This is a genomic window from Enterobacter sp. WCHEn090032 (assembly GCF_003986875.1).
Taxonomy (GTDB): domain Bacteria; phylum Pseudomonadota; class Gammaproteobacteria; order Enterobacterales; family Enterobacteriaceae; genus Enterobacter; species Enterobacter sichuanensis.
In genome coordinates this window covers 1-48,596 of sequence record NZ_RXRN01000035.1, presented here as the reverse complement: position 1 = coordinate 48,596, position 48,596 = coordinate 1, and the positions used below count along the sequence as shown (strand labels likewise).

The 48,596-nt window shown below is 57.5% G+C and carries 53 protein-coding genes; 19 read left to right on the top strand and 34 right to left on the bottom strand.

Features of this window, described 5'->3' with window-relative positions:
• Window positions 1-8: 8 nt before the first annotated feature.
• Complete coding sequence (hrpA, locus tag EKN83_RS21025) at window positions 9-3,911, bottom strand: ATP-dependent RNA helicase HrpA (RefSeq protein ID WP_126801634.1); 3,903 nt, start codon at window positions 3,909-3,911, stop codon at window positions 9-11.
• A 205-nt stretch (window positions 3,912-4,116) separates the two neighbouring features.
• On the opposite strand from hrpA, the gene azoR reads away from it, so the two are divergent.
• Together azoR and EKN83_RS21015 are read left to right on the top strand one after the other, a co-directional pair.
• Complete coding sequence (azoR, locus tag EKN83_RS21020) at window positions 4,117-4,722, top strand: FMN-dependent NADH-azoreductase (RefSeq protein ID WP_025757907.1); 606 nt, start codon at window positions 4,117-4,119, stop codon at window positions 4,720-4,722.
• Window positions 4,723-4,812: 90 nt separating this feature from the next.
• The gene (locus tag EKN83_RS21015) at window positions 4,813-5,499 is read left to right on the top strand and encodes an RluA family pseudouridine synthase (RefSeq protein WP_126801633.1); all 687 of its coding nucleotides are present in this window, start codon (window positions 4,813-4,815) and stop codon (window positions 5,497-5,499) included.
• 7 nt (window positions 5,500-5,506) lie between these two features.
• Here the strand turns inward: EKN83_RS21015 and EKN83_RS21010 are convergent, their stop codons facing one another.
• Entirely contained in the window at window positions 5,507-6,046 is a 540-nt protein-coding gene (locus EKN83_RS21010; RefSeq protein ID WP_025757909.1) for a DUF2058 domain-containing protein, read from the bottom strand.
• Window positions 6,047-6,400: 354 nt separating this feature from the next.
• Here EKN83_RS21010 and EKN83_RS21005 point away from each other — a divergent pair, with 354 nt between their 5' ends.
• Entirely contained in the window at window positions 6,401-7,375 is a 975-nt protein-coding gene (locus EKN83_RS21005) for a DUF1852 domain-containing protein (protein WP_126801632.1), read from the top strand.
• Between the two features lie 23 nt (window positions 7,376-7,398).
• Window positions 7,399-8,427: a methionine synthase gene (locus tag EKN83_RS21000; RefSeq protein ID WP_126801631.1), complete on the top strand. Its 1,029-nt coding sequence runs from the start codon at window positions 7,399-7,401 to the stop codon at window positions 8,425-8,427.
• 5 nt (window positions 8,428-8,432) lie between these two features.
• Here EKN83_RS21000 and EKN83_RS20995 read toward each other — a convergent pair whose 3' ends face one another.
• A complete protein-coding gene (locus EKN83_RS20995) occupies window positions 8,433-9,365 on the bottom strand; it encodes a LysR family transcriptional regulator (protein WP_045284329.1) in 933 nt (310 codons plus the stop codon).
• Window positions 9,366-9,458: 93 nt separating this feature from the next.
• Between EKN83_RS20995 and EKN83_RS20990 the strand changes: the two genes are divergently transcribed.
• Both EKN83_RS20990 and EKN83_RS20985 read left to right on the top strand, forming a co-directional pair.
• Window positions 9,459-9,893: a DMT family transporter gene (locus EKN83_RS20990; RefSeq protein WP_126801630.1), complete on the top strand. Its 435-nt coding sequence runs from the start codon at window positions 9,459-9,461 to the stop codon at window positions 9,891-9,893.
• 3 nt (window positions 9,894-9,896) lie between these two features.
• The gene (locus EKN83_RS20985) at window positions 9,897-10,355 is read left to right on the top strand and encodes a DMT family transporter (protein WP_126801629.1); all 459 of its coding nucleotides are present in this window, start codon (window positions 9,897-9,899) and stop codon (window positions 10,353-10,355) included.
• 2 nt (window positions 10,356-10,357) lie between these two features.
• Here the strand turns inward: EKN83_RS20985 and EKN83_RS20980 are convergent, their stop codons facing one another.
• The 8 genes from EKN83_RS20980 to EKN83_RS20945 are packed head-to-tail and all read right to left on the bottom strand — an operon-like array spanning window position 10,358 to window position 16,232.
• Window positions 10,358-10,885, bottom strand: a complete 528-nt coding sequence (locus EKN83_RS20980) for a DUF3833 domain-containing protein (protein ID WP_126801628.1) — start codon at window positions 10,883-10,885, stop codon at window positions 10,358-10,360.
• Complete coding sequence (locus tag EKN83_RS20975; protein WP_126801627.1) at window positions 10,882-11,406, bottom strand: hypothetical protein; 525 nt, start codon at window positions 11,404-11,406, stop codon at window positions 10,882-10,884. Before EKN83_RS20975 ends, EKN83_RS20980 begins: the two co-directional genes overlap by 4 nt.
• The gene (locus EKN83_RS20970; protein WP_126801626.1) at window positions 11,403-11,888 is read right to left on the bottom strand and encodes a DUF2878 domain-containing protein; all 486 of its coding nucleotides are present in this window, start codon (window positions 11,886-11,888) and stop codon (window positions 11,403-11,405) included. Before EKN83_RS20970 ends, EKN83_RS20975 begins: the two co-directional genes overlap by 4 nt.
• Entirely contained in the window at window positions 11,885-13,105 is a 1,221-nt protein-coding gene (locus tag EKN83_RS20965; RefSeq protein WP_025757924.1) for an SAM-dependent methyltransferase, read from the bottom strand. The genes EKN83_RS20970 and EKN83_RS20965 overlap by 4 nt, the downstream gene beginning before the upstream one ends.
• Window positions 13,102-13,824 carry a DUF1365 domain-containing protein gene (locus EKN83_RS20960; RefSeq protein ID WP_126801625.1) on the bottom strand — a complete coding sequence of 241 codons (723 nt, stop codon included), beginning with the start codon at window positions 13,822-13,824 and terminating at the stop codon, window positions 13,102-13,104. The genes EKN83_RS20965 and EKN83_RS20960 overlap by 4 nt, the downstream gene beginning before the upstream one ends.
• A gap of 1 nt (window position 13,825) precedes the next feature.
• A complete protein-coding gene (locus EKN83_RS20955) occupies window positions 13,826-15,085 on the bottom strand; it encodes an NAD(P)/FAD-dependent oxidoreductase (protein ID WP_126801624.1) in 1,260 nt (419 codons plus the stop codon).
• Complete coding sequence (locus EKN83_RS20950) at window positions 15,082-15,801, bottom strand: SDR family NAD(P)-dependent oxidoreductase (protein ID WP_126801623.1); 720 nt, start codon at window positions 15,799-15,801, stop codon at window positions 15,082-15,084. Before EKN83_RS20950 ends, EKN83_RS20955 begins: the two co-directional genes overlap by 4 nt.
• Entirely contained in the window at window positions 15,798-16,232 is a 435-nt protein-coding gene (locus EKN83_RS20945) for a nuclear transport factor 2 family protein (RefSeq protein ID WP_025757930.1), read from the bottom strand. Before EKN83_RS20945 ends, EKN83_RS20950 begins: the two co-directional genes overlap by 4 nt.
• 258 nt (window positions 16,233-16,490) lie before the next feature.
• On the opposite strand from EKN83_RS20945, the gene EKN83_RS20940 reads away from it, so the two are divergent.
• Complete coding sequence (locus EKN83_RS20940) at window positions 16,491-16,688, top strand: hypothetical protein (protein WP_008502331.1); 198 nt, start codon at window positions 16,491-16,493, stop codon at window positions 16,686-16,688.
• Between the two features lies 1 nt (window position 16,689).
• Window positions 16,690-17,478 (top strand): hypothetical protein, encoded by a 789-nt coding sequence (locus tag EKN83_RS20935; protein WP_025757931.1) that lies wholly within the window; start codon window positions 16,690-16,692, stop codon window positions 17,476-17,478.
• On the opposite strand, the gene EKN83_RS20930 is transcribed toward EKN83_RS20935, so the two are convergent.
• The gene (locus EKN83_RS20930) at window positions 17,459-17,971 is read right to left on the bottom strand and encodes a GNAT family N-acetyltransferase (RefSeq protein WP_126801622.1); all 513 of its coding nucleotides are present in this window, start codon (window positions 17,969-17,971) and stop codon (window positions 17,459-17,461) included. The two genes, EKN83_RS20935 and EKN83_RS20930, sit on opposite strands and share 20 nt — an antisense overlap.
• Window positions 17,968-18,549 carry a TetR/AcrR family transcriptional regulator gene (locus tag EKN83_RS20925; protein ID WP_126801621.1) on the bottom strand — a complete coding sequence of 194 codons (582 nt, stop codon included), beginning with the start codon at window positions 18,547-18,549 and terminating at the stop codon, window positions 17,968-17,970. The genes EKN83_RS20930 and EKN83_RS20925 overlap by 4 nt, the downstream gene beginning before the upstream one ends.
• A 101-nt stretch (window positions 18,550-18,650) precedes the next feature.
• On the opposite strand from EKN83_RS20925, the gene EKN83_RS20920 reads away from it, so the two are divergent.
• Window positions 18,651-19,118, top strand: a complete 468-nt coding sequence (locus tag EKN83_RS20920) for a DUF1348 family protein (protein ID WP_126801620.1) — start codon at window positions 18,651-18,653, stop codon at window positions 19,116-19,118.
• 37 nt (window positions 19,119-19,155) lie between these two features.
• Here the strand turns inward: EKN83_RS20920 and EKN83_RS20915 are convergent, their stop codons facing one another.
• Window positions 19,156-19,695 carry an ester cyclase gene (locus EKN83_RS20915; protein WP_045284317.1) on the bottom strand — a complete coding sequence of 180 codons (540 nt, stop codon included), beginning with the start codon at window positions 19,693-19,695 and terminating at the stop codon, window positions 19,156-19,158.
• A 23-nt stretch (window positions 19,696-19,718) separates the two neighbouring features.
• Entirely contained in the window at window positions 19,719-20,825 is a 1,107-nt protein-coding gene (locus EKN83_RS20910; protein WP_126801619.1) for an alkene reductase, read from the bottom strand.
• Window positions 20,826-20,923: 98 nt separating this feature from the next.
• Here EKN83_RS20910 and EKN83_RS20905 point away from each other — a divergent pair, with 98 nt between their 5' ends.
• From EKN83_RS20905 to EKN83_RS20880, 6 genes are all read left to right on the top strand, one after another.
• Complete coding sequence (locus EKN83_RS20905; RefSeq protein ID WP_126801618.1) at window positions 20,924-21,835, top strand: LysR family transcriptional regulator; 912 nt, start codon at window positions 20,924-20,926, stop codon at window positions 21,833-21,835.
• A 135-nt stretch (window positions 21,836-21,970) separates the two neighbouring features.
• Entirely contained in the window at window positions 21,971-22,585 is a 615-nt protein-coding gene (locus EKN83_RS20900) for a TetR/AcrR family transcriptional regulator (protein WP_059385340.1), read from the top strand.
• Between the two features lie 74 nt (window positions 22,586-22,659).
• Window positions 22,660-23,766 carry an efflux RND transporter periplasmic adaptor subunit gene (locus tag EKN83_RS20895; protein ID WP_126801617.1) on the top strand — a complete coding sequence of 369 codons (1,107 nt, stop codon included), beginning with the start codon at window positions 22,660-22,662 and terminating at the stop codon, window positions 23,764-23,766.
• Entirely contained in the window at window positions 23,763-26,852 is a 3,090-nt protein-coding gene (locus tag EKN83_RS20890; protein WP_126801616.1) for an efflux RND transporter permease subunit, read from the top strand. Before EKN83_RS20895 ends, EKN83_RS20890 begins: the two co-directional genes overlap by 4 nt.
• A 34-nt stretch (window positions 26,853-26,886) precedes the next feature.
• A complete protein-coding gene (locus EKN83_RS20885; protein WP_045284311.1) occupies window positions 26,887-27,480 on the top strand; it encodes a TetR/AcrR family transcriptional regulator in 594 nt (197 codons plus the stop codon).
• A gap of 73 nt (window positions 27,481-27,553) precedes the next feature.
• Window positions 27,554-28,153: an NAD(P)H-dependent oxidoreductase gene (locus tag EKN83_RS20880; protein ID WP_126801615.1), complete on the top strand. Its 600-nt coding sequence runs from the start codon at window positions 27,554-27,556 to the stop codon at window positions 28,151-28,153.
• Between the two features lie 63 nt (window positions 28,154-28,216).
• Here EKN83_RS20880 and EKN83_RS20875 read toward each other — a convergent pair whose 3' ends face one another.
• Complete coding sequence (locus EKN83_RS20875; protein WP_025757949.1) at window positions 28,217-28,693, bottom strand: WbuC family cupin fold metalloprotein; 477 nt, start codon at window positions 28,691-28,693, stop codon at window positions 28,217-28,219.
• 139 nt (window positions 28,694-28,832) lie between these two features.
• Window positions 28,833-29,618 carry a phosphotransferase family protein gene (locus EKN83_RS20870; protein WP_126801614.1) on the bottom strand — a complete coding sequence of 262 codons (786 nt, stop codon included), beginning with the start codon at window positions 29,616-29,618 and terminating at the stop codon, window positions 28,833-28,835.
• A 184-nt stretch (window positions 29,619-29,802) separates the two neighbouring features.
• Here EKN83_RS20870 and EKN83_RS20865 point away from each other — a divergent pair, with 184 nt between their 5' ends.
• Complete coding sequence (locus EKN83_RS20865) at window positions 29,803-30,273, top strand: hypothetical protein (protein WP_126801613.1); 471 nt, start codon at window positions 29,803-29,805, stop codon at window positions 30,271-30,273.
• Between the two features lie 97 nt (window positions 30,274-30,370).
• Here the strand turns inward: EKN83_RS20865 and EKN83_RS20860 are convergent, their stop codons facing one another.
• On the bottom strand, window positions 30,371-31,282 hold the full coding sequence (locus EKN83_RS20860; protein ID WP_126801612.1) for a LysR substrate-binding domain-containing protein: 912 nt from the start codon (window positions 31,280-31,282) through the stop codon (window positions 30,371-30,373).
• A gap of 243 nt (window positions 31,283-31,525) precedes the next feature.
• On the opposite strand from EKN83_RS20860, the gene EKN83_RS20855 reads away from it, so the two are divergent.
• Window positions 31,526-32,464 (top strand): omptin family outer membrane protease, encoded by a 939-nt coding sequence (locus EKN83_RS20855; protein ID WP_126801611.1) that lies wholly within the window; start codon window positions 31,526-31,528, stop codon window positions 32,462-32,464.
• Window positions 32,465-32,525: 61 nt separating this feature from the next.
• Here EKN83_RS20855 and EKN83_RS20850 read toward each other — a convergent pair whose 3' ends face one another.
• The 3 genes from EKN83_RS20850 to EKN83_RS20840 form a co-directional block, all read right to left on the bottom strand.
• A complete protein-coding gene (locus tag EKN83_RS20850) occupies window positions 32,526-32,900 on the bottom strand; it encodes a cell envelope integrity TolA C-terminal domain-containing protein (protein ID WP_126801635.1) in 375 nt (124 codons plus the stop codon).
• Window positions 32,901-33,016: 116 nt separating this feature from the next.
• Complete coding sequence (locus tag EKN83_RS20845) at window positions 33,017-33,499, bottom strand: glutathione peroxidase (RefSeq protein WP_126801610.1); 483 nt, start codon at window positions 33,497-33,499, stop codon at window positions 33,017-33,019.
• 170 nt (window positions 33,500-33,669) lie between these two features.
• Window positions 33,670-34,062 carry a hypothetical protein gene (locus tag EKN83_RS20840; protein ID WP_126801609.1) on the bottom strand — a complete coding sequence of 131 codons (393 nt, stop codon included), beginning with the start codon at window positions 34,060-34,062 and terminating at the stop codon, window positions 33,670-33,672.
• 207 nt (window positions 34,063-34,269) lie between these two features.
• Here EKN83_RS20840 and EKN83_RS20835 point away from each other — a divergent pair, with 207 nt between their 5' ends.
• A complete protein-coding gene (locus EKN83_RS20835; RefSeq protein ID WP_047958500.1) occupies window positions 34,270-34,890 on the top strand; it encodes a LysE family translocator in 621 nt (206 codons plus the stop codon).
• Between the two features lie 39 nt (window positions 34,891-34,929).
• On the opposite strand, the gene paaY is transcribed toward EKN83_RS20835, so the two are convergent.
• From paaY to paaA, 13 genes are all read right to left on the bottom strand, one after another.
• The gene (gene paaY, locus EKN83_RS20830; RefSeq protein ID WP_025757959.1) at window positions 34,930-35,526 is read right to left on the bottom strand and encodes a phenylacetic acid degradation protein PaaY; all 597 of its coding nucleotides are present in this window, start codon (window positions 35,524-35,526) and stop codon (window positions 34,930-34,932) included.
• 9 nt (window positions 35,527-35,535) lie between these two features.
• Window positions 35,536-36,471: a phenylacetic acid degradation operon negative regulatory protein PaaX gene (paaX, locus tag EKN83_RS20825; RefSeq protein ID WP_126801608.1), complete on the bottom strand. Its 936-nt coding sequence runs from the start codon at window positions 36,469-36,471 to the stop codon at window positions 35,536-35,538.
• Between the two features lie 186 nt (window positions 36,472-36,657).
• Window positions 36,658-37,980: a phenylacetate--CoA ligase PaaK gene (gene paaK / locus EKN83_RS20820; protein ID WP_126801607.1), complete on the bottom strand. Its 1,323-nt coding sequence runs from the start codon at window positions 37,978-37,980 to the stop codon at window positions 36,658-36,660.
• 27 nt (window positions 37,981-38,007) lie between these two features.
• Entirely contained in the window at window positions 38,008-39,213 is a 1,206-nt protein-coding gene (gene pcaF, locus EKN83_RS20815) for a 3-oxoadipyl-CoA thiolase (protein WP_126801606.1), read from the bottom strand.
• Window positions 39,213-39,635 (bottom strand): hydroxyphenylacetyl-CoA thioesterase PaaI, encoded by a 423-nt coding sequence (gene paaI / locus EKN83_RS20810; RefSeq protein WP_045286536.1) that lies wholly within the window; start codon window positions 39,633-39,635, stop codon window positions 39,213-39,215. Before paaI ends, pcaF begins: the two co-directional genes overlap by 1 nt.
• Window positions 39,625-41,049 (bottom strand): 3-hydroxyacyl-CoA dehydrogenase PaaH, encoded by a 1,425-nt coding sequence (gene paaH / locus EKN83_RS20805; protein WP_126801605.1) that lies wholly within the window; start codon window positions 41,047-41,049, stop codon window positions 39,625-39,627. The genes paaI and paaH overlap by 11 nt, the downstream gene beginning before the upstream one ends.
• Window position 41,050: 1 nt before the next feature.
• Window positions 41,051-41,839, bottom strand: a complete 789-nt coding sequence (paaG, locus tag EKN83_RS20800) for a 2-(1,2-epoxy-1,2-dihydrophenyl)acetyl-CoA isomerase PaaG (RefSeq protein ID WP_025757967.1) — start codon at window positions 41,837-41,839, stop codon at window positions 41,051-41,053.
• Window positions 41,839-42,606 carry a 2,3-dehydroadipyl-CoA hydratase PaaF gene (gene paaF, locus EKN83_RS20795; protein WP_126801604.1) on the bottom strand — a complete coding sequence of 256 codons (768 nt, stop codon included), beginning with the start codon at window positions 42,604-42,606 and terminating at the stop codon, window positions 41,839-41,841. The genes paaG and paaF overlap by 1 nt, the downstream gene beginning before the upstream one ends.
• The gene (gene paaE / locus EKN83_RS20790; RefSeq protein ID WP_126801603.1) at window positions 42,603-43,673 is read right to left on the bottom strand and encodes a 1,2-phenylacetyl-CoA epoxidase subunit PaaE; all 1,071 of its coding nucleotides are present in this window, start codon (window positions 43,671-43,673) and stop codon (window positions 42,603-42,605) included. Before paaE ends, paaF begins: the two co-directional genes overlap by 4 nt.
• A gap of 7 nt (window positions 43,674-43,680) precedes the next feature.
• A complete protein-coding gene (gene paaD / locus EKN83_RS20785) occupies window positions 43,681-44,178 on the bottom strand; it encodes a 1,2-phenylacetyl-CoA epoxidase subunit PaaD (protein ID WP_025757970.1) in 498 nt (165 codons plus the stop codon).
• An 11-nt stretch (window positions 44,179-44,189) separates the two neighbouring features.
• The gene (paaC, locus tag EKN83_RS20780) at window positions 44,190-44,936 is read right to left on the bottom strand and encodes a 1,2-phenylacetyl-CoA epoxidase subunit PaaC (protein WP_045286531.1); all 747 of its coding nucleotides are present in this window, start codon (window positions 44,934-44,936) and stop codon (window positions 44,190-44,192) included.
• 8 nt (window positions 44,937-44,944) lie between these two features.
• Window positions 44,945-45,232: a 1,2-phenylacetyl-CoA epoxidase subunit PaaB gene (gene paaB, locus EKN83_RS20775; protein ID WP_025757972.1), complete on the bottom strand. Its 288-nt coding sequence runs from the start codon at window positions 45,230-45,232 to the stop codon at window positions 44,945-44,947.
• A gap of 12 nt (window positions 45,233-45,244) precedes the next feature.
• On the bottom strand, window positions 45,245-46,174 hold the full coding sequence (paaA, locus tag EKN83_RS20770) for a 1,2-phenylacetyl-CoA epoxidase subunit PaaA (RefSeq protein WP_047958490.1): 930 nt from the start codon (window positions 46,172-46,174) through the stop codon (window positions 45,245-45,247).
• 284 nt (window positions 46,175-46,458) lie between these two features.
• Here paaA and paaZ point away from each other — a divergent pair, with 284 nt between their 5' ends.
• Window positions 46,459-48,501 carry a phenylacetic acid degradation bifunctional protein PaaZ gene (gene paaZ / locus EKN83_RS20765; RefSeq protein ID WP_126801601.1) on the top strand — a complete coding sequence of 681 codons (2,043 nt, stop codon included), beginning with the start codon at window positions 46,459-46,461 and terminating at the stop codon, window positions 48,499-48,501.
• Window positions 48,502-48,596: the final 95 nt, after the last annotated feature.

Below are 48,596 nucleotides of genomic sequence, written 5' to 3'. Positions count from 1 at the left end.
AAACCGGTTTAAGCGGAAATCTGCTCCATCGCCTGCAGAATACGTTTATCCGAAATCGGATACGGCGTACCGAGCTGCTGGGCAAAGAAGCTGACGCGCAGCTCCTCAATCATCCAGCGGATCCCCTGAACGTCTTCATCGTCACGGCGCGCAGGCGGCAGCTTATTCAGCCACTGCTGCCACGCCTGCTGGACGCTCTCCACTTTCAGCATCTGGGCGCGGTCGCGATGCGGGTCGATGGCCATTTTCTCCAGACGTTTTTCAATCGCCTGCAGATAACGCAGCGTATCGCCGAGACGGTTGAAGCCGTTGCCGGTAACAAACCCGCGATACACCAGCCCCGCCATCTGCGCCTTCACGTCCGACAGCCCCAGCGCCATGGTCATATCCACGCGCCCTTTCAGGCGCTTGTTGATGTTGAACACGGTGGTGAGGATCTGCTCCACCTGCTTCGCGATGTCCACCACGGTGTCGTTCAGCTCCGCACGCACCTTTTCATGAAGCTGGGCAAAGCCCTCTTCCGTCCAGACCGGGCCGCCCGCCTCGTGGATAAGTTTGTCCACGCCGCAGGAGATGCAGTCGTCAATCAGATCCAGCACTTTACCGTACGGGTTAAAGTACAGCCCCAGCTTGGCTTTGTTCGGCAGCTTCTCGTGCAGATACTTGATCGGCGACGGGATGTTCAGCAGAAGCAGGCGACGCAGCCCGCGCCACATCATCTGCTGCTGTTCCTGCGGGTTATCAAACAGCTTGATCGCCACGCTGTCGCGCTCGTCCACCAGCGCCGGCCAGGCTTTCACCTTGTAGTTACCGCGCTTCTGCTCGTAGCTTTCCGGAAGCTGACCAAAGCTCCAGATATGCAGCCCGCTCTGCTCAATGCCGTCATCCGCCACCGCAGAGAGCGTCTCCTGGACTTTGCCTTTCAGCGCCTCTTTCAGTTCGCCGAGCGAACGCCCTTCCAGCAGCTTTTTGTTTTTGTCGTCCACCACGCGGAAGCTGATTTTCAGGTGATCGGGCACCTGATCCCAGTTCCAGTCGTCGCGGTCAATGGTGGTCCCGGTCATGCGGCGGAACTCACGCTCCAGCGCATCCAGCAGCGGCAGCTCCAGCGGCGTAACGCGGCCTAAAAACGCTTCCGCATAGTTTGGCGCAGGCACAAAATTACGACGCACCGGTTTTGGCAGGGATTTGATCAGCGCAATCACCAGCTCGCGACGCAGGCCAGGGATCTGCCATTCAAACCCGCTCTCATCCACCTGGTTTAACAGCGGCAGCGGAATGTGGACGGTCACGCCGTCCGCGTCTGCCCCCGGCTCAAACTGATAGGTAAGACGCAGCTTGAGGTTGCCCTGGTGCCAGAAGTTCGGGTAGTCGAGTTTGCTGACCGACTCCGCCCCCTCTTTAATCAGCATGCTCTTTTCAAAGTTGAGCAGGTCCGGCGTCTCTTTGCTGGCCTTCTTCCACCAGCTGTCGAAGTGGCGGGCGGAGATGACGTCGTGGCTGATGCGCTGGTCGTAAAACTCGAACAGCGCTTCATCATCCACCAGAATGTCGCGACGGCGGGATTTATGCTCCAGCTCTTCCACTTCGGCGCGCAGTTTGAGGTTTTCACGGAAGAACGCGTGACGCGTCTGCCAGTCGCCCTCCACCAGCGCATGGCGGATAAACAGCTCGCGGCACAGCGCCGGATCGATCTGGCTGTAGTTGACCTTACGCGCGGCCACCACCGGCAGACCATAAACGGTCACTTTCTCGGTCGCCATCACCGCCCCCTGCGCGCGCTCCCAGTGCGGCTCGCTGTACGAACGCTTCAGCAAGTGCTGCGCCACCGGCTCAACCCATTCTGGATCGATACGCGCGGCAATGCGTCCCCACAGGCGGCTGGTTTCCACCAGCTCCGCGACCATGGTCCACTTCGGCGGCTTCTTGAACAGGCCGGAACCGGGGAAGATGGCGAAACGGGCGTTGCGCGCGCCGGTATACTCCTGCTTCTCGGCGTCCTTCATCCCAATGTGGGACAGCAGGCCGGTCAGCAGCGCGATATGGATTTCGCGGTACGCCGCCGGTTCGCTGTTGACCGGGATGCCCAGCTCTTTCACCACCTGGCGAAGCTGGGTGTAGATATCCTGCCACTCGCGCACGCGCAGGTAGTTGAGGAAATCCACGCGACACTGGCGACGGAACTGGTTCGAGGAGAGTGCTTTCTGCTGCTCGCCGAGATAGTTCCACAGGTTCACAAAGGCGAGGAAATCGGACTCTTTATCGTGGAAGCGGCGGTGTTTTTCGTCAGAGGCCTGCTGTTTGTCCATCGGACGCTCGCGCGGATCCTGAATGGAGAGCGCCGAGGTAATGATCATCGCCTCGCGCACGCAGCCGTGTTTCTGCGCTTCCAGCACCATACGCGCCAGGCGCGGGTCGACCGGCAACTGGCTGAGCTGGCGGCCCAGCGGCGTCAGCTTGTAGACCGTCGCCTGCTCGTCGGTGGTGATCGCCCCGAGCTCTTCCAGCAGACGTACGCCGTCCTGAATGTTGCGTTTGTCCGGCGCTTCGACGAACGGAAACGCCGCGATATCACCCAGCCCCAGGGCGGTCATCTGCAGGATAACGGACGCCAGGTTGGTGCGCAGAATTTCCGGATCGGTAAACTCCGGGCGCGACAGGAAATCGTCTTCGGAATAGAGGCGAATACAGATCCCTTCCGACACACGCCCGCAGCGGCCTTTACGCTGATTGGCAGACGCCTGGGAGACGGGCTCAATCGGCAGGCGCTGGACTTTGGTGCGGTAGCTGTAGCGGCTGATGCGCGCCGTACCCGGATCGATAACGTATTTAATCCCCGGCACGGTGAGCGAGGTTTCCGCCACGTTGGTTGCCAGGACGATGCGGCGTCCGCTGTGCGGCTGGAATACGCGATTCTGCTCGCTGTTCGACAGACGCGCGTATAGCGGCAGGATCTCCGTGTGGCGCAGGTCGCGCTTGCTGAGGGCGTCGGCGGTATCGCGGATTTCGCGCTCACCGCTCATGAAGATCAGGATATCCCCCGCGCTTTCGTTACCCAGCTCGTCAACGGCATCAAAAATGGCCTGCAGCTGATCGCGCTCGGTATCATCCGCCTCTTCAACAATCGGGCGATAGCGCACCTCCACGGGATACGTGCGTCCTGACACCTCGATAATCGGCGCGTTGTTGAAATGCTTCGAGAAGCGTTCCGGGTCGATGGTTGCGGAGGTGATGATGACTTTCAGATCCGGGCGACGCGGCAGCAGCTCTTTCAGGTAGCCGAGCAGGAAGTCGATGTTCAGGCTGCGCTCGTGCGCTTCATCGATGATGATGGTGTCGTACTGCATCAGCAGGCGATCCTGCTGAATTTCCGCCAGCAGAATACCGTCGGTCATCAGCTTGACCATGGTGTTATCGCTGACATGATCGCTGAAGCGCACCTTGTAGCCGATGCAGCCGCCCGGCTCCGTCTGCAGCTCTTCGGCAATACGATTCGCGACGGTACGCGCCGCCAGACGACGCGGCTGGGTGTGGCCAATCAGACCTTTTATCCCGCGGCCAAGCTCCATACAGATTTTCGGCAGCTGGGTGGTTTTTCCCGAACCGGTTTCGCCTGCGACAATCACCACCTGGTGGTCGCGCACGGCCTCAAGAATGTCCTGTTTCTTCTGGCTGACGGGCAGGTTTTCCGGGTAGGTAATCGCCGGACGCGCGGCTTCGCGCAGCACAACTTTCCCTGCCGCCTGTTCAATCTCTTTCGCCATCTCCTGGTAAATGGCCTGTTGTGCATCAGGATTTTTAACCTTCTTCACGCCGTGCAGACGGCGGGCGAAGCGCTGTTTGTCGCGCAGCGTCAGAGAATCGAGCTGTTGCAGGAGCATCGGGAAGGTGAATTTTTGTTGTTCTGTCATAGCGTTAAAGGGCAGTACACGCCCTGATAAACTCTCTTTTTAATGATTGCTATAGAGTACCACATTGACGCCTTTCGCGCCTTATTCAAAAAATTCGAACATAGACTTCGATATATTGCGCTATCTCTGTGGCAGGATTGTGAATAGAGTGTCAATAAGCAACGGGGCAACCCCCTTCAATCAAATGCAACAACAGGAATCACCCATGAGCAAAGTATTAGTTTTGAAATCCAGTATTCTGGCAGGGTACTCTCAGTCTGGTCAGCTGTCTGATTACTTCGTTGAACAGTGGCGTGAACAGCATTCCGCTGACGAAATCACCGTGCGTGACCTGGCTGCAAACCCGATTCCTGTGCTGGATGGCGAGCTGGTTGGCGCGCTGCGTCCGAGCGATGCGCCGCTGAGCCCACGTCAGCAGGAAGCACTGGCCCTGTCCGACGAGCTGATTGCTGAGCTGCAGGCGCACGACGTTATCGTGATCAACGCCCCAATGTACAACTTCAACATCCCGACCCAGCTGAAGAACTATTTCGACCTGGTGGCTCGCGCTGGCGTAACCTTCCGTTACACCGAAAATGGCCCTGAAGGTCTGGTGAAAGGTAAACGCGCTATCGTGCTGACCAGCCGTGGCGGTATCCACAAAGATACCCCAACCGACCTGGTAGCGCCGTACATGAGCCTGTTCCTGGGCTTCATCGGCATCACTGACGTGAACTTCGTGTTCGCTGAAGGTATCGCTTACGGTCCTGAAGTGGCGACCAAAGCACAGACCGACGCGAAAGCCGCAATCGACAGCCTGGTTGCCGCCTAAGATTTCCCCCTCTCACCGCCCGGTGGGAGGGTTTTTCTTTTCCCCCGCATTTCGTTATCATCCGCTCCCACTCTCCAGCCCGGCGGCCTGATGTCTGCGATTATTGATTCTTTTATTGCCCCACCGTGTCACGACGACATTGCGATCCTCTGGCAGGATGAACATCTGCTGCTGATCAATAAGCCTTCCGGTCTGCTCAGCCTCTCGGGCAAAAATCCGCAAAACCGCGATTCTGTGCACTATCGTCTGGTTCAGACCTTCCCCGGCTGCACGCTGGTGCATCGTCTGGATTTCGGCACATCCGGGCTGATGGTGGTTGCGCGCAATAAGGCCATTAACGCTGCGCTCTGCCAGCAGTTTAGCCAGCGCAGCGTGGAGAAAGGTTACAGCGCCCTGCTTTGCGGACATCTGGAAAACGATGAGGGAGTCATAGACGCACCCATAGCCAAAGACCCGGCGCTGTTCCCGTTAATGTCGATCTGCGCTACAACCGGAAAACCGGCACGCTCCCGTTACCGGGTGGTGGAACGTTTTTATCAGGATACGGGCGTACCGTTAACACGGGTGACGCTGATCCCGGAGACCGGGCGCACCCATCAGTTGCGTATTCACTGCCAGCAACTGGGGCACCCAATTCTGGGCTGTGATCTGTATGGCGGGCTTAACGTGCCGGGCACCGAAACGGTACCGCGGCTTATGCTGCATGCAAGCGTTCTGAATTTTATTCATCCCGTGAGCGGTGCGCCGGTTAACGCCCGCCACGCCGCCCCGTTCTGAGAGTGATTTACCACATCAAATCGTCCGGGATTTTGAAGTCCGCGTACGGATCGTCTTCGTCCTGCTCGTCCTGACTGAGCGCGCTGTTTAACACAATGCTGTCGGCATCGCGCTGGGCAATTTTATCGGCCACCACCGCCGGAATAATCGCGTATTCACAGTCGCCGCTGGCGTTGATGACCAGGCGGGCAATCGCCAGACGGCCGTTGATCAGCTGTGTCTGCGTCTGCTTATCGACTTCGAGCTTTTTGATCACATTCCCATCGGTAAAGTTAAAGGTGATATTGCCTTTCGCCACGGTGATGCGGTTCATCTCAATCAGTTGCTTCACCTGCGCCTTAAACTCTTTCGCCAGCACGGCCTGCTTCTGCTGCTCGCTCAGCAGCTTGTCACGCTCGATCTGCGCTTTCTTATTCTCTTCGACCGCTTCCCGGGCCTCACGCGCCTGAACGCGTGATTTCTTGGCCGTGCGCTGCACTTTCGCCGCTTTCTTGCTGCTGACCAGGCCTGCTTTCAGCATCTGCTCTTGTAAGGTGAGTTTTGTCATGATTGTTTCTAAACCGGTTGGAAATTTTGGCGATTATAGCGGGAATTGAAAGGAAATAAAAAATCCCTCCTCCCTACAGCCGCTTAACGACGACGGAGAAGTGCATATCACAGACATATCACCAGCTTCGCCCGGCGGCGCTGTGCTTGCACGGGCCTACAAACGACGCTGAATCGTAGGCCGGGTAAGCGCAGCGCCACCCGGCAAGAAAGGCAGCAATACCTCGAGCATTACACTTCATGAACTTCCCTCATGTTGCGTTGAAATTAAGTCACTTCCCCTGTGCCGCGGGCTCAGGCATAAATTATGCATCGGTAACTTCTTGGCAACATGAACTTAGGATGCATAACCACAATGAGCAAAGCTTTCACATATACCCTTAAGCGCAGTTGCTTCGATGAGAATTACAACCCGTCAGAAAACACGCGTACCACCACCAACTTTGCCAACCTGGCGCGCGGGGAAAAGCGTCAGGAAAACCTGCGCAATACGCTGGTGATGATTAACAACCGCTTCAACGCCCTGGCGCGCTGGGATAACCCCAACGCCGATCGCTACGCGGTTGAACTGGAAATCATCTCTGTCGACCTGAATATCGCCGCGGAAAAACCGTTCCCGGCCATTGAGATATTGCAAACGTATATTATCGACAAAAAACGCAACCTGCGTACTCCAGGAATTGTCGGCAATAACTTCTCGTCTTACGTGCGCGATTATGATTTCAGCGTCCTGCTGCTGGAACACAACAAGAACCAGCAACACTTCACTATTCCGGAAAAGTTTGGCGAACTGCACGGCAATATTTTCCGCCACTTTGTGAATTCACCTGAATACAAAGAGAACTTCAGAAAAGCACCGGTGATCTGCCTGAGCGTCTCCAGCAAGGATACCTATCGCCGCACGGGCAACCAGCACCCCATTCTGGGCATTGAGTATCTGCCGGAGGGCGAATCCTTAACGGAACAGTACTTCGGGAAGATGGGTCTGAACGTGCGCTATTTCATGCCGGAAAACAGCGTGGCGCCTTTCGCATTCTTCTTTACCGGAGATTTGCTGAATGATTACACCGATCTGGAACTGATCGCCACCATCAGCACGATGGAAACATTCCAGAAAATTTATCGCCCGGAGATCTATAACGCCAACTCGGCAGCGGGCCTGTGCTATCGACCGGATCTGAACCAGCAGGATCACTCATTAACCAAAATTGTGTATGACCGTGAAGAGCGAAGCCGCCTGGCCATTGAACAGGGCCGGTTTACCGAAGAATACTTTATTAAGCCTTACAAACATATTCTTGAGCAGTGGTCTGATAACTACACGCTTTAATTCATCCAAAAAGGTCTTTTATTATGAAAACATTGCTCCCGACGTCCACCGCTGGCAGCCTGCCTAAGCCGACCTGGCTTGCGCAACCTGAAACGCTCTGGTCACCGTGGAAATTACAGGATCAGGAGTTACTGGCGGGTAAACAGGATGCGCTGCGCTTATCGCTGGATGAGCAGATCCGCGCGGGAATTGATATCGTCAGCGACGGGGAACAGACCCGCCAGCACTTCGTCACCACCTTTATTGAACACCTGAGCGGCGTTGATTTTGAGAATCGCCAGACGGTGCGCATTCGTAACCGCTATGATGCCAGCGTGCCGACCGTGGTCTCTGCCGTCGCCAGGCAGAAACCGGTCTTCGTGGACGATGCCAGATACTTACGCCAGCTCACGGATAAGCCGATCAAATGGGCCCTGCCGGGGCCGATGACCATGATCGACACTCTTTACGACGCGCACTACAAAAGCCGTGAAAAGCTTGCCTGGGAATTTGCCAAAATCCTCAACCAGGAGGCGAGAGAGTTAGAGGCCGCAGGCGTCGATATCATCCAGTTTGACGAACCGGCGTTTAACGTCTTCTTTGACGAGGTCAACGACTGGGGCATCGCCGCGCTGGAACGCGCCATCGAAGGGCTGAAATGCGAAACCGCGGTACACATCTGCTACGGCTACGGCATCAAAGCCAATACCGACTGGAAAAAGACGCTGGGTTCAGAATGGCGACAGTACGAAGAGGCCTTCCCGAAGCTGCAGACCTCTAACATCGACATCATCTCCCTGGAGTGCCACAACTCTCGCGTGCCGATGGATCTGCTGGAGCTGATCCGCGGTAAAAAAGTGATGGTGGGCGCGATTGATGTGGCAACCAACACGGTTGAAACGCCGGAGGAAGTGGCCGGTACGCTGCGTAAAGCGCTGCAGTTCGTTGATGCCGACAAGCTTTACCCTTCCACCAACTGCGGCATGGCCCCTCTCTCCCGCCAGGTTGCTAACGGCAAGCTGAAAGCGCTCAGCGCCGGCGCTGAGATTATCCGCCTGGAGCTCGGCGCGTAATCCCCTTACGCTTGCCAGTACAGCGGCGAACCAAAACGCTCGACGTAATAATCAATCACCGCCCTGACGTTCAGAGGCGGATGTCGGGCATCAGGATAAATCGCCGCGATAGCCTGTTGTTCCGTATTAATGGCGCACTCCAGCGCGGGCAGAAGCGGGATCAGCTCGCCGCGCTGGAGGGGCTCGCTCAGCAACCAGTCCGGAAACAGCACAATCCCCATTCCGCCCAGCGCCGCCGCCAGTAACGCTTCCGCATTATTCGAGGTCATCAGTGGCGTAACGGGATAGTGCATCCACGCCTCGCCCGGCCTGCGAAACAGCCAGCGGTTAGGCCCCGACGATCCGCGATAAACAAGACAGTGATGCCGGGTCAGTTCGTCGGGGCCGTCCGGCGCACCGTGTTTTCGCAGGTACTCTGGCGATGCGGCCAGGTGATACACCTGCTGACCGAACACCCGGGCGCGAAAAGAGGAGTCGGTCAGCACGCCAATGCGGAAGATCACGTCGGCAGCATCCCGGTGCGGGTCGATAAAATCATCGGTCAGCGTCAGCTCTACGCTGAGTCGGGGGTAGCGTTCCGCCAGACCGGGAAGCCCCGGGGCAATGTGCTTCTGGCCGAAAAATACCGGTCCGTTAATACGGATTACGCCAGACGGCTCCACCGCGCGGGCGTCCAGCTCCCGTCGCGCCTCTTCCAGGTTTTCCGCCATCGAACGGGCATAGCGAATAAAAAGATGGCCACTTTCCGTGGGGATAACGGCCCGCGTATTGCGATAGAAAAGCTGCTGCCCCAGCGCATCTTCAAGCTGATGGATCACGCGGGATATCTGCGAGGCCGAGATTCCCTGCCTGCGCGCGACGACGGAGAAGTTCTGCGCTTCATACACGTCAATAAAGATCAGCAGCGCGCGGATATTGATGTTACTGGCGTCGACCATTAATGCATACCTTGCAAAGGTGTTTGCTGCATTATGGCATTTTTCTCACTAAGCTTGCGACGTAATCTTCTTCCCCTGAAACGGAGGAAAGATATGCAGTTTGTTTTGATTTTACTGGTGATTGCCGGCGGGATGGGCCTGTCCGTTGAGGCGGGGTTGCTCGGTCCGCTGGGCAGTAAAGTTGGGGATTTATGGGCGACGTTCAGCATTTTTGGCGTCGGTGCCGCGCTAACGTTTCTGCTGATGCTGTTTTTTAGCCCGCGCAACAGCCCGTCGTTTTTTGCTCAGCCCGGTTGGCAGTTGCTCGGCGGCGTGCTTGGCCCGGTGTACGTGGTCATTCTGACCGTTGCGACACCCGCCATCGGCATCGCCATGACCATGATCGGCATTCTGGCCGGTCAGGTCTTTAAAAGCCTGATCATTGACCACTATGGTCTGCTGGGGACACCGCACAGGAGAATAAACGCGAAACGCATTATCGCGCTGGGTTTCATCATTGCGGCACTGGTACTGGTCGCGCAGGGGTAACGTATGACACTGATTATGATCCTTCTGGCCGTCTGCGGCGGCGCGACGCTGAGCATCCAGGCTGCAATCAACGGACAGCTCGGCAGCAGCGTGGGCGTATTTAAAAGTGCGTTTCTGACCTTTTCCGTCGGCGCGCTGGTGACCGCCCTGCTGATTTTCTTCGTTGAGCCTAAGCAGGCCATTACGCTGCTGGACGTGCCAAAATGGCAGCTCCTCGGCGCGATGTTCGGCGTGCCCTATATCGTGATAATGGTGCTGGCCGTGCAGCGGATCGGCACCGCCGTCGCCACGGTGGCGGTGATCTTCGGCCAGCTCGCGATGAGCATGCTGATTGATCACTTTGGCTGGCTGGGTAATCCTGCCATTCCGTTTTCAACGAGTCGTCTCGGGGCGGTAGTTTGCCTGGGTATTGCGCTCTGGTTCATCTACTCGGGCAGTAATACCCACCTCGCCCGCGACTAGATTCATCTCTTACGGATAAAGAACAGCGTCACCGTGGCGACGGTGACGCCAAATTTTTTCATCTCCGTTTTATTAAACAGATGGGTCTCGTCCTGCAGGTACATCCAGTCGTCAAACGTCAGTCGCCAGGTGCTTCCGTTGGCTTTTACATTCATGCTGTAATGCCAGTTAAAGGCGTTGCCCGCTGCCTGCCCCGTGGCGACACCATCAATGTCCCCCGCCGTGCCCTCGTAACGATCGTTCCCCACGCGCCGGATATGCCATACCCGCTGCTGCTTCTCACCGTCGTCATAAACAAAGTGTTCATTGAGGGTCAGCGTATCTCCGATAACATCCCCGGCAATCTCCACGTGAAAGCGGCGGATCTGTTTACCACTGCGATCCTGCACCATCCCCCACGCTTCGGTTTTGCCCTGAAAGTACTGGAAGATATCCAGCCGCGGCTGCTGCTGGCGATACTCGGCCACCTCGGTACTACAGCCTGCCAGCAGCATCGTCAATGCCAGCGCCAGGGTCAGGAAACGTTTCATTTTTGGCCTCCGATTAACTGCTGACGCAGCTCAGGGTATTGCGTGCGGGGACCCAGCCAGATGGCCAGAAAGCGGGTGCTGAAGGCTTCTGACTGACGCGGTCCGAGTGGAATAAAGGCTTTTTGCGCTGCTGACGCGCGATACCAGAACTGCCCCTGCCCGTCGTCGAGCACAAACGCCAGCTGTGCGCCCGGCCGGACATCTGGCCACACAGAGCGCAGCATCTGTAACCAGGCTTCGCTTCGGGGTTCCCGTTGCAGGATCCCCTGCGCCTGCCACTGGTCGCGGGTCGCCTCAACCAGCGCCTCGCGATCGATATCGCGCGCATAGGTAATAATCAGCGCCTGACTGGCATTCTCCTGACCGTAACGCCCGTCCGGGGTGCGCAGCTGGGAGGTATAGACGGTGAAAGGTCCCCAGGTGAGCGTGGCGTCGCCCACCTTACGCCAGGCCAGCCAGTCAGCCGCCAGGGCCGCGGGCGCGACGAGCGTGAGCCAAAGCAGCAGTACCGCAGTTCTCATTTTTGTCTCCCCATCAGCAGGTGGTAAAACAGCATCAACACCAGCCACCCCGGCACCATCCAGCCGACGACGATAACGGTCGGCTCCAGAAACGTGATGGCGTCCAGCCGCTCGCCGAACAGATAGGCCACCGGCCCCCCCACGGCGGCGAGCAGCGTCAGCAGCCAGCCGGGTAACGTGGTGGTGCGCGTCAACTGCGTCCAGACGGTGGCGAACATCAGCCACAATGCCACCATCCATAGCGGCATAAGCGACTCGCCCGTGAAGGCAATGAGCCCGGTCAGGGCCCAGAGCGCGTCCAGCAAACTGCCCGCCGCCGCCAGCCCAATGGCGTAAGGACGGTATACCGACGGCAATAGCAGACACGCCAGGATCGCCAGCGCGAGCCAGAGAATCAGGCCCTGTTCGCGAAAGAGCACCACCAGCGCCCAGTAAAGATCGAACGCGACGGCCAGCAGGAAAACCTGAAGGTAACGTCTCATACGCGCTCGGCGGTAAGCTGCACCACGCTGATGGTGCGGGCGTTAAACCCGGCTTCGCAGTAGCCAAAGTAATACAGCCACATCCGGCGGAACCGGTCATCAAAGCCGAGCTTTTCAATCTCCTGCCAGGCATGGACAAAACGCTGCCGCCAGTGGGCCAGCGTGCGGGCGTAATCCGGCCCCATGTCGAAGAGGTTGCGCACCACAAAGTCGGTGTGGCGCGTCATCAGCTCATTCATCGCGGTAATGCTCGGCAGGAAGCCGCCGGGGAAAATGTAGCGCTGGATGAAATCGACGCTTTTGCTGTAGTCGCGATAGCGCTGATCCTGAATGGTGATGGCCTGAATCGCCATCCGTCCTCCCGGCCGCAGCCGCGCCTGACAGGTGCGGAAGAACGTGGGCAGATAGCGCTGCCCGACGGCCTCAATCATCTCTATTGAGACCAGCTTGTCATACTCCCCGGTCAGGTCGCGATAGTCGCAGAGCAGCACCTCGACCCGGTCCTGCAGCCCCGCACGGGCAATCCGCTCGGTTGCCCAGACGTATTGCTCCTGCGAAAGCGTGGTGGTGGTCACCCGACAGCCGTAATGCCGGGCGGCGTATTCCGCCATTGCCCCCCAGCCGGTGCCTATTTCAAGCAGGTGATCCCCCGGACTCAGTGCCAGCTGTTCACACAGGCGCGCCATTTTGGCCTGCTGAGCCGCGGTAAGATCCTGCTCATCCGCGGTAAACAGCGCGCTGGAGTAAAGCAGCTCCTTATCCAGAAAATGGCTGTAAAAGGTGTTGCCCAGATCGTAATGGGCGGCGATATTTTCCCGCGCCTGGGCACGGGAGTTACGCCGCGTCCAGTGGCGTAGCCGCTCAAGCGGCCTGCCGAGCAGGCGAAAGCCTTTCTCCAGACGGCCAAGAACCTCGCCGTTGAGAGCCAGGATTTGCAGAAGCGGCGTAAGCTGCGCGGTTTCCCATTCGCCGTCCATCCAGGCTTCTGCCGCGGCAAGGCTCCCGCCCGTTAAGACACGCCAGTAGACCCCGGGCGTCAGGATCTGCACGTCGGCATGCAGCGCGGAGGATGTTTCGCCGAAATGGAAACTCTGCGCCCCTTCACGCAGGGTGAGCGAGCCGCCGCGGATGCCGCTTAACAGCCTGAAAAGCAGCCAGCGCGCGATGCGGACGTTGCGCGGGATATCGGGTTCAAGCGCAAAGACGGGATCGGTCATGAGCGTTCACTCCTGCTGACGGGATGGTTATACAGCGGCACGCGCTTGAGCCACAGCCTCAGCGCCTGCCAGTAAATGGCGAATACGGTTTTCAGGGTCATGAGCGGGATGCGCAGCAGCAGTGCGCGCAGCGTCGTGCGGGTCAGCGGCTCCCGACGCAGCACCAGGGTGGCGTCAAACACCTTTGTATCCTGATGATTTTCAATGTGCATATGCAGCGTGTTGTCCGGGGTGTTGAAGCGCCAGTGGTAGATCATGTCCATCGGGTTGAACGGGGAAACGTGAAACGCCTTTTCCGTAGGCTGCGCATCCTGTCCGTTAACGGCATAGTAATGGCGTTCATTCCACGGCGTATTACGGACCTCCGCCAGTACCCAGCGCAGCGTCCCCTTGCCGTCATAGCAGTAGTAAAAGTTGACCGGATTAAAATGAAACCCGAAGTAACGCAGCTGGGTCAGGAGCATAACCCGCCCGTCAGGACGTTCTCCGGTCAGGCTCTCCAGCCTGCTCAGCACGTTCTCTTTAAGCGGCGTGCCGAGCGGATAGTCGGCGTCATTGAACGAGGCGGCGGCAAAGCGATTGCGCCGCACGCCAACGGACGCCAGCAGCGGCAGTTCATCCAGATCCAGCCAGGCCATAAAGACGGTGTAGCGAAATTCATGCGTTTTCGGCTGAAGGCGGCGGTGGCGTAACACGCCGTGATAAAGGCAGCTGTTCATCTCAGTTCCCCTCTCCGGCCGCTATCGCATTGACCACGTCCAGCGCGCTGCGCACGCCGTCTTCATGAAAACCGTTGTACCAGTAAGCCCCGCAGAACCAGCTTCGCCGCTGACCGTTGATCTCTGCGCGGCGCGCCTGCGCCCGCCAGCTTTGCGGGTTAAACAGCGGATGTTCATACACAAAACGCTGCCAGACGAAACGTTCGTCCACAGGCCTTTCCGGGTTGAGGGTGACGCAGAACAGCGGGCTGCCCGCAGGCAGCCCCTGCAGGATGTTCATGTTGTAGGTGACGCAGGCGCTGGCCTGCTCCTGCTCGCTGAGACGGTAGTTCCAGCTGGCCCACGCGCGCTTGCGCACCGGCAGCCAGCGCGGGTCGCTGTGCAAGACCACCTCGTTGCGCTGCCAGCCGATATCGCCCAGCACCTCGCGCTCCGCCTGCGTCGGGTCGTCAAGCATGGCCAGCGCCTGGGCGGAGTGGCAGGCAAATATCACCTGGTCGAAGGTATGGCTACCGTTTTCGAGCTGGAGAGTGACCCCGCGCTCATGGCGGCTCACGCGCTGCACCGGCGCGTTCAGGTGCAGCGTCAGACGGTCACCCCGTTTTTCCAGCATGGCGCGGATATACTCCCGCGAGCCCCCCGGGACGACGTACCACTGCGGCCGATGGGTGATATCCAGCAGCCCGTGGTTTTGGAAGAAACGTAAAAAGAGCGGCAGCGGGAAACGCTTCATCTCCTGCAGCGACGATGACCAGATGGCGGCCCCCATCGGCAGAATATAGTGGTGCGCAAAAAACGCCGTGAAGCCGTGCTGGTCCAGAAACGTCTGCAGCGTGGCGTTGGGATCCCCCTCGCCCTCCAGCGCCGCTTTCGCCAGACGGTTAAAGCGAACGATCTCGCCCAGCAGCCGCCAGAATCTCGGATTCACCAGGTTTCGACGCTGGGCAAACAGCGAGGTCAGGGTATGGCCGTTGTACTCAAGCCCGGTCGCAGGATTGTGTACCGAGAAGCTCATCTGCGTTTTTTGTCCGCTGATGCCCAGCTCGCTGAGCAGGCCCATAAAGCGCGGATAGGTGCGGTCGTTGTAGACGATAAATCCGGTATCAATGGCCCAGGTACCCTGCGGCGTTGCCACATCCACGGTTGCGGTATGGCCTCCTGGCACGGCTCCCGCTTCAAACAGGGTGACCTGATGATGTCCGGCCAGCCGCCAGGCGCAGGTCAGCCCGGCAATGCCGCTGCCAATAATCGCAATCTTCATGAACGCACCATCCTGCGCAGCAGCGTGCGCTGCAAAAATGCGGGCAGCCCGGCGAGCAGCCGCAAAATGAGGCCAAAACCGACAGGAAACGCGATATGCATTTTTCCTGCCGCCAGCCCGATACGGATCGCCTTCACCGCTTCGTCAACGCTCACCCTGCCGGGCATGGCAAAATCGTTTTTCCGCGTCAGCGGCGTATCAACAAAACCCGGCGAGACAACCGTGACGGCAATCCCTTTTGGCTCCCAGTCCAGGCGCAGGCTCTCGGCAAACCAGCTCAACGCCGCTTTGGAGGCGCCATAGGCCTCCGCACGGGGAAAAGGCAGCCAGTGGGCCATTGAGCTCACCAGCACCACGCGGTTGCCGGCAACCAGCTGCGGCTGAAGTGCCTCAAGGCAGTTCACCGGGCCAAGGAAATTGGTTGCCATCACCCGCTCCACCAGGGCCGCATCCACCACGCCCTGATCGAGGTATTCGCAGGTACCGGCGCAAAGAATAACCAGATCGGCATAGCTATCAGTGAGGGCCTGGCGACAGGCGTCCCTGTCTGTCATATCGAACAGGCGAACGGTGAGATTGGGGCAGGTCTGATGCAGCGCTTCCAGGCGCGCCGGATCGCGTCCGCAGGCAATCACATGGTAGCCATCAGCGGCAAAGGATTTCGCAAGCCCGGCCCCTATGCCCGAGCTGGCGCCGGTAATCAGCACCGTCTTCATGATTTCACCCTGCGCTTGACGCCGCGAACCGCCCAGCCCAGCAGAGGCAGATGTTCGTAGATCATCTCTCCTGCATCGTAGTAATCCCGCTGGCGCGTGATGAGATCGTTTTCCGTCTCCACCACCGAGCACCCCGGCAGTTCGAGCGGCTCTCCTCCGGCAATGCGCGGGTGCGACCAGTGCATCACCCAGGTGACCACAAACCGGTTTTCGCCGCACAGTGGGTCATCGATGGTAAAACGGCAATGCTCAACGTTGGCCAGCAGATGGGTGAAGTAGCGCTGAAGCGCGAAAAGCCCGTCATGCTCGCCAAAGGGATCGATAAGCGTCGCATTTGAGTGATAAAGCCCCACCAGCGCCGAGGGCGGCTGGCTATCCAGTGCGGCGTAGTACTCAACAAACCGACTCACGACAGAGGGCAAAGTGCTCATGGGTCACATCCTGGCTGTAAACAACGTGGCGTAATCGCATAATTAAAACTTACACAATTAACGTTATTTGTCCAAGTTTGTGCAAATTTATTTTTTATTTTCTAATACTTTCAATTAGATGCACCTTCATTCAATTGAGGGTTTTGTAAGACGGGTGAGACGTAGCCGCCACCCGGCTTTCACTTTCAGGAAATCCTTAAGGCAAACTCACCGGCCATCTTCCAAGCTTATTCTTTTTAATTCATAAGGATGCCTGACATGAAACGCTTCTTTCTCTCACTTTTCTCCAGCCCCGAATCCTTACTTCAGGTCATGAGTCAGCAGGAAATTATTGAAGCTGTCGAAGATGGCGATCGCATCATCATCGACCAGGACGGCAACGCGTCGGTGAACTACAAGAGCAACGAGGTGCGGCAGGACTTTCTGCGTCACGTCAACGCGCTGAAGAGGGCCTGATATGGGAACGGCGATATTTATGGTGCTGATGGTCTGCGGGTACTGGTACACCAGCCGCGACCTGTCCACCCGCTTTAAAATCAAACGCTCCTTCGGCTGGGATGTCTATTTTCTGGTTGCGCTGTATGGCTCTATTTTCGTTCTGCAGGGCGTGATTGCCACGGGGCTGCTCTGGCTGCTGCTGCTCGCCCTCTCCGCCGCCAACAACGCTTTTCACTTTGCCTCTCCGAAATACACCGACTGGCAAATCGACTTTATGAACTGGAGTTTTTTAGGCATTCAGGCGCCGGTGGTGGTGATGCTGGCCTTCGCCATCCTGTTTTGCCTCTACCGCTCTAACTGGGCAGGCAGCGCCAGGCTGGATGGGGAAAGCCGGAAAAAGCTCTACAAACGGCTTGCGCAGGCGAGCGGGATCGAACAACTGCTCTATCAGTGTATGGAGCAAGGCGAGCTGGCGCAGGTCACGCTGCGGTCGAGGCGGATATACGTGGGGATGATCCACACCGCGACGCTGGAATATGAAAAAACGGCCAACATCGTGCTGATCCCGATGTTGAGCGGGTACCGGGACGCGAAGACGATGAACCTGCGCATCGAGAATAATTACAGCAGGTGGTATGCGGAGCATGACATTACGCTTGACTCGGAACCCCGCAGCGCCATGTCATTCCGCAAAGTGATTTTACTCAATCAGATTGAGAGCCTGTCGTTGTTCGATCCCGCCAGCGCCAGCGCGCTGTCGCTGGCACAGCGGGACGAGCATGCATGTGCTAAAGAGACATCCCCATAATTCTGAGTATGCTCTGCTGAGAAGCGGTTTCGAAAAGCACGTTCTTAAGGCAGAGCATGCCCTGCTTTTGGTAAAACCGGTACGCGCCCGCGTTCTGCTCAAGCACCTCCAGCCAGAGATAGTTTTTCCCCCTGTTCCGGGCCAGGTCGATAATGGTGTTGAACATGACCTGACCATAGTTCTTGCCAGTTTCAGCAGGATCAAGGTAGAGCTTGTTGAGGAGTACGCCCTGTTTATCCGTTTCTGGGATCGTGGCCTCCCAGGTCGCTTTCATGAACCCCACGGGGCGATCGGTTTCGGCTACAAACCAGGAAACAGGGCTCTCAGTCAGGCTCTGCTCGACGACGGAAGGGGCGTACTCCGCGGCCAGAAAATCCTTCATTTCTGCGCCTGACACCCACAAATGCTGAAAATGGGCGGGATAGATACGGTATCCCAGCTCGCTTAACAGTGTTGAATCGGCCACGGTGGCCTGTCGAATTCTAAGCATCATTTGCCACCTGGTAACCCTGCCAACGCCCGCTTCAACGACGTGATGACCTCATCCGTCCCCATGCCCATCTGCGCATGAATAATGGCACCGTCAATGAGCAGCATGATTTCATTGACGACGTGCTCATCAGCGATCTTCGTCAGCGACGCAATAATATTCTTTGTTTCGATTTTATGATCGCGACATATCGCCTTTATTTCGCTTTCAATATCTTCGGATTTGGCTTCCGCGCTGGCATTAATAAATGCGCAACCGTGGAAATCGGGTGAAACAAACCATTCATTAAGCGTTGCAGGAATTGCATCAGCAGGTATTTCTCCTTCATCGAGATGTCGGCGCAACGTGGTTTCAAACCAGTCAATCCATATTTCATGCCGATATTGCAAATAGGCGAGAATAAGTAAACTTTTACTCGGAAAGTGGCGATAAAACGTCACCTTCGTCACTTTCGCCTCTTTAATCAGCGTATCCACGCCGGTTGCTTTGAAGCCCGTGGAATAGAACAGATCGTGCGCCGTAAGTATTATTTTATCCCTGACGCTGATTTTTTTATCGTTGCCTGCAGCTTCTGCTTTCAATTTTAGACAGCCTCATAATGGGGTTGACAGCGTTATTTTACAGGCATAGATTACCGCAGGTAGACAGATCTGTCTACATATAACTTACTGAGGTAATCGCCATGAACACACGCCCTCCCTTACCGCCCTTTACCCGTGAAAGCGCTATCGAAAAAGTCAGACTGGCAGAAGATGGCTGGAACAGTCGTGACCCGGCGAAAGTCGCGCTGGCCTATACGCTGGATACCCGATGGCGCAACCGCGCTGAGTTCGCCACCAACCGTGAAGAGGCGCAGGCGTTCCTGGCGCGGAAATGGAAAAAAGAGCTGAATTATCGTCTGATTAAGGAGCTGTGGGCTTTTACGGATAACCGCATCGCCGTTCGCTATGCCTATGAATGGCATGATGATTCCGGCAACTGGTTCCGCTCGTACGGCAATGAAAACTGGGAGTTCGCACCGGACGGACTGATGAAGCGTCGTTTTGCCTGCGTAAATGATATGCCGATACAAGAATCAGAGCGGCTGTTTCACTGGCCGCTGGGCAGACGCCCGGACGATCACCCCTCGCTGAGCGATCTGGGATTATAGAATTTCGCATCACTCCGGGATGCCCCGGAGTGGTGAATTACAGTGCGCCCAGCTGTTTCATCAGCGTCAGGTTGTCTTCAATATGCCAGTTAGCCACAATTTTACCTTCGCGGATTTCATAGATATCCGTGGCGATAAAATCTATTTTTTGCCCCTTCCCCTTCAGCTTGCCAAAAGTCCCGGTGAATGTGCCGTAAAAATGCAAATGGGAGACCACGCGGTCGCCGGAAATAATCATCTGCTCAACCTCACAGCGTAAATCCGGCACTGCCGTGCGAAACGCACGCGAGGCTAAAATAGCGCCCTCCGGCCCCTGCTTACGACCTTCCGGCGGCGTTTTATCAATAAAATTCGCTGCCAGGGCATCACGCGCCAGGGATTCTTCTCCGGTGTTCCAGAACGTGGCATATTCTCTGGCAACGGCTTCATTCGCTGTTAATTGCGTCCGGGACAGGCTCTTATCCACAATAAGCTGCTGTGGTTTCACCCATTCTGACTGCGCCGAATACGCGCCGCCCGACAGTCCAACAAAAATAAGCGCCGCGAGGGCGGGACGAAAAGTTTTCAAAGCGTTCATCTTCTTTCTCACCATTTTTTACGTTACTCGATAACCCTGTATTGTGGGTAATCGGTATATCCCCTCCCGGCGCCACCAAACAGCGTGGCGGGATCCCGCACCTCTGCCAGCGGCAACCGGTGCGCCAGCCGGTGGGGTAAATCCGGGTTGGCAATAAACGGTCGTCCGAAGGCAATTAAATCGGCATAGCCCGCCGCAAGTATTTTTTCGGCTTTTGCAAGGTCATAGTTACCCGCGACGATCAGCGTCCCGCTAAAGGTCTCGCGAAGTGACTGACGGAATTGTTCGGGGATCTGCGGCGCATCGTCCCAGTCGGCTTCCGCCAGGTGGATGAACGCAATCCCTTGTTGTTCGCACCAGGCCGCAAGCGCGAGTATGGCTTCAGAGACCTGCGGATCGTTCATCCCGCGCTGGGTGATAAACGGCGAAAGACGAATGCCTGTTCGCTCGTGACCAATGGCCTCAGCAATGGCGCTTAACACTTCCTGAGCAAAGCGGATCCGATTCGCCAGCGTGCCGCCGTACTCATCCGTGCGTATATTGGATGTCTGGCGCAGGAACTGGTCGATTAAATAACCGTTACCGCCGTGAACCTCCACGCCATCAAATCCGGCCTGAACGGCATTCAGCGCGGCCTGGCGATAGTCCGCGACGATGCTGTGAATGTTCTTGCGCGAAAGCGCTCGCGGCTGCGGGCAGTCCACCATTTGGCCTTCGCCCTTTTCATTCACCACCCATACCTGCGCGTCCGGCGCCAGCGCTGACGGGGCGACGGGCTGGCCGTCCTGATGAAAACTGGCGTGGGACATTCGCCCGACGTGCCAGAGCTGAGAAAAAATGAGTCCGCCCGCCTGATGCACGGCGCCTGTGATGAGTTGCCATCCTGAAACCTGCTCCGGCGAATGCATGCCGGGCGTCCAGGAGTATCCCTGACCCTGAGACGAGATCTGCGTGGCTTCGGTGATGATTAACCCCGCGCTGGCCCGCTGCCGGTAATATTCCGCCATCAGCGCAGAGGGAATATTGCCCGGCTGAAGGGAACGCGCACGGGTCATCGGCGCCATGACGATACGATTTTTGAGGTCCTGCGAACCTAACCTGTAGCGTTCAAAAAGTGAGGTCTGTTTCATGTTTCATCCCTTATGGTTTGGATGAAACCACTTTACAGACGGCATCTGCTTTTGATAATTACGCTAAAATCAGATGCACTTTTCGGAAAAAATGAATAATGGGAAAACTCGAAGACATGGCCCTGCTGGTTGAAGTCGCTGAGGCCGGTGGCCTTTCCGCTGCCGGACGACGCCTGTCGCTTTCCCCTGCCACCATGACGGCCAGGCTGAAGGCGATTGAAGAGCGCTACCAGACCCGCCTGTTCCATCGCTCAACGCGGTCCATCACCCTGACCCGTGCTGGCGAAGAGTTTTACCATGCCGCACTGCGCGTGCTGGAAGAGGTACGCCATGCCGAGTCGTTACTGACACAAAAAGAAGGCGTGCTAAGCGGTAATATTCGCCTTTCTGCCCCCTCTGACTTTGGCAGGCAATACCTTAGCCCCGCCGTGGTTGAGTTTTCCCGCCACCATCCCGACGTGAAATTTTTCATCTCGTTAAGAGAGCACGTTGAGGACCTGGTCGCTAACCGGCTCGATATGAGCGTGCGCTTCGGCAACCTCCCGGACAGCAGCCTTGTCGTCAAAAATATTCGCCCCAATCATCGGGTACTGGTCGCCTCCCGGGCCTATCTTACCGCCCATGGTGTCCCGGCCACGTTTGCGGAGTTAGCCCATCACCGGTGCCTGGCGCTTGAGTCGCAGGGCGTGGTGATGAACGAATGGCGCTTCGAGACTGAGGGCAAGGAAACGGTCGTTCGTGTCGATCCTGCCATGGTGTGTGACGACGGCGCGCTGCTTCGTCAGTGGGCCCTCAGCGGGGCGGGCATCGCGGGGAAATCGTGGTGGGACGTCAAAGACGACGTTGAGACAGGAAGACTCACGGTGCTGTTTGCCGACAGCTTCACCGGCTTTAGCCGATACGACCGCAAAGATGTCGGGCTGCAGTTTGTCTACCCGCAGCGCACCCTGCAGCCGCTTCAGGTCACGGCGTTCAGTCAGTTTTTTCTCGACTGGCTTAAAAAACAATAACGCCAAAAAACGGTGATACACTACCCCTCACCGGGTCATCGTCCCGTCTGGATGACCTGGTACGAAAACACAGGTAACCAAAATACAAAATGGTCACTCGTTGTTAATCGTAACCTGTCACGCTAAGCTTAAATAATGACTAAAAATATGCCTACCCCATCATCACGTGGTCCACTTGACCACACTGTCAGAGAGCAAATTGTCGAAGCGGCTTTTGAGCACTTCGGCCACTACGGCTATGAAAAAACCACCGTGGCCGAGCTGGCCAAATCTATCGGTTTTTCTAAGTCCTACATTTATAAATTTTTTGAGTCCAAACAGGCAATTGGTGAAGTGATCTGTGCTAACCGCCTGGAACTGATCATGGCGGCCGTGCTTTCCGCCATCGAGGACGCGCCCTCGGCCAGCGAAAAATTGCGCCGTCTTTTCAAAGCGCTAACTGAAGCAGGCAGCGAGCTGTTCTTCCACGATCGTAAGCTTTACGACATTGCCGCCGTCGCCGCACGCGAACAGTGGCCCTCAACGGAACGGTATGCAGAAAGCCTGATGAAGCTGATTGAGAGCATCATCATCGAAGGCAGGCAGGCCGGTGAGTTCGAGAGAAAAACGCCGCTGGACGAGGTCACCCAGGCCATTCACATGGTGATGTGTCCTTACATCAATCCCGTACAGCTGCAGTACAACCTCGAAACAGCCCCGGCTGCGGCAGTGCTGCTCTCTTCACTGATTTTACGAAGCCTGGCCCCCTGATTTGTGACCATTGACAATATTGGTCACTAGTCAGAGAATGCGGATACCGTTCTGTTACGTCAAAAAGGTTTCCCATGCTCAGTCTCACTTCAGCCCGCGTTGCCGTTTGTCTCCTGCCGTTCGCCCTGGTGGCATGCGGCGATACGTCTTCGAGTGACGATCCGCGCACTCAGCCGCCGCTTGTCAGATCCGCCTCTGTCGCACTTGCCAGCGACACAGCCCGCGCCTTCACGGGCGTGGTGGTCGCCAGAACGCAAAGCGATTTAGGTTTCAGGGTGCAGGGAAAAATCCTCGAACGTCTGGTGGATACCGGGCAGACCGTCAAACAGGGTCAGCCGTTGCTGCGCCTTGACCCGGTGGATCTGAAATTACAGGCCCAGGCACAGCAGCGCGCGGTGGACGCTGCCCAGGCACGCGCGCGCAAAGCGTCCAGCGATGAGGCGCGCTATCGCGGCCTTGTGGCCTCTGGCGCCGTGTCCGCCGCGGAGTATGACCAGATCAAAGCCGCTGCGGATACGGCCAGAGCGGAGCTCAGCGCTGCCCGGGCACAGGCTAGCGTGGCGCAAAACGCCACGGGCTATGCCCTACTGCTGGCGGATGCAGACGGCGTGGTGATGGAGACCCTCGCCGAACCGGGTCAGGTGGTCAGCGCCGGTCAGGTGGTGATCCGGCTCGCCAGAGCGGGACAGCGCGAAGCGCTTGTACAGTTCCCGGAGACCCTGCGTCCTGCCGTTGGCAGCGCCGCGCAGGCCACGCTGTATGGCAATGAAACACACCCGGTCAGCGCAACACTGCGCCTGCTGTCTGATTCCGCCGACGCCACCACCCGCACCTATGAAGCACGCTATGTCCTGGAAGGCGCTCTGGCAAACGCACCGCTGGGGGCAACCGTCACGCTCCAGCTCGCCGTGCGCCAGCAGGGTCAGGTGATGCAGGTTCCGCTGGCCTCCCTCTACGATGCAGGCAACGGTCCCGGCGTCTGGCGCATTTCCGATCGGTCAGCAAAAGTCGCCTGGACGCCCGTTACGGTGCAGAGCGTGGGGGACGATGCCGCGCAGGTCACGGGAGGCGTGAAGCCCGGGGAGAAGATTGTTGCGCTGGGTGCCCATCTTCTGCATGAAGGTGAGACCGTCAGGCTGGCCGAACAACGTCATGCCGGCCTCGCGGAGACCACGCCATGAGCGAAAACCGCTTCAACCTGTCAGCGCTCGCCGTTCGCGAGCGTTCAGTCACGCTGTTTCTGATCGTTCTCGTAACAATTGCCGGTATTTACGCCTTTTTTGGCCTTGGACGCGCAGAAGATCCACCCTTCACGGTGAAGCAGATGACGGTGATTACCGTCTGGCCGGGCGCAACCGCGCAGGAAATCCAGGATCAGGTTGCCGAACCGCTGGAAAAGCGCCTGCAGGAACTCAAATGGTATGACCGCACGGAAACCTATACCCGCCCCGGCATGGCCTTTATCACGTTGTCATTGCAGGACAAAACGCCGCCCGCTGAGGTGCAGGACGAGTTCTACCAGGCGCGGAAGAAACTGGGAGATGAAACCCGGCGTCTCCCGTCCGGCGTCATCGGGCCGATGATCAATGACGAATTTTCAGATGTTACCTTCGCCCTCTTTGCCCTGAAAGCGAAAGGCGAACCGCAGCGGCAGCTGGTACGTGATGCCGAAAGCCTTCGCCAGCAGCTCCTGCACGTCCCGGGCGTGAAGAAGGTGAACATTATCGGTGAGCAGGCTGAGCGGATTTACATCTCCTTCTCGCATGACCGTCTGGCAACGATGGGGCTCTCAACCCAGGATATCTTCACTGCGCTCAACAGCCAGAACGCCCTGGCCGCTGCTGGTTCCATTGAGACCCGGGGCGCGCAGATTTTTATTCGCCTCGACGGTGCTTTCGACGAACTGCAAAAGATCCGCGATACCCCCTTTGTGGCTCAGGGCAAGACCCTCAAACTGTCCGATGTGGCCACGGTTGAACGGGGCTACGAAGATCCCCCGACGATGCTGATCCGTAATCAGCATGAGCCCGCCCTTTTGCTGGGCATTGTGATGCGTGAAGGCTGGAACGGTCTGACGCTGGGTAAAGCGCTGGATGCAGAAGCGGCGAAAATTAATGAGGGCCTGCCGCTCGGCATGACCCTGACCAAAGTCACCGATCAGTCCGTGAATATCCGCTCGTCGGTCGACGAGTTTATGATCAAATTCTTCGTCGCCCTGCTGGTAGTGATGGTGGTCTGTTTTGTCAGCATGGGCTGGCGCGTGGGCGTGGTGGTGGCAGCGGCGGTCCCGCTCACGCTGGCGGTGGTCTTTGTGGTAATGGAGGCCGCAGGAATAAACTTTGACCGCGTCACGCTGGGCTCTCTGATCCTCGCGCTTGGCCTGCTGGTTGACGACGCCATTATCGCCATCGAAATGATGGTGGTGAAGATGGAGGAAGGTTACGACAGAATCAAAGCCTCCGCCTACGCCTGGAGCCACACTGCCGCGCCCATGCTGGCGGGTACGCTGGTGACGGCCATTGGCTTTATGCCGAACGGCTTTGCCCAGTCGACCGCCGGGGAATACACCAGCAACATGTTCTGGATTGTCGGCCTCGCCCTGATTGCCTCCTGGTTTGTCGCCGTGGTGTTCACGCCGTATCTGGGCGTGAAGATCCTGCCAAATATTCCGGTCGTGGAAGGTGGCCATGCCGCCATCTATAACACGCCTCGGTATAACCGTTTTCGCCTGCTGCTTGGCCGCGTTATCGCCAGAAAATGGCGGGTGGCTGGCTCGGTCGTCGCCATTTTTATCCTCGCCGTGCTCGGTATGGGGCTGGTAAAAAAACAATTTTTCCCGACCTCCGATCGCCCGGAAGTGCTGGTAGAAGTCCAGATGCCCTACGGTACCTCGATTGCGCAGACCAGCGCCGCCACCGCAAAAATTGAAGCCTGGCTGAGCAAACAGCCGGAAGCCAAAATCGTTACCGCCTATATTGGACAGGGTTCACCCCGTTTTTATCTGGCGATGGCCCCCGAGTTGCCCGATCCGTCTTTTGCCAAAGTCGTGATCCTCACAGACAGCGAGACCTCACGCGAGGCGCTCAAGTTCAGGCTTCGGCAGGCGGTCGCGAGCGGCCTTGCGCCGGAAGCCCGCGTGCGGGTAACGCAGCTGGTGTTTGGCCCGTACTCGCCCTTCCCGGTGGCCTGGCGCGTTTCAGGACCGGATGTCGCAACCGTGCGTGGCATCGCTGATAAGGTGAAAGCCGTGCTGGAGGCAAGCCCGATGATGCGCACCGTCAACAGTGACTGGGGCTCGCGCGTGCCTGTATTACATTTCACCCTCGACCAGAACCGCCTGCAGGCGACGGGATTAACGTCCAGTGACGTCGCCCGCCAGCTCCAGTTTCTGTTGTCCGGTGTGCCTGTTACCGCCGTACGGGAAGATATCCGTTCGGTAGAGGTGATGGGCCGCGCCGCGGGAGATATCCGCCTTGATCCGGCAAAAATCGAGGGGTTCACCCTGGTCGGCAATGCGGGACAGCGTGTTCCGCTGTCCCAAATCGGCAAGATTGAGATTGGCATGGAAGATCCGATCCTGCGCCGTCGCGATCGCACACCGACCATTACCGTGCGGGGCGATATCGCCGACACGCTTCAGCCACCGGATGTGTCGGTTGCCATCATGAAGCAGCTCCAGCCGATTGTTGATGCGCTGCCAGCCGGATACCGCATCGACATGGCGGGGTCGATTGAGGAATCAGGTAAAGCCACACAGGCCATGCTCCCGCTGTTCCCGATCATGATTGCCCTGACGCTGCTGATCATCATTTTGCAGGTGCGTTCGCTCTCGGCGATGGTAATGGTGTTTCTTACCGCGCCGCTGGGGTTGATTGGCGTGGTCCCCACCCTGCTGATGTTTAATCAGCCGTTTGGCATCAACGCCCTGGTGGGCCTGATCGCCCTGTCAGGCATTCTTATGCGCAATACCCTGATTCTGATCGGGCAAATCGACCATAACCAGAAGGCGGGCCTCGATCCGTTCCAGGCGGTGGTTGAGGCGACGGTCCAGCGCGCGCGCCCGGTATTACTGACCGCGATGGCTGCCGTGCTGGCGTTCATTCCCCTGACACATTCGGTGTTCTGGGGAACGCTGGCCTGGACGCTGATCGGCGGAACGTTGGGGGGAACCATCATTACGCTCGTCTTCCTGCCGGCGATGTATGCAATCTGGTTCCGGATCCGCCCTGCGGAACAAGGCGTGCAGCTCCCTGCTGAAAACGTGTAAACTACCCTCAGTAATTAACTGACCCGAGGAAAACATGGTTGTTAAGCGCTTAAGAAAAGAGGATCGCCGCGTGCAGCTGCTGGAGGTGGCGCGTGGCATTGTCCGCCAGCAAGGCACGGAGGCACTGACGCTGGGTTACCTGGCGGAACGGGCCAACGTGACAAAGCCGATCCCCTACGACCACTTTGGCGATCGCGAAGGGCTGTTGATGGCGCTGTACCAGGATTACAGCGATCGGCAGTTGAAAAAATTCCGTGAAACGCTGGCGGTAGACAGCAAAACGCTGGAAAAGACGATCCGCTTTTTCAGCGCCGCCTATATCGATTGCGCCATAACCGCGGGGCCCGAAACGGGCCCCATCGCCGCGGCGCTCTCCGGGTCCCACGCGCTGCAGACCTTCCGGGAAGCGTGCGTGGCAGAGTGTGCCGACTGCCTGCGCACCGCGCTTTCTCCTTTTGTTGTGCTAAAAGGTGTTCAGGGGGAAGCAGTGCTGACGGCCATTTTGGGCGCTGCGGACGCGCTCAGCGCCGCCGCAGGGAGCGGTGCGCTCGCCCGAAATGTTGCGGAAGATATGCTCAGCGGCGCCATGTCCGGCGTGCTGGAGACCTACGCGAAAAGCACAAAATGATCGTAGCAGGCAGATTGACAGTTAAGTTACCAATAGTAATATAGGTAGCAATTCACTCCCTGCTGAGGTTGCTATGTCTGCTAAAGATGTCATCAAAAATGCGCTGATCGTGACGGCTCACCCTGTCGAAAACTCGCTGTCTCATTCACTGGCCGATCGCATTGCCGGACAGCTTCGCGAACAAGGTATGCAGGTTGAAAGGGCTGACCTGCATGCCGAAGGTTTTAATCCGGCCATGTCGCGCGCCGATCTGGATTTTTATCATGGCGAACCCGGCGCCCTCCCCGACGATATTCTGCGCGAGCAGCAGCGCGTTGAGCGAGCGGATATGCTGGTGTTTGTCTTCCCGGTGTACTGGTGGTCGGTTCCCGCGCTGTTGAAAGGCTGGTTCGATCGCGTATTAACCCTGAACTGGGCGTATAAGGTAGCCGACGACGGCCGGATTGTGGGCAACTTACGGGATGTTCCCGTCCGCCTGATTGCCACTGGCGGCAGCGATCTCACCGGATTTGATAAACACGGCTACTCGACGGCGATTCAGACGCAAATCATCGAAGGTGTATTTGGCTTCTGCGGGTTGAAGAACGTCACGCTCGATATTCTCTACCAGGCCGATACGGCAACACCTGCTCAGGTTGAGGATTTTCTGCAAGGAATCAATCTTGCGGATTAATATCAGCCTGTGATTGAAATTTCCCGGCGCACCTCATCGCGCGCCGGGCACAGATGAGAACCCTTACAGGGTAAAACCCCCATCACCCACTTGCGCCTGCGCGTACCATTGCATCAGCTTTTCGGTACCGGGTGCGTTTTCAGCAGGTGCCCATGGGGCAAAATCAGGCCCGGCAACAGGCTGATATCCGCCGTGTTTAACCTCAAAAACAACGCCACCTTTATCCAGTGACAGCACGGCATGCCAGGTGCCCGCCTCCATCTCCAGCACCTTGCACGCTTCACCCAACACCACGCGCTGAGTCACATTACCGTTGTCATCAAAATTCAGCACCAGAAAGCGGCCACTGAGCGCTGTCAGCAATTCAAAGGTATGCGGGTGGCGATGCGGGCGAACATAGGTGCCAGGCTCCATGGCAATGGCCAGGCGCTGAACCGGGTCGCTCAGTTCAGGGTGTAAATTACGATGCGCACGTAAGCGAGGGGAAATGGCGGCCTGCTCGCTCTGTTGCTGCAGATCGCTGAAAGTAATCTGTTTCATATACACCTTTGTGAATGGGGTCAGCTGACGGCACCCCGAGTGCCGCAAGGCGTTATACCATTCTGAACAGACTGTGGGCTACGGCATTTGTGAAACAAAACGCTGCCTGAGTTATCGGCCTGAAGGCTGAAAATGGGCCTCAAAGAAGGGTGACGGACTCATCCAGCCAGCCGGGAAGATGGTCCCTGTACCAGTTAAGGTAGATATTCAGATCAGGCTTTTTCCTTTCGTGCAGTAATAACACGACTTCAGTGACAATCCATGCTTTGGCGATAGTGATTTCTCTGGCTAACTTGTCTGCAACGGAATGAGCAGTAAATAAACAGTAGCGTTCGGCAAGCTGCAAAATGCTTTGTCTTGTACCCATCCCTTTCACCAGCGGAGCAAGGTCGATAGCCGGACTGCCCGTGCCGAACCTTTCCCAGTCAAAAAGGATTACATCGCCGTTTTCTCTTCTGCCCCAGTTACCCGCATTCGTATCACCAGAAATCAAACATTCCTGACTAAACAAAACGCTGCCCGCCTGGTGAAAATAGCGCAACTGCCGCTCAATGCGGACGGGTAATTCCAGAAGAGACAGCGATCTTTCAAGCGATGACTCAGGCCAGCTATGGGGGTGATAAATCCATGCGGGGTCGGCAGGATAATCGTGAAGGCGTGAAAGTCGTCTCAATATTTCGTCAGCAGTAACCTCATCCTGGGAGATCTTATGCGGAACGTACTCGAGCCTCAGGACGTGTTGATGAGGATCTGCGTGCAACAGTCGAGGTGATTCAACAGCCCTCTTGAGTGGCTCCGCCGCACGCTCATAAAAGCAGTATTCAACATCACTAACAGGGCTTTTTTCAATTATCTGATTGCCATGTTGATCCGTCAAAAGGCGTACCTTTGCTGCGCCCATTCTGGATAAGTTGTCGGTAGACATACCATCCTCATTCGATACGTTCGGTTTCTGGTCGTAAGTATAGCGTGATGGGATAAATAAGATGTTGAGTAAAACTCACACTGATGCTCACTATTTATCGTTTTTCAAACGTAATCACGTTAAATACCATCAGGTCATTATCCCTTTCAAATTATAAATACCACTCTGCCTGTATGGAGCACCTATGACACTCGATGTTTTACTCCCGGTCATGAAAATTATCGCGCCGCATAAAAATAATATCGCCGAAAGCTTACATGACTTAATTAAAATACTGTCAGCAGAAAAAGAACATTCCGAAGCGCTGTCCCCCTTTATTCATCGACTGCATCTGCTCTCTTTCGCCCAGAGCGCGCCGGGTAACGCCGAGGCGCTGCTCGCGGCGCATCTGCCAAAAGAAGATGGGCTCCTTCCGCTGCTTGACTTCGCGGACTGGCCCCGGGTGCGTTACGCCGCATCAGGTGAAGTACAGACGCCTGAGTCTGAGGCTTATTTTCAGAAAATAACAACGGCTGCCAATCTGTTACGTTCAGCATTGATTGATGCTGAGCGCGAAAAAGGTACGCCTGCGCTTTATATTATCGATAAATTGCTTAATCTGAACAGCGCGCTGCCGGAAAGATATAAACACATGGCAAATATTCCCTACGCCTGATGTTATGCCTGTGTCCGTCCTTTTTGCCGGGTGACGCTGCGCTTACCCGGACTCTGTTGCAGGCCCGTGCAAGCGTAGCGCCGCCGGGCGAAGGTGACTATTCAACGTTCAGACAGACAATATCCAGAGCAGGAACCACTGGCGTATGGAGGTTAAGCCAGTCCCGCAGACGTTCGATACTGTGTGTTCTGAGTGAGTTTTTCGGCCAGACAAGATAATAGCCGTCGCCTGTGTCGATGGCTTCCCTGAAGGGTAATGCAAGCAGTCCGCTTTTCAGGGCTTCCAGCGTGAGCCGAAGATCGGCCATCGCAATACCATGCCCGTGCATGGCGGCAAGACTTCCCTGCTCCAGGGTGTCGAACACGATCCCGCCACTCATGTCGAGCCCCGGATATAACCCGGTCCTTTTCAGCCAGCGTTTCCAGTCCCGTCTGTCCTGAGAGGGATGGATAAGATCGCACTGCGAAAGTTGGTGCCGGGCAGACTCCAGCAAAGACGGCGTACACACCGGAATGAGCCATTCACTGAAAAGCAACCGACTCTCCGTTGACTCGCCAAAGTAGCCATTGCCGAGGAGGATCGCGCAATCATAAGGCTCGCGGCTGAAGTCTACGGTGTCAAAGTCCATCCAGACGCTGGCGATTTCAACTTTAGGTTTTGCATGGTTCTCGCGAAAGGATTTGAGGACATTCAGAAGCCAACGCATCGCAAGGGTGCTGGGCGCTTTAAGGCGCAACAGATGATTTTCACTTCGGAATGCGCGACAGGCCCACTCGATATTCGAGAAACTTTCGCTAAGCTGTCCTGCCAGGATACGCCCGGCGTCGCTGACCTCGACTCTCGGCCCCTGCCGTTTAAAGAGCTCACAGTCAAACCACGTTTCAAGCGTCCGGACATGCCTGCTGACCGCACCCGGTGTGATATTGAGCACTTCAGCGGCTTTGCTGAAGGAGTTCAGCCGCGCGGCTACTTCAAAAGCGCGCAGAGCATACAGCGGAGGTAAGGACATAATTTCCCTTTAAGTGATGAATATTCATCGCGTTATTTTTTCGGCTAATAACCGTTGGGCGGTTACTCACGGGATTAATGTGTCCGATCTTGTCGCCGGGTACAACACCTGTATTCACAAGCTTATATTTCGCTTAAGTTCAGACACGAAAAAAAAATACCAAAACTGGCAGTTGATTCTTATTTGTATGACTTTTAAGATTTGTCTGCAACTCATTGATTAATTTGATTTAGGGAAATAAAAATGACAAATAAAGTCGTTGCGGGAATGATGATGGCCGCGTTTTCAGGGGCAGTATATGCAGGACCAGCACAAGTCACTCCGGATTTTTCACCAGAGAGTTTAACGGTTTCAGCCTCTACCGGGATGCTGAGCGGAAAATCTCACGAGATGGTTTATGACGAAGTGACAGGAAGAAAAATTAGCCAACTGGACTGGAAAATTAAAAATGTCGCCATTCTGAAAGGCGATATTTCCTGGGATGCTTACTCCTTTTTGACACTAAACGCCCGCGGCTGGACATCCCTCGCATCAGGCTCTGGTCATATGGATGACTATGACTGGATGAATGCAAAACAATCCTCCTGGACAGATCATTCGAGCCATCCAGCGACGAACGTTAACTATGCCAATGAATACGATCTCAACGTAAAAGGTTGGATCTTCCAGGGCGATAATTATAAAGCGGGCGTTACCGCAGGTTATCAGGAAACCCGCTTCAGCTGGACGGCGACTGGCGGTACTTACAATTACGATAACGGCACCTATAAAGGGAACTTCCCGGCAGGCGAACGCGGCATTGGTTATAGCCAGCGTTTCTCCATGCCATATATTGGTCTTGCAGGACAGTACCGATTTAATGACTTTGAGTTTAATGCCCTGTTTAAATTCAGTGACTGGGTCCGTGCGCATGATAACGATGAGCACTACATGCGCGATCTGACCTTCCGTGAGAAAACTACCGATTCCCGCTATTATGGCGCATCGGTCGATGCCGGGTATTATGTCACTCCGCATGCCAAAGTATTTGCTGAATTTACCTATAGCAGCTACGAAGAAGGTAAAGGCGGTACGCAGATTATTGATACCAATACCGGGCAGTCCGGTTCTATTGGTGGGGACGCTGCGGGTATTTCTAACCACAACTATACCATTACAGCGGGTCTGCAATATCGCTTCTAATCCAGGCGAAACGCAGTCGATTGTTAATACAGTTCAGGCCCCTGATGGGGCCTTTTCTGCGCTAACCTCGCATGTCAAAGCCGGATTTTTGAAAATCTCTGTAGACTTCCGGATTATTGAAGGCCGGGAATGTGGCTTTTTGGGCTGCTGATTTTAGCGCTTCGCACCAGGCTTTATTGCCGTCGCTGGTTGAGATAGCTAACGCCGTGCCATCCTGAGCAAATTCAATATGCAACCGGCATTTTTTCCCTTTCCACTTTTGCGGCTCGTCAATTTTGTCTTCTATTGCCGCCTTGATCGCCCGTGCCTGCGCCCCCCATTCATCCTGATCGTCCCAGCGTCCGGAACCACAAGACCCCGTTGCCGTGGTCTTATGGCACCCGGAAGGATGTAACGGCGCGCATCCCGCAGCCAGGCTCGCCACAATGGCCAGCATCACGATTTTCTTTACTGTGTCAGACACGCCCACGTCTTGCTCCCTAAATCCATTTAAACCTCAACAGTGTTGGCCTATTCTTTCGTAACTGGTGGTCGCTACTCAACTACTAATAATTAGCCTGTCAGTGCGGCACGGATCGCCGATTCCATTTTCTCGGGCGTGGTCATCGGTGCAAAACGTTTGAGCGGTTTACCGTTGCGTCCAATCAGGAATTTCGTAAAGTTCCACTTGATCCGCCCACCCAGCACGCCGGGCAATTCCTCTTTCAGGTAACGAAACAGCGGGTGCGCGGCGGCGCCATTGACCTCTATTTTCTCGAATATCGGAAAACTGACACCGTAGTTTATGTGGCAGGTTCTTGAGATGTCGTCGGCGCCGCCGGGCTCCTGTTTACCGAACTGATTACAGGGAAAGCCAAGCACGACAAATCCCTGAGGCGCGTATTTCTTGTATAACGCTTCAAGAGCAGCGTACTGCGGCGTAAAGCCACACAGGCTAGCCGTATTCACGACCAGCACCACCTTACCCTCGTAGTCGGCCATAGCGACCGGTCGGCCATCAAGGCGGGTGGCTGTAAATTGATAAAAATGCGACATACCGGCAACCTCAAAGCGGAATGTATTCACCCTCAACATTACCACATAGCACGTGATTCGGATCTTTACAGCCACTGAGCGACATTGAGGATTAAAATATCTATACGCCGCTATATAAGTCCCAATACGTGCTACTTTCCCGATAAAATGTGTCTTTCAGCCGTTAATACTCAAGGATGATTGAAAATTTGCGTCACATGGAACCCCTCAGGTAAATGAGGTACGGGATGAGGTAATAAAGGATCAAAATACAGACCTTCGTAGCAGGCAATCCAGTGGCGAGCCCCACTCGTAACATTATCCCAGCGGCCATGAAATATACCATTATTTTTCGGTTCACTGGCCCCGTCGTGTTTTATAAACGAAACATTCTCCAATCCGATATAAAGCAAAAATCGTTTCATTTGCGCAAGATTGACACGTTTATATTTATCACAGAAACCTTTTTCCATTGCAATGTGTAACGTTTCTTCATAAGTTTTTTGAAGTAAACGGGCCATAACAGCAATACCACACCCTTCATGCTGACAAGGTTGTTGGATATGCTTATAAGTCATTTTCATCGGAATCATCCATTTTTATTTTCAGGAATTACGTTTAATCCATAGATTATTATCGGCCACCTGAAGCGTTTCTTGATAACACTAGCGCGTTGCGATGTAAGACCGGTTAAGAAACCATCTTCACCGACTCAACCAGCGGTTAAATTTCAGCAATGGATTGCGTGGGATCAGGTCTGTGAGTAAAATCCAATCTTTCGGGTAAAGAAAATGACTGTTGCTGATTCACTTCTCACTTTCTCCTTCGCTGCACTCCTGCTCACTCTCACGCCTGGCCTGGATACGGCTCTGATTCTTCGAACGGCCTGCGCTGAAGGGGGACGAAAAGCTATTCACACTGCGCTTGGCATCGATGCTGGCTGTTTTATATGGGGAGCGCTGGTCGCTTTGGGGCTTGGTGCTCTGCTGGCCGTTTCTGAGCTGGCATACACCGTGCTGAAAATTTGTGGTGCAGCCTATTTAAGCTGGCTGGGCTTACAGCTGCTGGTACGTCCCCGATCGTCTTTCGGTCTCAGCGACGGCAACCATGCTTCTCATGGGAACTGGTTTATGAGAGGGATGATGGGTAATGTGCTCAACCCCAAAATGGGTATTTTCTATGTCTCTTTTTTGCCTCAGTTTATACCTGCCGGACACTCTCCTTTACTCTGGACGTTTTTGCTGGTCAGTATCCACGTGACAATCGGCACGATATGGTCAGTGACGCTTATTTTATCGACACATTTTGCATCAGGCATCCTGAAGAGAAGTGGCGTGATCAAGGTTATGGACAGGGCAACTGGAGGCTTGTTTTTGTGCTTCGCGGCTAAACTGGCGCTAAGCACAAGATAAGTCTCTTTCGTCCGCTTCTGCCGCGAAGCGGACCTCTCCTTACACCGCCGACTTCGGCCGTAAATTCTCATCAAACGTCAGCCGTTTCCGCTCTGGCTCAACCTCACGCAGCGGCTCTACCTGATGCATCGTCAGCTTGCAGCGTTCCACCAGCACCTGATACTCCCGCGTGCCCTGCTGCTTCCAGGCCAGCTCCTGCTCGCTCAGCTCGCGGATCGCTTTTGCCGGGCTGCCGATGATCAAATGGTTGGCGGGCATCTCCGCTTTCGCCTTCACGAACGCCGCGGCGCCGACGATGCTGTTCTCACCAATGACGGCGCCGTCCATCACCACCGCGTTCATGCCCACCAGCGCATTGCGGCGGATCACACAGCCGTGAAGGATCGCACTGTGGCCAATATGCCCGTCCTCTTCCACCACCGTGTCCTGCTCCGGGAAACCGTGCATGACGCAGTTATCCTGAATGTTCGCCCCGTCTTTCACCACGATACGGCCAAAATCACCGCGCAGGCTGGCATTGGGGCCGACATAAACGCCTTTGCCCAGAATCACGTCGCCAATCAGCACCGCCGTTGGGTGTACATAGCTCTCGTCCGGTACCACCGGCGTCAGACCGTCAATTTGATAAACAGGCATCCTCACTCCTTATGCGCATGTCAAGCCGCCAAAGCGTTGATAGTAGAGCGTGCCGGGCACAGGCAGTTCGCCGACGGAGGTTTCGCCCTTCTCGCTGACAAACGCCAGCGCCCCCGGTGCCACACGCTGATAAATATTGATGCAGAGCTGTCGGGCGCTTTGCCCGGCCCAGTGCGCAGGCAGTAACTCCTCCGGCAGCAGCGGGTCTTTTAGCACCACACGACGATAAAAGTGGATCAGTAACAGCTGGATCTGGAAGCAGCGTTCCGGCGTCAACTCTTCCGGCGCGGCCTCTTTCAGCAGCGGCAGCAGCGGGCGGAACGAGGTGATAAACGTCTCGTACATCGCGTTTTGCTCGGTCAACTGCCAGCACTCTTCGACCCGGGAACGCAGCGCGGCGCGGGAGAGCGCCAGCGGCGAGTGGGCTTCAAAGAAAATCACGTTTTCCGCCACGCCGGCATCGTGTAGCAGGGACTGCACATCCGCCAGATGCTGCGACGGCGAGGCCATCAGGCTCGGCGCCAGCGTGCCAAACCCCTGCCAGATAAGCTGTTTTTTGACGTCGGCGAGGGTGTTTTTATCCAGCCCCTCGGAGAGCAGCAGTAACCATTTACCGTCCCAGGCGGGCAGTTCCGCGCGGTAGATCTTATTCTCCGCGCGACGCGTCAGGCGCAGCCCTTTATCGCTCAGGCGGTAAAAACTGCGCCGCCCGATGCGCGAGACGTCGAGCCAGCCCTCTTTGTTGAGGCGGAACAGCGCGGTACGCACGAAGCGTTCACCAAACCCCATCCCTTCCAGCAGGGCGGCCAGACTACCGAGCCAAATCTCACCGCCGCGATGGGAAAGCGCATCACCGTATAACGAGGAAATAAGGGATGTCCCGCTGACTGGAACGGAGCTGACCGCGTGCTGGATAAAGGCGTCGAGTTTATTCATGTGATTCATTCTGTTGTTATTTTTGTCCTGGATGAATCATAGCATAGGACCCTCACCCTGACCCTCTCCCCAGAGGGGAGAGGGGAAAAGACCGCACCGAGCAGTCCCTTCACCCCTTTCGGTGGAGGGAAAAGACCGCACCGTACAGTCCCTTCTCCCCTTCGGGGAGAAGGTCAGGATGAGGGGGGGGGTGTATCAACCGTTGGCCGCCACCTTACGCAGATCAAACACCCGGCAGGCTTTGCCCTCTGAGCGCGGGATACTGCCGCAGTTCACGATCGTCACGTCGGTGGAAATCCCCACCATCGACTTGATGCGGTGACGCAGCTGGTGACACACCTGGCAACGCTGCTCGTGCGTTAGCGTCAGGCTGCTCTCTTTTAGCTCCACCTTCACGGAAAGTGAATCAAGATGCCCACGACGGTTGACCTCCAGCTGGTAGTGCGGAGAGAGGTGTTCGAACTTCACAATCTCCTCTTCCAGCTGTGACGGGAAGACGTTAACGCCGCGGATGATCAGCATATCGTCACTGCGACCGCTGATGCGGTCCATGCGGCGCATGCTGCGCGCCGTCGCCGGCAGCAGACGCGTCAGGTCGCGGGTGCGATAGCGGATCACCGGCAACGCCTCTTTGGTCAGCGTGGTGAACAGCAGTTCGCCCTGCTCGCCGTCATCCAGCGGCGTGCCATCGTTCGGGTTGACGATTTCCGGGTAGAAGTGATCCTCCCAGATGGTCGGGCCGTCAACGGTTTCGATACACTCCATCGCCACCCCGGGTCCCATGACCTCCGAGAGGCCATAGATGTCCAGCGCCGTGATGCCTAAGCGTTTCTCAATTTCGCGGCGCATCGCCTGGGTCCACGGCTCGGCGCCGAAGACACCCACGCGCAGGGAACAACTGCTGGCATCGCCGCCCATCTGCCGCTCCAGCTCCTCAATCAGGTTTAGGCAGTAGGAGGGCGTCACCATGATCATATCCGGCTGGAAATCACGGATCAGCTGCGCCTGTTTCTCCGTCTGGCCGCCGGACATCGGGATCACCGTCGCCCCTAAGCGCTCGGCGCCATAGTGTGCCCCCAGCCCGCCGGTAAACAGGCCATAGCCATACGCCACGTGAATTTTGTCCTTCGCGCTGCCGCCCGCGGCGCGCAGGGAACGGGCCACCAGATTGGCCCAGTTGTCAATGTCGCCTTGCGTGTAGCCGACAACCGTCGGTTTGCCGGTGGTACCGGATGAGGCGTGAATACGCACTACCTGCTCCATCGGCACGGCAAAGGTATCGAATGGGTAGTTATCCCGCAGGTCCTGCTTGGTGGTGCACGGGAATTTACGGATATCCGCCAGCTCTTTGAAATCGTCAGGGTGAACGCCCGCGGCGTCAAACTTGCGTTTGTACATCGGCACGTTGTTCCAGGCGTGATGCAGCGTCCATTTCAGACGCTCGGTCTGCAGCGCCTGTAACTCGTCAATGGAGGCCGTCTCAATCGGATCAAGCTTTGTTGTATTTGTCGTTGTCATTGCAGGGTACTCACATTGAAAATTTGATCAAACACGCTCAAGGATCATGGCAATGCCCTGACCCACACCGATGCACATCGTACACAGCGCGTACCGCCCGCCGCGTCGATGCAGTTCATTGCTGGCTGCCAGCGCCAGCCTGGCCCCGCTCATGCCGAGCGGGTGGCCCAGCGCAATCGCCCCACCGTTTGGGTTAACGTGTGCGGCATCATCCGGCAGCCCCAGCTGACGCAGCACGCCCAGCGCCTGGGAGGCGAAAGCTTCGTTAAGTTCGATAACGTCCATATCGTTAATACTGAGCCCGGCACGCTCCAGCACCTTGCGGGTGGCAGGTACCGGGCCTAATCCCATCAGGCGTGGCGCCACGCCAGCCGTTGCCATCGCCACGATCCTCGTGCGCGGGACTAACCCCTGCGCCAGCGCCGTCTGCTCGCTGGCAACGATCAGCGCCGCCGCGCCGTCGTTGACGCCGGAGGCATTGCCCGCCGTGACTACCCCGTTTTGACGGAACGGCGTTTTCAGTGCGGCCAGCTGTTCAAGCGTGGTGTCCGCACGCGGATGTTCATCCACGCTGAATTCGGTGACCGCGCCCTTTTTACCCGCTACCTGCACCGGCACGATCTCCTGCGCCAGAATGCCGTTCTGCTGCGCCTGTGCGGTACGCTGCTGGCTGCGCAGCGCAAAAGCGTCCTGATCGGCACGACTGATATTTAACAGTTCAGCTACATTCTCTGCCGTTTCCGGCATACTGTCCGTTCCGAAGTGCTGATGCATGAGCGGATTCACAAATCGCCAGCCGATGGTGGTATCAAATATCTCCGCCTGACGCTGAAACGCGGCGGTGGCTTTGCCCATCACAAACGGCGCACGGGACATCGACTCCACGCCGCCCGCAATCAGCAGATCGCCGTCGCCCGCCCTGATAGCGCGTGCGGCAAAACCAATCGCGTCCAGCCCGGAGCCGCACAGGCGGTTGATGGTGGTCCCGGAGACCGTTTGCGGGAGCCCGGCCAGCAATGCCGACATACGCGCCACGTTGCGGTTATCTTCCCCCGCCTGGTTGGCGCAGCCGAAAATCACATCATCTATCCGCTCGAGGTCGAGCTGCGGGTAGCGGGCCAGCAGCGCGCGCAGCGGCACGGCACCGAGATCGTCGGTTCTTACCGTGGAAAGCGCGCCGCCGTAGCGCCCCACCGGGGTTCGAACGCCATCACAAATAAATGCATCACCCATCAGGCCTCTCCTGTCACACTGCCGCCGATGCGGTGAGATTTCCCGCGAAAAAGGGCGACGGTTTTCTGTTGTTGATTTTGGATCTCAATGTCATACACGCCCGTCAGCTTGCCCTGATGCTTCACCCGCGCGGTGGCGGTAAGCGTGTCCCCGGCAAAGCCCGGACGCAGAAAATCAATCGAGCAGCCTGAGGCCACCGCTGCCAGCCCCTGGCTGTTGCAGGCGTAGGCAAAAGCAGTGTCCGCCAGCGAAAACAGCTGTCCGCCGTGGCAAGTGTTGTGCCCGTTGAGCATCTGCGGGGTGATGGTCATGGTCACCACCGCGTAGCCCTCGTCCATCTCGACAATATCCATCCCCATCGCCTGCGCGCAGGCATCCCGTTCGTACATGGCGCGGGCGTTGTGCCAGGCGTTATGACTCATAGCTACTCTCCAGAAGCGCGCGCTGGCGTAGCAGTGAACAGGGGCGATAGCGTTCTTCACCATAATGGCGCTGCAGGTTCTCCAGCAGCGTCAGCAGGCGCTGCCAGCCCAGTCGTTCCCCCCAGGCGATCGGGCCGCTCGGGTAGTTGACGCCAAGACGCATGGCGGTATCGATATCCTTCTCGCTGGCCACCCCTTTTTGCAGGGCATCCAGCGCTTCATTGGCAATCATCGCCACCGTGCGCCAGATCAACAGGCCAGGATAATCGGCGATTTGCACCACCCGTTTTCCCTGCTGTTGCAGGTAGCGGATGACTTTTTGCGTCGAGGTCAGGGGGTTGCTGGCGGCGGCCGCAATCACCGCCACGTCGCCTTCAATGCGGTCTACCACCACCACCGGGCCGCTCAGGCGTAACGCCAGCGCCTGCGCGGTTTCCCCCTGCGTTTCGATGAGATACACATCATCAATTTTTGTGACACTGTCACGTTCTTTCTCAACGCGCATCGGGCTGTAGCTGTCATCTACGGTCTCAATCCACTGTACGGTGGGTTTGTCACCCTGCCAGTCGTAAACGCCCTTCCCGCTCTTTTTGCCCAGCCTTCCAGCCAGCACCAGCTCCTGCTGCACCAGCGAGGGGAGAAAACGCCGCTCCTGCCAGAAGGCGTTAAATACCGAGCAGGTCACCGCAAAATTAACGTCCTGACCAATCATGTCGGTCAGCTCCAGCGGCCCCATCGGGAAACCGCCCCCTTCGCGCAGGGCAGCGTCAATCACCTCTGGTGCTGCCACCTGCTCTTCCAGCGCGCGCCAGGCTTCGGAATAGAACGGACGCGCGACGCGGTTGACGATGAACCCCGGCGTTGACTGGCAGCGAACCGGCTGTTTCCCCCAGTTGAGCGCCAGCTCGCACAGCGCGTCGGCCACTTCCGGGGAGGTCGCCAGCCCGCTGACCACTTCCACCAGCTTCATCACCGGCGCCGGGTTAAAGAAATGCAGCCCCGCGACGCGTTCCGGGTGGTGTACATCCGCCGCGATTGCCGTGATCGAAATGGAAGAGGTGTTGCTGGTCAGTACCGTCTGCGCCGGGCAGATCTCAGCCAGCCGGACAAACAGCGCTTTTTTCACCTCAAGACGCTCAGAAGCGGCCTCTATCACCAGCTCCGCCGTAGAGAGCGCGCTGATATCAGTGACCGGGAGCAGCCGGGCGAGGATCTGTCCGCTGGTATCTGCAGAGAGTTTGCCGCGCGTGACCCGGGAAGCCAGACGCTGGCGGATCCCCTCAATGGCGCGTGAAATCGCATCGGCGGAGATGTCGTAAATCAGCACCTGATGGCCATGGCTGGCAGCAACCTCGGCGATGCCAGCACCCATCGTGCCGCTGCCAATCACGGCGACAGTCCGTATGTTCAACATCTTATTTCCCCGTAAAGTGTGGCGCGCGCTTCGCCAGGAAGGCGCTGACGCCCTCGCGATAGTCGTCGCTGCGCCCGGCCAGACGTTGATAGTCGCGCTCGAGATCGAGTTGAGCGTCCAGGGTGTTGGTTTCCGCGGCATTGATCGCCTGCTTGATCAGCCCCAGTCCGAAGGTCGGCTGCGACGCAAAGTGCAGCGCCATCTGCTGCGCGGTAGCGGAGAGCTGTTCGTCATCCACCACCTGCCAGATCATCCCCCAGGCCTGCGCCTGTTCGGCGCTCAGCTTGTCACCGAGCAGCGCCAGCCCCATGGCACGGGCGCGTCCGGCTACCCGCGGCAGCAGCCAGGTGCCACCGCAGTCCGGGACTAACCCGAGCTTGCTGAAGGCCATCACAAAACTGGCGGAACGCGCCGCAATCACCATGTCGCACCCGAGCGCCAGCGTGGCACCGGCTCCGGCCGCCACGCCGTTGACCGCGCAGATGACCGGCTTCGGCAGTTTTGCCAGGCGACGAACCAGCGGGTTGTAAAAGGTTTCAACGGACATACCCAGATCCGGCGCCGGGCCGTTGGGGTCGACATTACGGTCATTCAGATCCTGACCGGCACAGAAACCGCGTCCGGCGCCGGTGATCAGCAGGCAGCGAACGGTGTCATCACGCTCAGCCTGTTTCAGGCACTCGGCGAGTTGCTGATGCATCACGTCATTGAAGCTGTTCAGACGCTCCGGACGGTTCAGCGTAAGGGTCATTACGCCCTGTTCTACATGACTGAGAATAAATTCCACAATTAGCGTCCTTTAAAGTCGGGGGTGCGTTTTTGTAAGAAGGCGTCGATGCCTTCCCGGCGGTCTTCAGTGGCAGAGAGCAGCGTAAACAGCTGACGCTCCTGGGCCAGCCCGGCCTGCAGCGGCACCTCCTGAGACTGGCGCAGCGCCTGTTTCGCCGTCTGCAGTGCCAGCGGCGAGTGGCGCGCCATCAGGCTCGCCTGCTTCAGGGCATACTCCAGCGTCAGCGCGGCCGGGAAAACATCACTGACCAGCCCGGCGCTCAGCGCCTGCCCGGCGGAAATGCTCTCGCCGGTCAGCACCATTTTGCTGGCCAGCGATTTACCGACGCAGCGGATAAGACGCTGGGTACCGCCCGCGCCGGGCATAATGCCGAGCGTGATTTCCGGCAGGCCAAAACGGGCGTTGTCACCGGCAATCACCACGTCGCACAGCAGCGCCAGCTCGCAGCCCGCTCCCAGCGCGAAGCCGTTCACGGCGGCGATCAGCGGTTTAGGAAAAGCGTTGATACGTGCCCACAGCTGCGGGCGAATATCGTTCAGGGTGGCAGGCAGGTCTTTCTGTGCCATTTCACTGAGATCCGCCCCGGCGGCAAAGCAGCGCTCGTTGCCGTAAATCACGCAGACAGCGACTCCGGTATCCGCTGCGGCGGCCTCAAGCTGCTCCGCCAGCTGCGTTAGCAGCGCATTGTTGAGGGCATTGCGCGCCGCCGGACGGTTCAACGTCAGCTGCAGCACGCGGCCATGACGGGTGACAGTCAGTTCGCTCATGCCATCCCCTTCGCGTCAAAATCCACGATAACGTCAGCGGTAAGCGGCAACGACTGGCAGCTCAGCACATACCCGGCGGCCAGCTCGTCCGGCTCCAGGCTGTAGTTGGTCGCCATGTCCACCTTCCCGCGCAGCACTTTGCATTTACAGGTGGCGCACACGCCGCCCTTGCAGGCATACGGGAGATCCGCCCCCTGGCGCAGGGCGGCATCAAGTATGCTTTCGTCGTCCGCCGTCAGGGTGATTTCACGGTCGCGTCCGTCCTGGCGCACGGTCACTTTCTGACCTTGTGCCTGCACGTGCACCGCGCGTTTAACAGTGATTCCGGCGGTATTGAAGCGCTCAAGATGAATCGATTTATCCGGCATTCCCAGCGCCTTCAGCGCGGCTTCGGCGTCGTCCATCATCGCCGATGGGCCGCAGATAAACGCTTCGTCATACTGGCGGAAGTTGATCAGGGTTTTCGCCAGCGCCTGCAGCTTCTCCCCGTCGATGCGGCCATAAAGCAGGTCGCTGTCCAGCCGCTCCTGGCTGAAGATGGAGACCAGCTGCAGCCGCTGGGGGTATTTGTCCTTCAGGTCCGCCAGCGCCTGGCGGAACATCATGCTCTGGCTGCTGCGGTTGCCGTAGATCAGCGTGAAATGGCTGTTCGGTTCGATCGCCAGCGTCGCGGAGATAATCGCCAGCATCGGGGTGATCCCGGAGCCTGCCGCAATCGTCAGATAGTGCCCCTCGCGCCCTGCCTGCGGCTGGTAGCCAAACTGTCCCTGGGGAACCATCACCTCCAGCGCCATACCCGCTTTGATCTCATCCCGGGCAAAGCGCGAAAAGCGCCCGCCTTCGATGGCTTTGACCGCCACACTGATCTCGCCCGGAGCGCTACTCCGGCAGATGGAGTAGCAGCGGCGCAGCTCATCCCCGCCCAGCGTCGTTTTCAGGGTCAGGTGCTGGCCGGGACGAAAGCGGTAGGCTTCCTGCAGCGCCTGCGGCACCGCGAACGTGATGGTCACCGCATCGCGGGTTTCGGGTTCCACTTTTGCCACTGTTAATGAATGAAACGTTGTCATGGCAGCCTCAAATACATTTGAAATAGTCGAAGGGCTCACGGCAGGCATTACAGCGATAGAGCGCTTTGCAGGCCGTCGAACCAAATTCACTGATAAGCGAGGTGTCGGTGCTGGCGCAGCGCGGGCAGCTCACCCCGGCTGGCGCGTGCGCGTGACAGCTATGGCCCACAGGCGGGCTGATGCCGTATGCCCGCAGGCGCTCGCGCGCGTCGGCGGTCATCCAGTCGGTGGTCCAGGCGGGTTCAAGCTGGAGCACGATATGCACCGGGGTAAAGCCATGGGCGGTCATCGCGTCGCGGATCGCCCCCAGCAGATGTTCCGTTGCCGGACACCCCGAGTAGGTGGGCGTGAAGCCAATAACCCAGCCTTCCCCCTGCGCCTTCACGCTGCGCACCATGCCTAAATCGGTGATGGTGAGTACCGGCACTTCCGGGTCCGGGATCTGGCTTAACAGCGCCCAGATTTGCGGAATTTGCGCAGGCGCGATGTCGACGAGGCGTTGCATAGCGTTCTCCTTTACCACTGCTGACCGGGATACGCGCGCTGGAGATACTGCATTTCCGCCAGCATCGGACCGAGATGTTCGGTATGCAGCCCTTTCTTGCCCCCGGTGCGGTACGCCACCTCTTCGGGCACCCGCAGGCAGGCTTCATTCAGACCGGCAAAAACTTCGCTTTCCCACGGCTGACGCAGCGTGCGCGGGTCAACCGCCACGCCGGCGTCAATCAATTCCAGCTCGACGTCATCCGCCTCAAACAGCTCCGCCGTAAAACGCCACAGGTTGTCGATGGCCTGCTGCATTTTTTGCGCGGAGGTTTCGGTGCCGTCCCCCAGCCGCACCAGCCAGCCGCGGCTAAAGCGCAGGTGGTAGCGTGCCTCTTTAACCGCTTTGGCGGCGATGGCGGCAAGCTGGCTGTCGCGGCTTTGGGTCAGGCGTTCGTACAGCGCGACGTTCCAGGCATCCATCAGATACTGGCGGGCAATCGTGTCGGCGAAGCTGCCGTTCGGCTGTTCCACCAGCAGAAGATTGCGGAACTGACGCTCGTCACGACCAAACGCCAGCGTGTCTTCATCGCCCTGTCCTTCCAGCCCGGCAGCATAGCTCAGGAAATTGCGCGCCTGGCCCAGCAGGTCAAGCCCGATATTGGCGAGCGCGAGGTCAATTTCCAGCTCCGGGGCGTGGCCACACCAGGCGCCCAGACGCTGGGAGAGCACCAGACCGTTGTCGCCCAGACGGAGGGCATAGGCAGTCACTGAATTCATTCTTTGCCTCACATGTGCTCGATGCCGTCGGGGAGGGTGTAAAACGTCGGATGGCGGTAAACCTTGCTTTCCGCCGGGTCGAAGAACTCGCCGCTCTCTTCCGGCTGGGAGGCGACAATCTCGCTCGCCTTCACCACCCAGATAGAGCATCCTTCGCTGCGCCGGGTGTAGGCATCACGGGCATTTTCCAGCGCCATGCGGTCGTCGGCGGCATGCAGACTGCCCACGTGACGGTGGGACAACCCTTGTTTGCTGCGTACGAACACCTCGTACAGCGGCCAGTAGACATTGCTCATGGTTATTTCCTCTTATGCGGCCTGACGGGCGCGTTGTTTTTCAGCATGCGCCAGCGCGGCTTCCCGCACCCATGCCCCCTCTTCCCAGGCTTTACGCTTGGCCGCCAGGCGTTCGTGATTGCAGATCCCGCGTCCGTTAATGACCTCTTCAAACTCCTGCCAGTCGATCTCGCCGAAACGGTAGTGACCGCTCTCTTCGTCAAAGCGCAGATCGGGATCGGGCACCGTCATGCCCAGCATCTCCACCTGCGGCACCGTGTTGTCGACAAAGCGCTGGCGCAGTTCGTCATTACCGAAACGTTTGATTTTCCAGGCCAGGCTGCGGGCGCTGTTCGGCGAGTTGTCATCGTTCGGCCCGAACATCATCAGCGCCGGCCACCAGAAGCGGTTGATGGCGTCCTGCAGCATCTGGCGCTGGGCCTCGCTCCCCTGCGCCAGCGCCATGCAGGCTTCAAAGCCCTGCCGCTGGTGGAAGCTCTCTTCTTTACAAATTTTCACCATCGCCCGGGCATAGGGCCCGTAAGAGGTGCGGCACAGTGCCACCTGGTTGACGATGGCGGCGCCATCTACCAGCCAGCCAATCACGCCGATATCGGCCCAGCTCAGGGTCGGATAGTTAAAAATGGAGGAGTACTTCATCTTGCCGTCGAGCATCTTCTGGTAGAGGTCTTCCCGCGCGCAGCCCAGCGTTTCGGCTGCGCTGTAGAGGTAGAGCCCGTGTCCGGCTTCGTCCTGCACCTTCGCCAGCAGGATCGCCTTTCGACGCAGCGTCGGCGCGCGGGTGATCCAGTTCCCCTCCGGCAGCATGCCGACAATTTCGGAGTGCGCATGCTGACCAATCTGGCGGATCAACGTCTTACGGTAGGCGTCAGGCATCCAGTCCTGAGGCTCAATCGCCGTCTCCTGCGCTATGCGCTGCTCAAACCGTTGTTCTTGCGTCACGTCATCACCTTTATGATTCGTTAGATTGCAAACTAAAGCGTAATGTTGAATCACTTTGTTTTTTAAAAGTTACACAAAGGTTAAATATAACCCCAAGAATTGTTTCCTGGTTTTGTGATGTCGCTCGCAAGGCTTTACCTGAGCGCCTCGCATCACTGCGATGTGAACGCAATAATTCGTCATCCCGGATCACAATGTTAACAATTCATTAAAACTCAGCTTGATTTTTATGATTCACGATCAAACTATTAATAGTGAAATTACGTAACATTTGGAGATAAGCGATGCAGCAGTTAGCCAGCTTCTTGTCCGGTACCTGGCAGTCTGGCCGGGGACGTGAACGCACTATTCATCACGCCATCAGTGGCGAAGCGCTGTGGAGCGTGACCAGCGAAGGGCTGGATATGGCAGCCGCCCGACGCTATGCAATTGAGCGCGGCGGCGAAGCACTTCACGCGATGACCTTTATCGAACGTGCGGCCATGCTGAAGGCGGTGGCAAAACACCTGCTGGGTGAGAAAGAGACGTTTTATGCCCTCTCCGCCCAGACCGGGGCGACGAAAGCAGACAGCTGGGTCGATATTGAAGGCGGCATCGGCACCCTCTTCACTTACGCCAGCCTGGGCAGCCGTGAACTGCCGGATGACACGCTGTGGCCGGAGGATGAACTGATCCCGCTGTCAAAAGAAGGCGGCTTTGCGGCGCGTCACGTTCTGACCTCGAAGTCCGGCGTGGCGGTGCATATCAACGCCTTTAACTTCCCCTGCTGGGGGATGCTGGAAAAACTGGCGCCGACGTGGCTTGCCGGCATGCCCGCCATTATCAAACCCGCGACCGCTACCGCGCAGGTCACGCAGGCGATGGTGAAATCCATCGTGGACAGCGGACTGGTGCCGGACGGCGCCATTAGCCTGATCTGCGGCGGCGCGGGCGATCTGCTCGAACAGCTCGACAGCCAGGACGTGGTCACCTTTACCGGCTCCGCCAGCACCGGACAAAGCCTGCGCGTGCACTCCAATATTGTGGCGAATTCCATTCCATTCACCATGGAGGCCGACTCCCTGAACTGCTGCGTGCTGGGTGAAGACGTCACCCCGGAACAGCCGGAGTTCGCCCTGTTCATCCGGGAAGTGGTGCGTGAGATGACCGCCAAGGCCGGACAAAAATGTACCGCCATCCGCCGCATTATCGTCCCGCAAAACCAGATTGAGGCCGTCAGCCAGGCGCTGATTGCGCGGCTGGAAAAGGTGGTGGTGGGCGACCCGGCGCAGGAAGGGGTGAAGATGGGCGCGCTGGTCAACGCTGAACAGCGCGCGGACGTGCAGGAGAAGGTGAATCAGCTGATCGCCGCTGGCTGTCAGATCCGTCTGGGTGGAAAAGCGGATTTGCAGGCCGCTGGCGCATTCTTCCCGCCGACCCTGCTGTTCTGTCCGCAGCCGGATGAAACCCCTGCGGTCCACGCAACAGAGGCTTTCGGCCCGGTTGCAACCCTGATGCCATATCGCAATGCGCAGCACGCGATGCAGCTTGCCCGCGCCGGCGGCGGCAGCCTGGCGGGAACGCTGGTTACCGCCGATTCGGCCATTGCCCGCCAGTTTATTGCCGGTGCGGCGCGCGCCCACGGCCGTATTCAGATCCTTAACGAGGAATCCGCAAAAGAGTCTACCGGGCACGGCTCCCCGCTGCCGCAGCTGGTTCACGGCGGTCCGGGCCGCGCGGGCGGTGGCGAAGAGCTGGGCGGACTGCGCGCGGTGAAGCACTACCTGCAGCGCACCGCGATCCAGGGCAGTCCGACCATGCTGGCCGCCATTGGCAAACAGTGGGTACGCGGCGCAACGGTGCAGGAAGATCGCGTGCATCCGTTCCGCAAATACTTCGAGGAGCTGCAGCCGGGCGACAGCCTGCTGACGCCGCGTCGTACCCTGACGGAAGCGGACATCGTGAACTTTGCCTGCCTGAGCGGCGACCACTTCTACGCCCATATGGACAAGATCGGCGCGGCAGAGTCGATCTTTGGCGAGCGCGTGGTGCACGGCTACTTCCTGATCTCCGCCGCGGCAGGACTGTTCGTCGACGCGGGCGTCGGGCCGGTCATAGCCAACTACGGTATGGAAAACCTGCGCTTTATCGAGCCGGTGAAACCGGGCGATACCATTCAGGTACGTCTCACCTGCAAACGTAAAACGCTGAAGAAACAGCGTACCGCAGAGGAAAAACCCACCGGCGTGGTGGAATGGGCGGTTGAGATTTTCAACCAGCACCAGCAGGCGGTGGCGCTCTACTCCATTCTGACGCTGGTGGCGCGCCAGCAGGGTGATTTCAGCTAACGCCCCTCACCCTGACCCTCTCCCCAAAGGGGAGAGGAATCCCAGTAATATTTTTTACCGGAAGCGATAAATGTTGCTTCAGGAAAATTAATGGC

Excerpts from the sequence above, each read along its gene's own strand:
- EKN83_RS21010 (WP_025757909.1), bottom strand. The coding sequence starts at position 6,046 with ATGACAAAACTCACCTTACAAGAGCAGATGCTGAAAGCAGGCCTGGTC.
- EKN83_RS20895 (WP_126801617.1), top strand. The coding sequence starts at position 22,660 with ATGCTCAGTCTCACTTCAGCCCGCGTTGCCGTTTGTCTCCTGCCGTTC.
- EKN83_RS20865 (WP_126801613.1), top strand. The coding sequence starts at position 29,803 with ATGACACTCGATGTTTTACTCCCGGTCATGAAAATTATCGCGCCGCAT.
- EKN83_RS20985 (WP_126801629.1), top strand. The coding sequence starts at position 9,897 with ATGACACTGATTATGATCCTTCTGGCCGTCTGCGGCGGCGCGACGCTG.
- EKN83_RS20975 (WP_126801627.1), bottom strand. The coding sequence starts at position 11,406 with ATGAGAACTGCGGTACTGCTGCTTTGGCTCACGCTCGTCGCGCCCGCG.
- EKN83_RS20880 (WP_126801615.1), top strand. The coding sequence starts at position 27,554 with ATGTCTGCTAAAGATGTCATCAAAAATGCGCTGATCGTGACGGCTCAC.
- paaK (WP_126801607.1), bottom strand. The coding sequence starts at position 37,980 with ATGACAACGACAAATACAACAAAGCTTGATCCGATTGAGACGGCCTCC.
- EKN83_RS20995 (WP_045284329.1), bottom strand. The coding sequence starts at position 9,365 with ATGGTCGACGCCAGTAACATCAATATCCGCGCGCTGCTGATCTTTATT.
- paaH (WP_126801605.1), bottom strand. The coding sequence starts at position 41,049 with ATGTTGAACATACGGACTGTCGCCGTGATTGGCAGCGGCACGATGGGT.
- EKN83_RS21000 (WP_126801631.1), top strand. The coding sequence starts at position 7,399 with ATGAAAACATTGCTCCCGACGTCCACCGCTGGCAGCCTGCCTAAGCCG.
- EKN83_RS20980 (WP_126801628.1), bottom strand. The coding sequence starts at position 10,885 with ATGAAACGTTTCCTGACCCTGGCGCTGGCATTGACGATGCTGCTGGCA.
- paaZ (WP_126801601.1), top strand. The coding sequence starts at position 46,459 with ATGCAGCAGTTAGCCAGCTTCTTGTCCGGTACCTGGCAGTCTGGCCGG.
- EKN83_RS20850 (WP_126801635.1), bottom strand. The coding sequence starts at position 32,900 with ATGCTGGCCATTGTGGCGAGCCTGGCTGCGGGATGCGCGCCGTTACAT.
- EKN83_RS20840 (WP_126801609.1), bottom strand. The coding sequence starts at position 34,062 with ATGAAAATGACTTATAAGCATATCCAACAACCTTGTCAGCATGAAGGG.
- pcaF (WP_126801606.1), bottom strand. The coding sequence starts at position 39,213 with ATGGGTGATGCATTTATTTGTGATGGCGTTCGAACCCCGGTGGGGCGC.
- paaI (WP_045286536.1), bottom strand. The coding sequence starts at position 39,635 with ATGAGTCATAACGCCTGGCACAACGCCCGCGCCATGTACGAACGGGAT.
- paaB (WP_025757972.1), bottom strand. The coding sequence starts at position 45,232 with ATGAGCAATGTCTACTGGCCGCTGTACGAGGTGTTCGTACGCAGCAAA.
- paaD (WP_025757970.1), bottom strand. The coding sequence starts at position 44,178 with ATGCAACGCCTCGTCGACATCGCGCCTGCGCAAATTCCGCAAATCTGG.
- EKN83_RS20930 (WP_126801622.1), bottom strand. The coding sequence starts at position 17,971 with ATGATGCTTAGAATTCGACAGGCCACCGTGGCCGATTCAACACTGTTA.
- EKN83_RS20960 (WP_126801625.1), bottom strand. The coding sequence starts at position 13,824 with ATGAACAGCTGCCTTTATCACGGCGTGTTACGCCACCGCCGCCTTCAG.
- EKN83_RS20940 (WP_008502331.1), top strand. The coding sequence starts at position 16,491 with ATGAAACGCTTCTTTCTCTCACTTTTCTCCAGCCCCGAATCCTTACTT.
- paaY (WP_025757959.1), bottom strand. The coding sequence starts at position 35,526 with ATGCCTGTTTATCAAATTGACGGTCTGACGCCGGTGGTACCGGACGAG.
- azoR (WP_025757907.1), top strand. The coding sequence starts at position 4,117 with ATGAGCAAAGTATTAGTTTTGAAATCCAGTATTCTGGCAGGGTACTCT.
- EKN83_RS20900 (WP_059385340.1), top strand. The coding sequence starts at position 21,971 with ATGACTAAAAATATGCCTACCCCATCATCACGTGGTCCACTTGACCAC.
- EKN83_RS20870 (WP_126801614.1), bottom strand. The coding sequence starts at position 29,618 with ATGTCTACCGACAACTTATCCAGAATGGGCGCAGCAAAGGTACGCCTT.
- EKN83_RS20920 (WP_126801620.1), top strand. The coding sequence starts at position 18,651 with ATGAACACACGCCCTCCCTTACCGCCCTTTACCCGTGAAAGCGCTATC.
- paaX (WP_126801608.1), bottom strand. The coding sequence starts at position 36,471 with ATGAATCACATGAATAAACTCGACGCCTTTATCCAGCACGCGGTCAGC.
- EKN83_RS20885 (WP_045284311.1), top strand. The coding sequence starts at position 26,887 with ATGGTTGTTAAGCGCTTAAGAAAAGAGGATCGCCGCGTGCAGCTGCTG.
- paaE (WP_126801603.1), bottom strand. The coding sequence starts at position 43,673 with ATGACAACGTTTCATTCATTAACAGTGGCAAAAGTGGAACCCGAAACC.
- EKN83_RS20835 (WP_047958500.1), top strand. The coding sequence starts at position 34,270 with ATGACTGTTGCTGATTCACTTCTCACTTTCTCCTTCGCTGCACTCCTG.
- EKN83_RS20890 (WP_126801616.1), top strand. The coding sequence starts at position 23,763 with ATGAGCGAAAACCGCTTCAACCTGTCAGCGCTCGCCGTTCGCGAGCGT.
- paaF (WP_126801604.1), bottom strand. The coding sequence starts at position 42,606 with ATGAGCGAACTGACTGTCACCCGTCATGGCCGCGTGCTGCAGCTGACG.
- paaC (WP_045286531.1), bottom strand. The coding sequence starts at position 44,936 with ATGAATTCAGTGACTGCCTATGCCCTCCGTCTGGGCGACAACGGTCTG.
- EKN83_RS20955 (WP_126801624.1), bottom strand. The coding sequence starts at position 15,085 with ATGAAGATTGCGATTATTGGCAGCGGCATTGCCGGGCTGACCTGCGCC.
- hrpA (WP_126801634.1), bottom strand. The coding sequence starts at position 3,911 with ATGACAGAACAACAAAAATTCACCTTCCCGATGCTCCTGCAACAGCTC.
- EKN83_RS20860 (WP_126801612.1), bottom strand. The coding sequence starts at position 31,282 with ATGTCCTTACCTCCGCTGTATGCTCTGCGCGCTTTTGAAGTAGCCGCG.
- EKN83_RS20965 (WP_025757924.1), bottom strand. The coding sequence starts at position 13,105 with ATGACCGATCCCGTCTTTGCGCTTGAACCCGATATCCCGCGCAACGTC.
- EKN83_RS20875 (WP_025757949.1), bottom strand. The coding sequence starts at position 28,693 with ATGAAACAGATTACTTTCAGCGATCTGCAGCAACAGAGCGAGCAGGCC.
- EKN83_RS21005 (WP_126801632.1), top strand. The coding sequence starts at position 6,401 with ATGAGCAAAGCTTTCACATATACCCTTAAGCGCAGTTGCTTCGATGAG.
- EKN83_RS20845 (WP_126801610.1), bottom strand. The coding sequence starts at position 33,499 with ATGTCGCATTTTTATCAATTTACAGCCACCCGCCTTGATGGCCGACCG.
- EKN83_RS21015 (WP_126801633.1), top strand. The coding sequence starts at position 4,813 with ATGTCTGCGATTATTGATTCTTTTATTGCCCCACCGTGTCACGACGAC.
- EKN83_RS20915 (WP_045284317.1), bottom strand. The coding sequence starts at position 19,695 with ATGAACGCTTTGAAAACTTTTCGTCCCGCCCTCGCGGCGCTTATTTTT.
- EKN83_RS20945 (WP_025757930.1), bottom strand. The coding sequence starts at position 16,232 with ATGAGCACTTTGCCCTCTGTCGTGAGTCGGTTTGTTGAGTACTACGCC.
- EKN83_RS20990 (WP_126801630.1), top strand. The coding sequence starts at position 9,459 with ATGCAGTTTGTTTTGATTTTACTGGTGATTGCCGGCGGGATGGGCCTG.
- EKN83_RS20970 (WP_126801626.1), bottom strand. The coding sequence starts at position 11,888 with ATGAGACGTTACCTTCAGGTTTTCCTGCTGGCCGTCGCGTTCGATCTT.
- EKN83_RS20910 (WP_126801619.1), bottom strand. The coding sequence starts at position 20,825 with ATGAAACAGACCTCACTTTTTGAACGCTACAGGTTAGGTTCGCAGGAC.
- EKN83_RS20855 (WP_126801611.1), top strand. The coding sequence starts at position 31,526 with ATGACAAATAAAGTCGTTGCGGGAATGATGATGGCCGCGTTTTCAGGG.
- EKN83_RS20905 (WP_126801618.1), top strand. The coding sequence starts at position 20,924 with ATGGGAAAACTCGAAGACATGGCCCTGCTGGTTGAAGTCGCTGAGGCC.
- EKN83_RS20935 (WP_025757931.1), top strand. The coding sequence starts at position 16,690 with ATGGGAACGGCGATATTTATGGTGCTGATGGTCTGCGGGTACTGGTAC.
- EKN83_RS20950 (WP_126801623.1), bottom strand. The coding sequence starts at position 15,801 with ATGAAGACGGTGCTGATTACCGGCGCCAGCTCGGGCATAGGGGCCGGG.